The organism is Photobacterium ganghwense (assembly GCF_003025595.1).
In the GTDB taxonomy this organism is placed as follows: Bacteria; Pseudomonadota; Gammaproteobacteria; order Enterobacterales; family Vibrionaceae; genus Photobacterium; species Photobacterium ganghwense.
On record NZ_PYMI01000011.1, the window covers coordinates 1 to 57,671 of the forward strand.

The window sequence follows — 57,671 nt, forward strand, 5'->3', positions numbered from 1 at the left end:
CTGGCGACCATAGCGCTGTGGACCCACCTGATCCCATGCCGAACTCAGACGTGAAACGCAGCAGCGCCGATGGTAGTGTGGGGTCTCCCCATGTGAGAGTAGGACATCGCCAGGCACCCAATTTAGGGTAGCGTTCTGAACAAACGTTAATCCTGAGTGGAGCGGTAGTTCAGTTGGTTAGAATACCGGCCTGTCACGCCGGGGGTCGCGGGTTCGAGTCCCGTCCGCTCCGCCACTTATACGAAGCCCAAGCAGAAATGCTTGGGCTTTTTTACGTTTAAAGACAATGTTGTTCGCCCTTCGGTCGAATGAGCCCCGCTGGATCGCCAGCCCGGCCGTTCCACCACTTATGCGAAGCCCGAATTTAAAGATTTGGGCTTTTTTGCGTTCAGTATTTATCGGTTTGTCCTAGGGCGACTAATTCCATTCCTCACGTCACGAAGGGTGCGACTCCAGTATTTCACTACTGACACGAAGCTTCGTCAGTAATGACAGGTCTTAAACCATGGAGCCTTGGGCTATAGTAGGTAAAGATCATGAGATTCAAGTTGTTCATCCATGAGCATTCTTATGTGGATTTAGCACACTGATTCCACATCGGATATAGATTCCAATTGATGATTTAGGGCTATACCCTATAGCTATCATTGAACAACGAGTCTCATCTCTATTGTTTCGGCGATTTATTCAATTTGAATACTTCTGATTTTTTCAAGCTCAGACAGAATATTACCGATATGTCAGGTTTTTTCGTTTACAGGTATGTAGTTTTGGAAGGATGCTTGTGTAGGGTGAAGTTGCTTAAGCCGTTCTTCTCTCTAAATGTCGCTAGGCAGCTTCTTGAGCATGTGACCTGCTCCCCAATCCAGCTAAAACTTAGTAATGTTCATCTTATAAGAAGGAAGGTGAATATGAAGAAGCGATTCAACGAACAGCAGATCATTGCCATTCTCAAGGAAGCAGAAGCAGGCATTCCTGTTAAAGAGCTGTGTCGCAAGCACAATATTTCCGATGCCACATTCTACCTATGGCGTAAAAAGTACGCGGGCATGGATGTTTCCGATGCCCGTCGCTTGAAAGCATTGGAAGATGAGAATGCCAAGCTCAAGAAGCTCTTGGCGGAATCCATGCTTGATGTTGATGCTTTAAAAGCGGCTCTTAACCAAAAGTATTGACCGTCGGAGACAAGCGCAAGGCTGTGCATGCAATGCAGGAAGTCACCACGATTTCGGAACGCAAAGTCTGTCTGCTCGTCGGTATAAATCGCGCATCGATGAGATACCAACCTCAATCTAAAGAGAGTGATGTGGAGCTGTCGGCTCGTATACAAGAACTGGCACTAGAGAGAAAAAGGTTCGGATATCGCCGTATTCACCATCTTCTTCGGCGGGAAGGGACAGAGGTTAATCATAAGCGTGTTTACCGGTTATACCAGAGAGTCTGGATTGACCGTTCGAAAACGGAAGCGAAGGAAATCATTATGTGTCGAGCGAGAGCCACTTTTACTTCCCTCACTGCCCAACCATACCTGGTCAATGGACTTCGTCATGGATGCACTCAGTTCTGGTCGTAGGATAAAGTGCCTCACTATCGTTGACGACTTCACAAAGGAGTGCCTGGATATTACTGTTACATCAGGAATTTCTGGAGATGAGGTGGTCGCCATACTTGAGGCTATTGCTGCTTTCCGTGGTTATTCTGAGGCTGTTCGAACAGATCAGGGGCCTGAGTTTACGGGTAAAGCCCTTGACCAATGGGCTTATGATCATGGTGTTATTCTGAAGCTGATACAGGCTGGTAAGCCAACCCAGAATGCTTATATCGAAAGCTTTAACGGCAAGTTCAGGGACGAGTGTTTAAACGAGCATCTGTTCAGAGACTTGAGCCATGCTCGTAAACTGATCAGTGACTGGCGCATTGACTACAATGAAAATCGGCCGCATTCATCAATTGGATACCTAACTCCCTCTGAATTTGCAGTACTGACACATTCAGGGCTAAACAGTAACGTAACTGACATTACTAAAGAAGTGTTGGATTAGTTATTGGGGGCAGGTCACATGAGTTTGATTATGAAGGTTTTGAGAGTCTGTATCTTCGGTGGTGGTAGCTTCAGGGTTTAAGGTTGGAATATCGGTGAACGGTACCGAGGGATTTTTACTCATTTGTCATGAGATTAAAGGCCTCTCTGGGGAGAAGCCTTGGGAGGGCGGTCAAAGCAGAGTTTGTAGCGCTGTCAGATCCTGAGCGATGATAATCCCTGCTTGCTTCATGTCGGCACAGGCCTGTTGTGTGGTTTCTGGTGCAATTCCACGGCTGGCTGATAGGTTGACGATGACCTTGAAATAACCACTCTTCTGGAGCTGCAGTGCTGTTGTTTTAACGCAGTAGTCTGTAGCCAGTCCGCCAATGATAACTGTCGAGACCCCTTTGGCGACCAGCCATTCGATCAGGCCAGTACTAAGCTTCTCCTGCAGATCGTGGAAGCAGGCACCGTATGGGTGAAGATCCGGCTCGATCCCTTTCCAGATTACATGATCATAGTCAGTCACGGCGGGTAGGCCCGGGATCGTTTCAAATCCCCGGGTGCCTGGAACTGCGTGGGATACCCAGGTCACGTCAGCATTTTTGTGGGATAGAGGTTGAAGCATCTTTTCGTGGCTATCGACAACCCAAACCGCGTTTCTGGGATGGGCATCTTTAGTCAGCACGCGATACTGAGCCATTGCAGCCTGTGCATTCAATGCTTGGCCGATGCTATCGCCTTCCGGGACCGGAAGTTCATCCGGACACAACGGAGTAAAGGTTTGCTGGGGATCAACATCGATGGCTGCAATTGTCATAACCGTTACCTACAGAATTTGATTCAAGATATGGTCTGCCTTGACTCGGCGTATCCGCTTAATTAGCTTTCTGACCGGAGCCGGATACGTGTCGACCTTATCAATGAATTTATAGCTGCCGACAAGCTGGGTGTGGGAAAGAATGCAGTCGAGTTCTTTTTGTTTCTGTTCAGCCAATAGTTGGTTTTTATCTCTGACCAGAATGGCATTTTCCAGATCCAGTTTCCAGGCACGTGGATTTAGGTTGTTACCCGTGATGAGCATATAGCTACGATCAACCCAGATGCCTTTAAGGTGGAAGCTGTTGTCATTATGTTTCCATAAATGGATGGCAAGCTGACGACGTGCAATCGCTGACTCATTCTGTTTAGCGAAGTGGCGGAGATTGACTTCATACAGGTAAGGAAGACCAGCAATTGTTTTGAATGGCTCACTAGGTGGAATATAGAAGTCATTCGCTGTTTTGTCACCGACAATGATGGTCACTTTGACGCCGCGTCGTAGGGCACGCTTGACTTCCCGGCTGATAGAGCGCGGAAAGTTGAAATACGGCGTGCAGATCGTGAGTTCCTGCTGAGCACTGGCGATAAGGGTACAGATATGCTGATTGAGCGTGTTCTTGCGTTTACCCAAACCAACCAGAGGCGTCAGGCCGACTTCACCCTCGGCAATAGGCTCTGGTGTGAAGTGATAGGTGGCGCGGGCCAGTTGTTGGCGAAACTCTCGAATGGCACCTTTTAGTGCTTTGGTTTCAGGGCGCTGGCTCTGGCTCAGACAGTTGACCGCATCACTGTCGACCAAGGTATCCAAAATAAAATTGGACATGGTATCGGCCAGATGCGGGTTTTTGATCACATGGTAGCGGTCATAGCGATAACGATTGTGCTGGGCCAGATAGACATCGTTAAGGCTGGCGCCGCTGTATACGACTTTATCGTCGATGACGAAGCCTTTGAGATGGAGAACACCGAAGACTTCCCGGTTACGGACCGGTACCCCAAGGATTTGAATCTGGTGCTCATACTGGCTAGCAAATTCACGGTACAGGGCGGCATTGCCGTCGGATTTCTCTGCACCGATGAGTCCCCGCTGGGCACGGTGCCAGTCGACCAGCACTTTAATATCCAGGCCCGGATTTTTCTGCTTAGCCTCGTAGAGCGCCTTGAGGATACCTCGGCCGGCATCATCGTCCTGAAGATAGAGGGCAACCAGATAAATGCGTTGAGTGGCACCCGCGATTTCGGCATAAAGACGTTCACGGAAGGAACCGGCGTCTAACAGGGTCTCCAGGTTTTCAGGCTTGTGTGCAATGCACGGCAGTTGATCAATGCGTTGCTTGTTAGCAATAGCTGAATCCATTATCGCCTCGTTTACGCGACCTTTATAAGGATGATTGTGTTAATTAAGAGAGCAATTATATCAGAAAAACAACACAGTCAATGTATGGCTATGTCGGAGTACCGGAGAATCGCGAAATTATTGTGTAACTGCTTGTTGATAAATCATCGCAACAAGTGACTTTCCACTTAGTCGGTAACGGGTGAGCCGTGACTGCAATGACTCGGGTAATTCAGACTCTGGAACTGGGACGAAGCCCGTTGCCTGATAAAAATCGACCAGGTATGAGAACGCAAAACAGAAGCAGGGAGCCTGTTCCAGCTGGGATTGGGCAGCGACTAAGAGCTGCTGGCCCTGTTTTTGCCCGCGCGCATCGGGGATGACCAGCATACCGGTCATGAGTTGAAAGCCATCAAATTGCTTGAACCTGACACAGCAGTGGATGGCACTGTTATCCTCGCCAATCCAAATCACTTCATCTTTTTTTGCCTTACCTGCCGGATAATGCTGTTTATAAAGACGGTTGATCAAGGGAAAGCGCAGTGGCTCTATCGGGTGAAATCTAAGCTTGTTCATGGGGAAAAAACTGCTAACTATAGCTGAATCAGTTAAAATGCAGCCCAAGTATATAAAGGTATGGTTCAAAAAGCGCATGAAAGTTTTGCAGGATCGGTCTCTGGCCCCGTTTCATACATTTGGTATTGATGTCAGTGCACAGCGTATTGTGGCGGTTGAGTCGGCCGAAGAGTTAGTCAGTGTCTGGCACGATACTGCCTTCAGTGCGTTACCGAAACTGATTCTTGGCCAGGGCAGCAACATGCTGTTCTGTGAGGACTATGCCGGGGTGGTGGTGCTCAATCGTATCAAAGGCATTACGATCAATGAAACGGACGATGCTTTTGAATTGCGTGTCGGGGCTGGGGAAGACTGGCATCAGCTGGTTGAAATGACCGTGGCAAACGGTATGCCTGGTCTGGAGAATCTGGCGCTGATTCCGGGCTGTGTGGGGTCATCTCCTATCCAGAACATCGGGGCGTACGGCGTCGAGTTAAAGGATGTCTGTCAGTACGTCGATACACTGGAGCTGGCTACGGGGCAGACACAGCGATTATCTGCGGACGAGTGCCGCTTCGGATACCGGGATTCCGTCTTTAAACACGAGCTGAAAGCCACGCATGCCATTACGGCGGTGGGGCTGCGCCTTAAAAAAGCGTGGCAGCCCAATATCAGCTATGGCCCGCTGGCGTCTTTTGATGCCGCGACAGTGAGCGCCGAAGCCATTTTAGCGTCGGTCTGCGAGATTCGACAGTCGAAGCTGCCGGATCCCCGCGTGTTGGGTAATGCCGGTAGCTTCTTCAAAAATCCGGTCATTGATACCCAGCAGGTAAACCAGCTGCTGGCTGAACATCCGACCATGCCGTATTACCCGCAGGATGATGAGCACTGTAAGTTGGCAGCGGGATGGCTGATTGATCAGTGCGCGCTCAAAGGCCATCGCATTGGCGGGGCGCAGGTTCATGAGCAGCAGGCGTTGGTTTTAGTAAATGCTGAGCAGGCGACAGCCCGCGATGTGCTTGCTCTGGCCCAGTTTGTCGTCGAGCAAGTGGAAGCAAAATTTGGCGTTCGCCTGGAGCATGAGGTGCGCTTTATGGGTGCGACATCGGAAACGACACTGACGGAGATCATGGGATGAAAGAGCATTCGACCCGATTAGCCCTGGTGGCAATGCTGGCAGATGGCGAGTTCCATTCCGGTGAAGCTCTGGGAGAGCAATTGGGTATCTCACGGGCTGCGATCAGTAAGCATATTAAGGTGCTTCAAGCATGGGGGCTGGACATTTTTCGCTTGCAAGGGAAAGGCTATCGTCTGCCAGCAAAACTGGATCTCCTTGATTGCGATAAGATTGTCGGTCAGGTAAAGTGCCCAAGCTTGGAGGTTATCCCGGTAATCGATTCGACGAATCAATACCTGATGGAACGGGTCGGGCAACTGCCAAAAGGGGCGGTTTGTCTGGCGGAATATCAGGAAGCCGGACGAGGCCGTCGTGGTCGTCAGTGGCTCTCGCCGTTTGGTAGTAATTTGTACCTCTCCATGTATTGGCGTTTAGATGCCGGCATGGCCGCCGCCATGGGGTTAAGCCTGGTGGTCGGGGTGGCCATTGCGGAAGCTCTGCAATCACTCGGGGCCGATGAAGTTCGGGTGAAATGGCCGAACGATCTGTATTTCAGGGATAAAAAGCTAGCAGGAATTCTGGTTGAGATGACTGGTCAGGCGGGCGATGCTGCGCACTTGATCATCGGCATGGGACTCAATATCGCTATGCCGGAACAAGAAGGCAAAGAAATAGACCAGGCATGGGCCAATTTAACTCAGACCTGCGCCAAATTGCCGGATCGTAATACCCTTGCTGCTACCTTGATCGCGCAATTACATCAGACTCTGGCTGATTATGAAGTCTGCGGACTGGAAGGCTTCACCGAGCGTTGGAATCGCTTGGACAACTTTTTGGACCGCCCCGTGAAACTGTTGATTGGTAACCGCGTAGTGGAAGGGATAGCCCGCGGGATCAACGGACAGGGGGCGTTATTGTTAGAGGCCGATGGTGAGGTCACCCCTTACATCGGTGGAGAAATCAGCCTCAGAGGTTGTTAATGCAAATTTTGATTGAAGCGGGTAACACTTATGTCAAGGTGGCCCAATTATTTGACGATGGCAATTTTGAATTGCTGGGACGGTATCCGAGCCGCAAGCTGGAAATGGTACTGGAGCCCCTACTCGAGAATGGAATCGACAGAATCGTCTTTGCAAGTGTCGGGCCGGTGGAGGTCGACAACTCTATTCAGCGCATTTCCCAATTGGCCAATATTCCGGTCATGCAAGTTAAGACCCTGCGGAAAGACTTTGGCGTGAAAAACGCCTATGCCGAATACCAGTATCTTGGGGTCGACCGTTGGCTGACGCTGGTGGCTATTCATCAGAGCTTTAAAAAGCCGACTGTGATTGTCGACATTGGCACGGCATTAACCTTTGATGTCATGACAGAGGACGGTAAGCACCTTGGCGGTTGGATCGCACCCGGTTATCAGCTAATGATGAAGGCGGTGTTGGAAAACACGACCAAAGTTTTTTCCGACCGTGAACATGGTGACGAGTTGGTGTTTGCCGACAATACGGCGGATGGCCTTAAGAATGGCTGCCGTGCCGCCTTGTTGGGACTGATTGAATACGGCCTTGGCCAGGCGCGGGATAAGCTGAAAACCGAGCCGGAAGTGATTTTGTGTGGTGGCGGGGTTCGTCATCTGCCAAAGAGCTGGGGACGGGGATATCAACATCGTTCCGATCTGGTGCTGGAAGGCCTTGCTTTGTATGCAAAATGCCGCTAGTGGTTAATTCTTGGTCGGTCAGGGTGGGGCGGCAAAAAAAAACGAAAAAAGGTATTGCAACCCCTCGCTGAGTTCACTAGAATGCGCAGCACTTACGCCGACTTAGCTCAGTAGGTAGAGCAACTGACTTGTAATCAGTAGGTCACCAGTTCGATTCCGGTAGTCGGCACCACTTTCTCCTAAATGAGTGAAAGTGCTTAAAAATTTCTGGAGGGGTTCCCGAGTGGCCAAAGGGAGCAGACTGTAAATCTGCCGGCTCCGCCTTCGATGGTTCGAATCCGTCCCCCTCCACCATTTTCAATTGATTGAATAGCTTAACGAGTTACGAGTTTAGCGGGCATCGTATAATGGCTATTACCTCAGCCTTCCAAGCTGATGATGCGGGTTCGATTCCCGCTGCCCGCTCCACACTATTAAGTGTGCTGATATAGCTCAGTTGGTAGAGCGCACCCTTGGTAAGGGTGAGGTCGGCGGTTCAAATCCGCCTATCAGCACCACTCTCTCCTTAAGTTACTTCGATTCTTTTGATATATACTCTACAAAACCCATGATTGGTTGTGTGGTCGTAATGCCACCAAATACCGTGCCTAGAGGGACAATCCATGTCTAAAGAAAAATTTGAACGTACTAAACCGCACGTTAACGTTGGTACTATCGGCCACGTTGACCACGGTAAAACTACTCTGACTGCAGCTATCTGTACTGTACTGGCTAAAGTATACGGCGGCGCAGCGCGTGACTTCGCATCTATCGATAACGCGCCTGAAGAGCGTGAGCGTGGTATCACAATCTCTACTTCTCACGTAGAGTACGATACTCCTTCTCGCCACTACGCACACGTAGACTGCCCAGGACACGCCGACTACGTTAAGAACATGATCACCGGTGCTGCTCAGATGGACGGTGGTATCCTGGTTGTTGCTGCTACTGATGGCCCAATGCCACAGACTCGTGAGCACATCCTGCTAGGTCGTCAGGTTGGTATCCCTTACATCATCGTGTTCATGAACAAGTGTGACATGGTTGATGATGAAGAGCTGCTTGAGCTGGTTGAGATGGAAGTGCGTGAACTTCTGTCTGAGTACGACTTCCCAGGCGACGACTGCCCAGTAATCATGGGTTCTGCTCTGGGCGCGCTGAATGGCGAAGCTCAGTGGGAAGAGAAAATCGTTGAGCTGGCTGAAGCACTGGATTCTTACATCCCAGAGCCAGAGCGTGCAATCGACAAGCCGTTCATCCTGCCAATCGAAGACGTATTCTCAATCCAAGGCCGTGGTACTGTTGTAACTGGTCGTGTTGAGCAAGGTATCGTTCGCGTAGGTGACGAAGTAGCAATCGTTGGTATCAAAGAGACTATCACGACTACTTGTACTGGCGTTGAGATGTTCCGTAAGCTTCTGGACGAAGGCCGTGCTGGTGAGAACGTTGGTGTTCTTCTGCGTGGTACTAAGCGTGACGAAGTTGAGCGTGGTCAGGTTCTGGCTAAACCAGGTTCAATCACTCCACACACTACTTTCACTTCAGAAATCTACGTTCTGTCGAAAGACGAAGGTGGCCGTCACACGCCGTTCTTCAAAGGCTACCGTCCACAGTTCTACTTCCGTACTACTGATGTGACTGGTACTATCGAACTGCCAGAAGGCGTTGAGATGGTAATGCCAGGCGACAACGTATCTATGACTGTAACTCTGATCGCGCCAATCGCGATGGACGAAGGTCTACGCTTCGCAATCCGTGAAGGCGGCCGTACCGTTGGTGCTGGTGTTGTAGCTAAGATCGTTGAATAATATTTGACGATACGGCACGAAAAAGGGCATCATTTGATGCCCTTTTTCTGCACCATTGCAATTCTCTGCTTGTTTTTTGCTCAGTGGTGCAGAAAAAGATTTATCGACATGAAGTTTTTACCCATGTAATTAAAGCCTTAGTGCTTTCCTTCATGAAAGGCCCTGCTATTGCGGGGTTATTTTCGTCTATATTGAGACTAGTTACAGGTTGGTTGTATGAAAGCGAATGCCGAAAACCAAAGCAGCTCTAGCAGTATGGATGGCCTGAAGTGGGTCGCTGTATTTGCTTTGCTAGCTGCCGCTGTGGTTGGTAATTACCTGTACAGTGATGTTTCTGTAGTGTTGCGTGCTGCAGCAGTTGTTGTCCTGGTGGCAGCAGCTGGTGGTATTGCTGCACTTACAGCAAAAGGTAAAACCGCGATTGCGTTTGCCCGTGAATCGCGCATGGAAGTCCGCAAGGTAGTATGGCCTACTCGTCAGGAAGCTACGCAGACAACCTTTATCGTTTTAGCTGTCACTGTCATTATGGCGTTAGCCTTGTGGGGCATCGACGGCATCATGGTCCGTCTAGTCCGCCTAGTTACCGGTGTGTGAGGTAAGAGTTCATGAGCGAAGCTCCAAAAAAACGATGGTATGTCGTACAGGCCTTTTCGGGTTTTGAAGGGCGTGTAGCGCAATCCCTACGTGAGCATATCAAGATGCACGGTATGGAAGAGTACTTTGATGAAGTACTGGTTCCGACTGAAGAAGTTGTAGAAGTCCGTGCGGGCCAGCGTCGTAAGAGCGAACGTAAGTTCTTCCCTGGCTATGTGCTTGTACAGATGGTGATGAACGACGAGACATGGCACCTGGTACGTAGTATCCCTCGTGTTATGGGGTTCATCGGTGGTACTTCAGACCGCCCAGCACCGATCTCTGATAAAGAGGCAGATGCTATCCTTAACCGCCTAGAAAAAGCGAGCGAGTCACCAGTTCACAAGACTGTCTTTGAACCAGGTGAAGTTGTCCGTGTCACGGATGGTCCGTTTGCTGACTTCAACGGTGTGGTTGAAGAAGTTGACTACGATAAGAGCCGCGTGAAAGTGTCGGTTTCTATCTTCGGCCGTGCCACTCCGGTAGAACTGGAGTTTGGTCAGGTTGAGAAAGTTTGATCAATAAGTAATCAGATCAGCTTGTCAGGGGCGTGAAATTTGACTATAATTTCGCGCCCTTTCGTTAGACGGGGAGTCTATTTCAATATAGACGTTTGAACCCAAATTTAGGTAAATAGCAATGGCTAAAAAAGTAGAAGCTTACATCAAGCTGCAAGTTGCAGCTGGTATGGCAAACCCAAGTCCACCAGTTGGTCCAGCTCTGGGTCAGCACGGTGTGAACATCATGGAATTCTGTAAAGCGTTTAACGCTAAGACTGACTCTCTAGAGAAAGGTCTACCGACTCCAGTTGTTATCACTGTTTACAGTGACCGTTCTTTCACGTTCATCACTAAGACTCCACCTGCTGCAGTTCTGCTGAAGAAAGCTGCTGGTATCAAATCTGGTTCTGGCCGTCCGAACACTGAGAAAGTTGGTACTGTTACTGACGCTCAGATCCAAGAGATCGCAGAAACTAAAGCTGCGGACATGACTGGTGCTGACATCGAAGCTCTGAAGCGTTCGATCGCTGGTACTGCACGTTCAATGGGTCTGGTGGTAGAGGGTTAAGACAATGGCAAAACTAACTAAGCGCATGCGCGTTATTCGTGAAAAAGTTGACGTTTCTCGCGAGTACGACATCAACGAAGCTGTTGCTCTGCTGAAAGAACTGGCTACTGCTAAATTCACTGAAAGCGTTGACGTTGCTGTTAACCTAGGCATCGATGCACGTAAATCAGACCAAAACGTTCGTGGCGCAACTGTACTGCCACACGGTACTGGTCGTGATATCCGCGTTGCAGTATTTACTCAGGGTGCAAACGCTGAAGCTGCTAAAGAAGCGGGCGCTGACCTGGTAGGTATGGAAGAACTGGCTGATCAAGTTAAGAAAGGCGAGATGAACTTTGACGTAGTTATCGCATCTCCAGATGCAATGCGCGTTGTAGGTCAGCTGGGTACTATTCTTGGTCCACGCGGTCTGATGCCAAACCCTAAAGTTGGTACTGTAACTCCTAACGTTGCTGAAGCGGTTAAGAACGCTAAAGCTGGTCAGGTTCGTTACCGTAACGACAAGAACGGCATCATCCACACTACTATCGGTAAAGTGGATTTCGACGCTGCGCAACTGAAAGAGAACCTAGAGTCTCTGCTGGTTGCACTGAAGAAAGCTAAGCCTTCTTCAGCTAAAGGTACTTTCATCAAGAAAGTAAGCATCTCTACCACTATGGGTGCAGGTGTAGCGCTAGACCAGAATTCTCTGGACACTAACGCGTAATAATTTGCAGAAGCGTCAGATTCGTGTATAATTTGGCGCTTCCGAATTCATGGCTGAGGCTGTTACTGCGGTAACGGCCTCCGTCAAAGACCGTAGGCGTTGTAACTGAAAAGTTCGACTTAATAATACCTACGTAGACGGTGCCAGAACATGATTGATGTATGTCTTTCTTGGATCTGCGCCGTATTAACTCTCCTGCCATAGTGGCAGTGAGTGGTGTACTGTTCGGGGTTAACCCGGCTTAAATCCAGGAGCAAATCCAATGGCATTGAACCTTCAAGACAAAAAAGCAATTGTTGCTGAAGTCAACGAAGCTGCCAATGGTGCCCTGTCTGCAGTTGTTGCTGACTCTCGTGGCGTTGCTGTTGCTGACATGACTACCCTACGTAAAAAAGCTCGTGAAGCGGGCGTTTACGTTAAAGTTGTGCGTAACACTCTAGCACGCCGTGCAGTAGAAGGTACTGATTATGAATGTCTGAAAGACGTTTTCGTTGGTCCTACTCTACTTGCGTTCTCTAATGAGCACCCTGGTGCTGCAGCGCGTCTTTTCAAAGACTTCGCTAAAGAGAACAAAAACTTTGAGATCAAAGCAGCTGCATTCGAAGGCGCTGTTGCTGACGTTGAAGTACTTGCGACTCTACCAACATACGACGAAGCGATTGCACGCCTGATGATGTGCATGAAAGAAGCGTCTGCTGGCAAGTTGGTACGTACTATCGCAGCTATTCGCGATCAGAAAGAAGAAGCAGCGGCTTAATTCGCCTTGCTTTTATCTGGTTGCTTTTTAAACTAATTGTTGACTTTAAAAGAGAATTGTTATGTCTATCACTAACGAGCAAATCCTAGACGCAGTTGCAGAAATGTCTGTAATGCAAGTTGTTGAACTGATCGAAGCAATGGAAGAGAAGTTCGGTGTTACTGCTGCAGCAGCAGTAGTAGCAGGCGGCGTAGCAGCTGAAGCTGCTGAAGAGCAAACTGAATTCGACGTAATCCTGACTTCTGCAGGCGCGAACAAAGTTGCTGTTATCAAAGCAGTACGTGGCGCAACTGGCCTGGGTCTGAAAGAAGCGAAAGCACTAGTAGACGGCGCTCCAGCACCTCTGAAAGAAGGTGTTGATAAAGCTGAAGCTGACGCTCTGAAAGCTCAACTAGAAGAAGCTGGTGCTTCTGTTGAAGTTAAGTAATAATTACTTAATTTCTTAGCCTGAAAAGGCTAATGGCTGGTGGCTAATAGCCACCGGCCTTTTTGCGCTGTAGGGTAGTGGTGTTTTCACATTGTTTTGCACCCTCTCCCCATGCAAAAAGCAGTCCTGCTTTCCCAGAACTGCTCCTACAATAAACAGTGTTATTAGTCACTGCTCCTCGTGTTGAGCAGTTTGGATCACTTATCAGCGATCTGAGGAACCTATGGTTTACTCTTATACCGAGAAAAAGCGTATCCGTAAGGATTTTGGTAAGCGTCCACAAGTCCTGGATGTTCCATACTTGCTGTCGATCCAGCTTGAGTCTTTTGACAAGTTCATCGAGCAGGATCCTGAAGGGCATTACGGTCTAGAAGCTGCCTTTCGTTCTGTTTTTCCAATTCAGAGCTATAACGGCAATTCCGAGCTGCAATACGTTAGCTATCGTCTCGGTGAGCCGGTCTTCGATGTTAAAGAATGTCAGATTCGTGGCGTAACTTACTCAGCTCCACTGCGCGTGAAGCTGCGTTTGGTCATGTATGATAAAGACGCGCCTGCTGGCACTGTTAAAGACATCAAAGAACAAGAAGTTTACATGGGCGAAATTCCGCTCATGACAGATAACGGTACATTCGTTATTAACGGTACCGAGAGGGTTATCGTATCCCAGCTGCACCGTAGCCCGGGTGTCTTCTTCGACAGCGATAAGGGTAAGACCCACTCCTCAGGTAAAGTGCTTTATAACGCACGTGTGATTCCATACCGTGGTTCATGGTTGGATTTCGAATTCGATCCTAAGGATAGCCTCTTCGTACGTATCGACCGTCGTCGTAAGCTGCCTGCGTCTATCATCCTGCGTGCTCTGGGTTACACCACTGAGCAAATCCTTGACATGTTCTTCGAAAAGATCAAGTTCGAAGTTCAGGGCAAGTCACTGGTGATGGAACTGGTACCTGACCGTCTACGTGGTGAAACGGCAAGCTTTGACATCGAAGCGAACGGTAAAGTGTACGTTGAGCAGGGTCGTCGTATCACTGCACGTCACATCCGTCAGCTGACGAAAGACAACGTTGACCACATCGAAGTACCTGTTGAATACATTGTTGGCAAAATTTCTGCACGTGACTACGTGAACCAGGAAACGGGTGAGCTGATTGCTGCTGCGAACCAGGAACTAAGCCTGGAAACGCTGGCTCTGCTATCTCAGTCTGGCTACAAGTCACTGGAAGTTCTGTTTACGAACGATCTGGATTTCGGTCCGTACATGTCTGATACCCTGCGTATCGACAACTCGACTGACCGTCTGAGCGCGCTGGTAGAAATTTACCGCATGATGCGTCCTGGCGAGCCGCCAACGCGTGAAGCCGCTGAGCAACTGTTCGAAAGCCTGTTCTTCAGCGAAGAACGCTACGATCTGTCTGCTGTTGGTCGTATGAAGTTCAACAGCTCTCTGGGTCGTGAAGAAACAACGGGTCCGGGTACACTGGATCACGATGACATCATTGAAGTAATGCGTCGTCTGATCGATATCCGTAACGGTAAAGGTGAAGTTGATGACATCGACCACCTGGGTAACCGTCGTATCCGTTCTGTTGGTGAAATGGCTGAGAACCAGTTCCGTGTTGGTCTGGTACGTGTTGAGCGTGCAGTAAAAGAGCGCCTGAGCCTTGGTGATCTGGATGCAGTAATGCCTCAGGATCTGATCAACGCTAAGCCAATTTCTGCTGCAGTGAAAGAGTTCTTCGGCTCTTCTCAGCTGTCTCAGTTTATGGATCAGAACAACCCACTGTCAGAAGTTACTCACAAACGCCGTATCTCGGCGCTTGGTCCAGGTGGTCTGACTCGTGAGCGTGCAGGTTTTGAAGTTCGAGACGTTCACGCGACCCACTACGGTCGTCTGTGTCCAATCGAAACGCCTGAAGGTCCAAACATCGGTCTGATCAACTCACTGTCGGTATTTGCTCAGTGTAACCCATATGGTTTCCTGGAAACGCCATACCGTAAAGTAGTTGACGGCAAAGTAACTGAAGATATCGATTACCTGTCTGCGATCGAAGAAGGTCAGTACGTTATCGCGCAGGCTAACGCCGCGCTGAACGAAGACGGTTCTTTCGCTGACGAACTGATCACTGCTCGCCAGAAAGGTGAATCAGGTCTGCACCCGCGCGATCACGTTCAGTACATGGACGTTGCAACCAACCAGGTTGTATCGGTGGCAGCATCCCTGATCCCATTCCTGGAACACGATGATGCTAACCGTGCCCTTATGGGTGCGAACATGCAGCGTCAGGCCGTACCAACTCTGCGTGCTGATAAGCCGCTGGTAGGTACAGGTATCGAGCGTAACGTAGCGGTAGACTCAGGTGTAACTGCAGTTGCCAAACGTGGTGGCCAGGTTCAGTCAGTAGATGCTTCTCGTATCGTTATTAAAGTTAACGAAGACGAGTTGGTACCTGGTGAAGCGGGTATCGATATCTACAACCTGACGAAGTACACCCGTTCTAACCAGAACACGTGTATCAACCAGCGTCCAACCGTAATGCCGGGTGAGCCGGTAGCGCGTGGTGACGTACTGGCTGATGGCCCGTCGACTGACTTGGGTGAGCTGGCACTTGGCCAGAACATGCGCATCGCGTTCATGCCTTGGAACGGTTACAACTTCGAGGACTCCATCCTGGTGTCTGAGCGTGTTGTTCAGGAAGACCGCCTGACAACTATCCACATCCAAGAACTGTCTTGTGTGGCGCGTGATACTAAGCTGGGTGCTGAAGAAATCACTGCTGACATCCCGAATGTGGGTGAAGCGGCGCTTTCTAAACTGGACGAATCTGGCATCGTTTACATCGGTGCGGAAGTAAAGGGTGGCGACATCCTGGTTGGTAAAGTGACACCTAAAGGTGAAACTCAGCTGACTCCAGAAGAGAAACTGCTACGTGCGATCTTCGGTGAAAAAGCCTCTGACGTTAAAGACTCTTCACTGCGTGTACCAAACTCTGTGTCTGGTACGATCATCGACGTACAAGTCTTCACTCGCGATGGCGTAGAGAAAGACAAGCGTGCGCTTGAAATCGAAGAGATGCAGCTGAAAGAAGCGAAGAAAGACATCACAGAAGAGTTCCAGATCCTGGAAGGCGGTCTTCTGGCGCGTGTTCGTACTCTGCTGCTATCTGCTGGTTACAGTGAAGATAAACTGGTTTCAATGGACCGTGAGAGACTGTTCTCGCAGACTCTGGACGATGAAGCCCTGCAAAACCAGCTGGAGCAGCTGGCTGAGCAGTACGACGAGCTGAAAGCTGAGTTCGATAAGAAGTTTGAAACCAAGCGCCGTAAGATCACTCAGGGTGATGACCTGGCACCGGGTGTCCTTAAGATTGTTAAGGTGTACCTGGCTGTTAAACGTCGTATCCAGCCTGGTGATAAGATGGCCGGTCGTCACGGTAACAAGGGTGTAATCTCGAAGATCTGCCCTGTTGAAGACATGCCGTACGATGAAAAAGGTCAGACTGTTGATATCGTACTGAACCCGCTGGGTGTACCGTCACGTATGAACATCGGTCAGATCCTGGAAACTCACCTGGGTCTGGCAGCAAAAGGTATCGGTGACAAGATCAACGAGATGCTGAAGCAGCAGCAGGAACTACATCAGTTCCGCAACTTCCTGCAGAAGGTCTACGATCTGGGTGATACTCGTCAGAAGGTCGATATTGCGGCACTGTCTGACGACGAAGTTCGTACTCTGATCCAGAACCTGCGTGCCGGTCTGCCGATTGCAACACCAGTATTTGATGGTGCACCGGAATCGTCTATCAAAGAGCTGCTGAAACTGGGTGATCTACCAGAATCTGGTCAGCTGACTCTGTTTGATGGCCGTACTGGTGACAAGTTTGAGCGTCCTGTAACTGTAGGTTACATGTACATGCTGAAACTGAACCACTTGGTTGATGACAAGATGCACGCCCGTTCTACCGGTTCTTACAGCCTAGTTACTCAGCAGCCGCTGGGTGGTAAAGCTCAGTTCGGTGGTCAGCGTTTCGGTGAGATGGAAGTGTGGGCGCTGGAAGCATACGGCGCAGCTTATACGCTTCAGGAAATGCTAACTGTTAAGTCGGATGACGTTAACGGTCGTACGAAGATGTATAAGAACATCGTCGACGGCGACCACCGTATGGAACCAGGTATGCCGGAATCGTTCAACGTATTGTTGAAAGAGATCCGCTCGTTGGGTATCAACATCGAGCTGGAAGACGAGTAAGACTGGGCAACCCCAGCTTAACAGTTAATCCGGTATAAATATGAAGGTGCCAGTTTGCTGCTGGCACCTTTATGGGTCAACTCCTCACAGGAGCCGAATGTGAAAGACTTACTTAAGTTTCTGAAAGCACAACACAAGACCGAAGAATTTGATGCAATCAAAATCGGTCTTGCTTCACCAGACATGATCCGTTCATGGTCTTTCGGTGAAGTGAAAAAACCAGAAACCATCAACTACCGTACCTTTAAGCCTGAGCGTGACGGTCTTTTCTGTGCACGTATCTTTGGCCCGGTAAAAGACTACGAGTGTCTTTGTGGTAAATACAAGCGCCTGAAGCACCGTGGTGTTATCTGTGAAAAATGTGGTGTAGAAGTTACTCAGACCAAAGTACGCCGTGAGCGTATGGGTCACATTGAGCTGGCTTCCCCTGTAGCCCACATCTGGTTCCTGAAGTCACTGCCATCCCGTATCGGTCTGCTTATGGACATGCCGCTACGTGATATCGAACGTGTACTTTACTTCGAATCTTACGTTGTTATCGAACCAGGCATGACCAACCTTGAGCGTAGCCAGCTGCTGAGCGAAGAGCAGTACCTGGATGCGCTGGAAGAGTGGGGCGACGAGTTCGACGCGAAGATGGGTGCAGAAGCGGTTCAGGCACTGCTGGGCAACATGGACCTGAATGCCGAAATCGAACTGATGCGTGAAGAGCTGGATGAAACCAACTCTGAAACCAAGCGTAAGAAACTGACCAAGCGTGTGAAGCTGGTCGAAGCATTCCTGCAGTCAGGCAACAACCCTGAGTGGATGATCCTGTCTGTTCTGCCAGTTCTGCCACCGGATCTACGTCCGCTGGTACCGCTGGACGGTGGCCGTTTCGCGACCTCGGATCTGAACGATCTGTACCGTCGTGTTATCAACCGTAATAACCGTCTGAAGCGTCTGTTGGATCTGGCTGCTCCTGATATCATCGTACGTAACGAAAAACGTATGCTTCAGGAGTCTGTTGATGCACTGCTTGATAACGGTCGTCGTGGTCGTGCGATCACCGGTTCTAACAAGCGTCCTCTGAAATCTTTGGCAGACATGATCAAAGGTAAACAGGGTCGTTTCCGTCAGAACCTGCTGGGTAAACGTGTAGACTACTCAGGCCGTTCGGTTATCACCGTAGGTCCATACCTGCGTCTGCATCAGTGTGGTCTTCCTAAGAAGATGGCACTGGAGCTGTTTAAGCCATTCATCTACGGCAAGCTGGAAACTCGTGGCCTAGCGACGACAATCAAAGCTGCTAAGAAGATGGTAGAGCGCGAAGAAGCGGTTGTTTGGGATATCCTGGACGAAGTGATTCGCGAACACCCAGTTATGCTGAACCGTGCACCAACACTGCACCGTCTGGGTATTCAGGCATTTGAACCAGTACTGATCGAAGGTAAAGCGATCCAGCTGCACCCACTGGTGTGTGCGGCCTATAACGCCGACTTCGATGGTGACCAGATGGCGGTACACGTACCTCTGACTCTGGAAGCACAGCTTGAAGCTCGTGCGCTGATGATGTCTACCAACAACATCCTGTCGCCAGCGTCTGGTGATCCAATCATCGTACCTTCTCAGGACGTTGTACTGGGTCTGTACTACATGACGCGTGATAAGATCAACGCGAAGGGTGAAGGCATGTACCTGTCTGGTCCGGCTGAAGCTGAAAAAGCTTACCGTACCGGCAATGCTGAACTGCACTCACGTGTAAAAGTACGTATTACTCAGTACCTGAAAGACGAGCAGGGCAACCTGACTGAAGATACTCAGCTGGTTGATACGACTGTTGGTCGTGCGATGCTGTGGAAGATCGTACCAAAAGGTCTGCCATACAGCCTGGTGAATACTGAAGCGCTGGGTAAGAAGCAGATCTCTAAACTGCTGAACACCTGTTACCGTGAATTGGGCATGAAAGAGACTGTTATCTTTGCTGACCAAATCATGTACACAGGTTTTGCTTACGCTGCTCTGTCTGGTGTGTCTGTTGGTATCGACGACATGGTTGTACCAGAAGCGAAATACACCAAGATCGCAGAAGCAGAAGCAGAAGTTGCTGAAATTCAGGAACAGTTCCAGTCTGGTCTGGTAACAGCTGGCGAACGTTACAACAAAGTTATCGATATCTGGGCAACAGCCAACGAGCAGGTTGCTAAGGCGATGATGGATAACCTGTCTTTCGACACAGTTATCAACCGTGACGGCGAAGAAGAACTGCAGAAATCGTTCAACAGCGTATACATGATGGCCGACTCGGGTGCGCGTGGTTCTGCCGCTCAGATCCGTCAGCTGGCTGGTATGCGTGGTCTGATGGCGAAGCCGGATGGCTCGATCATCGAAACCCCAATCACGGCGAACTTCCGTGAAGGTCTGAACGTACTTCAGTACTTTATCTCAACGCACGGTGCTCGTAAGGGTCTGGCGGATACGGCACTGAAGACAGCGAACTCCGGTTACCTGACTCGTCGTCTGGTAGACGTAGCGCAGGATGTGGTAATCACATCTGACGACTGTGGTACACACGGCGGCATTACTATGATGCCTCTGATCGAAGGTGGTGATGTTAAAGAACCACTGCGCGATCGCGTACTGGGTCGTGTTGTTGCAGAAGACGTGCTGAAGCCGGGTACTGAAGAAGTACTGGCACCGCGTAACACACTGCTTGATGAAAAATGGTGTGACATCCTGGAAGCCAACTCTGTTGACCAGGTAAAAGTACGTTCTGTAGTAACTTGTGAGAACGACTTCGGTTGTTGTCGTAACTGTTACGGTCGTGACCTGGCTCGTGGTCACCTGGTTAACCAGGGTGAAGCGGTTGGTGTTGTGGCAGCACAGTCTATCGGTGAACCAGGTACACAGCTGACAATGCGTACGTTCCACATCGGTGGTGCGGCATCGGCAGCAGCAGCGGAAAACAGCATTCAGGTTAAGAACAGCGGTTCTTTGAAGCTGCAAAACGCGAAGTTCGTAACGAACAACGATGGCAAGCTGGTTATTACTTCTCGTGCATCTGAACTGACCGTAATCGATGAGTTCGGCCGTACGAAAGAGAACTACAAACTGCCATACGGTTCTCACCTGACTAAAGGTGACGGCGCTGAAGTGGCGGCGGGTGAAGTGGTTGCCAACTGGGACCCACACACCATGCCAATCATCACTGAAGTGGCGGGTCGTGTTCAGTTCGTTGACCTGATCGATGGTGTTACAGTTTCTCGTCAGACTGATGATCTGACAGGTTTGTCTATGATCACTATCCTGGACGCTGCTGAGCGTACTGGTGCTGGTAAAGACATGCGTCCGACCATTAAACTGGTTGACGAAAACGGTGATCACGTGATGATCGCGGGTACTGAAATGCCTGCACAATACTTCCTGCCTGGTAAAGCGATTATCCAGCTGGAAGACGGTGCGATGGTAGGTATCGGTGATACGCTGGCACGTATTCCTCAGGCATCTGGCGGTACGAAAGATATCACCGGTGGTCTGCCACGAGTTGCTGACCTGTTCGAAGCGCGTAAGCCAAAAGAACCAGCAATCCTGGCTGAAATCACAGGTACCGTATCGTTCGGTAAAGAGACGAAAGGTAAGCGTCGTCTGATCATCACACCTGCGGAAGGTAATGCGTACGAAGAGATGGTGCCTAAGTGGCGTCAGCTGAACGTGTTCGAAGGTGAGAAGGTCGAGAAAGGTGACGTAATCGCCGATGGTCCAGAGTCTCCACACGATATCCTGCGTCTGCGTGGTGTTTACGCGGTAGCAGAATACATCGTGAACGAGGTTCAGGAAGTTTACCGACTACAGGGCGTTAAGATTAACGATAAGCACATCGAGACTATCATTCGTCAGATGCTGCGTAAGGTAACGATCCTGACTGCAGGTGAGTCTGAGTTCCTACCTGGTGAACAGGTTGAGTACTCTCGCGTGAACATTGCAAACCGTAAGCTGATTGCGGAAGGTAAAGTACCTGCAACGTTCGAACGTGACCTGCTGGGTATCACGAAAGCGTCTCTGGCAACCGAGTCGTTCATCTCTGCGGCGTCGTTCCAGGAAACAACCCGCGTTCTGACAGAAGCTGCGGTTTCTGGTAAGCGTGATGAGCTACGTGGTCTGAAAGAGAACGTAATCGTTGGTCGTCTGATCCCTGCTGGTACCGGTTTCGCGTACCATCAGCAGCGCCAGCGTCAGCGTGATTCTGAGCTGGAGCCAGTAGCACCTCAGGTAGATGCTGAACAAGCCTCTCAAGACCTGGCGGCATTGCTGAATGCTGGTCTGAGCGACGAAAACTAATCGCGATAGCGAATGCGAAAAGGGGCACCCATTGGGTGCCCCTTTTTTATTGCCGGTTTTCAGGACATCAGTGTCAGGAGGCTTCTGTGTGACGGGTGGCGTTCGAGGTTATCGACGATAAAAGCGATCTGCAGATTGAATTTGTTCGGGCAGCAATGCGCGCATAGCTGATAAGACAAGAAACGGAGGTTATCAACCGGCGGGAAGCGTCACGGGGATGCACAAGAGAGGTGGGTGAGTGTTGGAGAATAGATAACAGCAAACAACGGCAGGAAATTACAGCGCGTAAGCAGGATTACCAGCCTCAACGACAAGGCTGGTGGCATGAGGACAAAGCGAGCGGTATGTCGTTAGGCACCCGGTGGGCAGGCCAGACTCTCGCTGATCAGTTCAATCAGACTGTCTTCCAGTGCAAAGCGCAGCTCCATCAATTCCCCGACCTCTGATAGATCTTGATCAAAGTCCGGCATTTCGTCGGCTTCATCAAACTCATCGTATTTTTCGGTGAAGTTCAGCAGCGGATCGGTGGTTTGCGTAATGCGGTGGTACAGGGTAGAAATATCTTCTGTTGGTGAGTAACCGATCGCATTCCAGCGCGCCATGACCATGTCATAGATTTTGAAGTGGCCTTCGGAGATGTAATCGACCAGTTCCTGGCTGAAGAGTTGAAGTTGCGATAAGGTAGGGAGCTGTCGGTTATTTTTCTCAAACGGCGGCAGTCCCGCCAGTTTACAGTAATCGATGAGCAGTTGTTGCCTCGACATCAGCCAGTGGTCAATCACGTCGCTGGTGCCACCCCATTGTTTTTGTACTTGCTCGAACTTACTTAACATGACCATGCCCTCATGATCTACAGTACCGGGACAGGGGTACTGGAAACAATTCCTGTTAATCTCTTTGAAAAGAGAACCTTGTATTACGGATTCATGTCCGTATTAAGTTTAGATTGCCAGTAAAAGCGATACCCTGCAAGGATGGATGTAACGTTAATGTTAAATCAAAAAGAAATAGCCTATTGGTGCATTATTAAAGATCGTAAGTTATTCCTTACAGATCAGGCTCTTCCCCAGATGTCTCGGGAAGCATTGGCACTCGATACTCAAGCCGCGCAAGAGATTGGCCGCTACCAGGGTAAAGCTGTGTACTGGCTGGAAGCGCCTGCCGGTATGCCGGATGACAGCTTTGACAGCCTGCGTGCACTGCTGCATGTCGATGGCGCTTTGTTCAACCTGGCCGGACGGGCAACCCAGCTGTCACATATGCTGCATACCCAGAAGTTTTGTAGCCACTGCGGCGGTGAGTGCCGGCTCAGTGAAGGGGAACTGGCGATGCAGTGTCAGCAGTGTCAGACCCAGCATTACCCGCGTGTTTCACCCTGTGTGATCGTAGCGGTCAGGAAGGAAGAGAAAATCTTGCTGGCGCAGCATCCGCGACACAAAACCGGCATGTATACCGTGATCGCCGGGTTTGTGGAAGCCGGAGAAACTCTGGAGCAGTGCGTGGCCCGGGAAGTGAAAGAAGAAACCGGGATCGAGGTAACCAACATCCGCTATGTCGGCAGTCAGCCGTGGGCGTTTCCGTCCAATCTGATGATGGGGTTTCTGGCTGATTACCAGAGCGGGGATCTCAAGCCGGATTACACGGAACTGAGTGATGCAATATGGGCCGGGTTGGATAACCTGCCTGAGCTGGCTCCACCCGGTACCATTGCCTACCACCTTATTCAGCGCACATGCGAGGAGATTCGTCAGGGGAGATAACAGGGCTTTTCCGGCACCGTCTTGGGTGTTCGGGGCCTTCCAATGGCCACGATGAGTTCAGAAAAATGTTGGTTTTGCCTCGATGACGTTATGGAATGTGGCCTTGGTGGTGCTAATCAAATGGGCGGCATAGTCCGGAGAAAGGGCGTGAAGCTGTCCTTTAGTTGCTTTGAACGAGGTGGACCACAGGCCGTCTTTGTAAGTACCGGTTTCCAGAAACTCAACCACAACTTTCAGATTCATAAATACCTCTTCGCTTTGCTGTAACAGTTTGTGCTGATGGAATTAACATTAGCAGTATTTGTGTGGCAAATCTGAAACATTAGTTTTGCAGAAAAGTGATACGTATTGGCATTCCCGTTAAGGCTGATGTGGGGAATAGGGTGTTATGGCATGCCGATTTTGGGGCGATAAATGCGTGGGGGGAATGAGTGTGAATAATGCTGGTGGATATGATGATGGCAGCAGAGGTATCGGGGTTGTGCCGGAAAAATAAAAAAACCCTCCGTCCGGAGGGATAAGGTGCAGTTATTTTGCCTTCTACAAGCAAAATCATTGTTATTATTGCTAGCGCGCAGAATTTGTACCACGAGTCAGAATCCAGCCGCAATTATGTTGACTGGATTGTTGTTATAAACTTGATCCGGTTAACAATTGGCCCCTTTAGTTGCCTGCTTGTAATGTTACAATACGCCGCAGAATTTCATCATGGAGTCCCTAATGAGCGAATTAAAGAATGACCGCTATCTACGTGCTTTGTTGAAACAACCGGTCGACTGTACCCCGGTATGGATGATGCGCCAGGCTGGCCGTTATCTACCTGAGTACCGTGCCACGCGTAGCGTAGCCGGCGACTTCATGTCACTGTGCAAAAATGCAGAGCTGGCCAGTGAGGTTACTCTGCAGCCACTGCGTCGTTTCCCGTTGGATGCCGCTATCCTGTTCTCTGACATTCTGACGATTCCGGATGCGATGGGACTGGGGCTGTACTTCGAAGCTGGCGAAGGCCCGAAATTTGAGCGGCCGATTACCTGTAAGGCTGATGTCGATAAAATCGGCCTGCCGGATCCGGAAGGCGAGCTGCAGTATGTGATGAATGCTGTTCGTCAGATCCGTAAAGACCTGCAAGGTGAAGTGCCGCTGATCGGTTTTTCCGGCAGCCCATGGACGCTGGCGACCTACATGGTGGAAGGCGGCAGCTCAAAAGCGTTCACCAAAATCAAAAAGATGATGTATGCCGATCCGGCGACCCTGCACGCGCTGCTGGATAAGCTGGCAGACAGTGTGACCGAATACCTGAATGCGCAAATCAAGGCTGGCGCACAGTCGGTGATGGTGTTTGATACTTGGGGTGGTGTGCTGACGCCGCGTGATTACAACGAGTTTTCACTGCGCTATATGCACAAAATCGTGGATGGCCTGATCCGTGAAAATGAAGGCCGTCGTGTACCCGTCACCCTGTTTACCAAAAATGGCGGTATGTGGCTGGAGCAAATTGCGGCCACTGGCTGTGATGCGGTAGGTTTGGACTGGACCATTGATATCGCGGATGCCAAGCGCCGTGTTGGTGACAAAGTGGCGCTGCAGGGCAACATGGACCCGTCTATGCTGTATGCGCAACCTGAACGCATTCGTCAGGAAGTGGCCACGATTCTGGAAGGTTTCGGTCACGGTGGTACCGGCCATGTGTTCAATCTGGGCCACGGTATCCACCTGGATGTGCCGCCGGAAAATGCTGGTGTGTTTGTTGATGCGGTACACGAGCTGTCTAAGCCGTACCACAAGTAATCGGTGGTGTTTCGCGACCGAGGAATCCGGAAGCGTACCAAGCGCTGTCGCTCAGTGCTGAGCGGCCTGGCGTCGACAGATTGAGTGTTACATGAATGGAAAGCCCATGCAGGTGACTGCATGGGCTTTTTGTTTGCTGGAATCTATCCTTTGACTAACCCCAAATGCTGGTGGACATAGTCCCGGATATACGGCACGACCTCAGCTTCAAACCACGGGTTCTTTTTCAGCCACAAGGTATTGCGCGGAGAAGGGTGGGGCATGGGAATGTAGCGCGGTGCCCACTGCTGCCATGCTTTTACCGTCTCGGTCAGGGTTTTGGGTTTATCGCTCAGATAGCGCTGCTGGGCATACTGGCCAACCAGCAGCGTCATCCCCACGTCCGGCAGCAACGGCCAGACCTGCGGATGCCACTGCGGGGCACATTCCGGGCGGGGTGGCAGGTCACCGGATTTGCCTTTGCCGGGGTAGCAGAGGCCCATCGGCATAATGGCGATTTGCGCCGGGTCGTAAAACGTCGCTCTGTCCAGTTCCAGCCACTGACGCAGTCGGTCGCCACTGGGATCATTCCAGGGGATGCCGGTCTCATGCACCCGGGTACCGGGCGCCTGACCGACAATCATTAACTTCGCGCTGGCCGCGGCCTGAATAACCGGCCGGGGTCCCAGAGGGAGATGATCCTTGCAGATCTCGCAATGACGGATTTGATCCAGCAGGTTATCAAGTTGTTGTGTCTGGTGTGGTGCCTTGGGCATAAAGCCTCCGTCGCGAACGTAAACCTTGCTGTCAGTCAGCACGGTAACAGCATGAGCGCGTTTCAGTAACCGCGCTGAAAATCAATCTGGTAACACAGGGGGGAACCGGTGTGCCAACGGCGGTAATTGTCGGCAAAGATAGCCATGACCTGATCGGGAAAGCTCTCTGCCGCAATGTGCGGAGTCACCGTAATCTGCGGGTGGTGCCAGAACGGATGCGCCGCTGGCAGGGGTTCTTGCTTGAAGACGTCCAGTACCGCATGCGCCAGATGGTTGTGGGTGAGCGCCCATAACAGACTCTCTTCACACACCGCATTACCACGGCCTACGTTGAATAGCAGCGCCTCGCGACAATGCTGCAGGCTGTCCCGATTCAGCAGATCATTCGTCGCCGTTGTTGCGGGCAGGGTAGAAACCACGATATCTGCCTGTGGCAGGGCATCGGCAAGCCGCGATATCGGATAGATCGTCTCAAACGCATCCGGTGATTCTGACGGGGCGGTGCCGGATCGATTGACACCGATTGCCCTCAGACCCAGCGCCGTGGCGGCGTGTGCCAGGTGCTGTCCGATACTGCCGGTGCCGAGAATGACCATGACACGCCCGGCCAGACCACGGTAAGAATGAGGCTGCCATTGCGCATCGGCCTGCTGGCGCTGATACTGGCTGAAATGCCGGTAATGGCTGGCACTATACCCCAGAACATATTCGGTGATGAGTTGGCCGAAGCAGCCGCGGATATTGGTGAGCTGGTAGTCCTGGCGTTTATCCGGTTGGATCAGAGCGTCGATGCCGGCAAAGGTCGACTGCAACCATGCCAGAGCTGAAAAGCACTCCAGTGTATGGGCAATCAACGGGGGATCGGCCAGGATCACATTAGCCTCGGCGGGATCGTCGGTCAGGGTCAAATCCGGTAATCCCTGTTGTGCCAGCAGCGCGGTATAAGTGGCCTGCTGGCGGGAGATGATCATCAGCTTATTCATACTATTCCTTTTTCATCGTGGTGATCCCGCGTCCTTGTATTGCAGTGGTAGGGGGATACAAGTAAGATCCGGTGCAAATCACTACCGCAGATTATTCCATGCTTAAGAATCCAATTCAGCTTCGCTTAGAAAAACTCGAACCTTGGCAGCACATTACCTTTATGGTGTCGCTGTGTGAACGCATGTATCCGAATTATGCTTTTTTCTGTGCCGAAACCGATTTTGAGGACGGTCAGAAATACCACCTGATCCTGGACAGTATCTGGGAATCGCTGACGGTGAAGAACGCCAAGATTAATTTTGAGCGCCAGCTGGAAAAACTGGAAGAGCTGGTCCCTAATGCTGATGATTATGATCTGTATGCCGTCAACCCGGCGATTGATGCCTGCGCAGCGCTGGCGGATCTGCTGCATTGCTTGTTGGATCGTGATCTGATGTTGGAGCATGTGCTGAAAATCAGCGGCTTGTCCGTGGAAACCGTGGCGAACCTGGAAGAAGCACAATTGGGTGAAGCGATCACGGATGACAACCAAAAGCAAAATGAAGCGGTTTGTGCTGAGTGGGATATGCAGTGGGCGATTTTCCGGGCGCTGAAAGAGGCGGAAGGTCGTGACATTGAGCTGATCAAAGGGCTGCGTAAAGAGCTGCGTGAAGATCCGGTCAGTAATATCGGCATTGCCTTATAAGCGGCGACAGTCTCAGAAAAGAGCCCCTGGGCTCTTTTTTTATGGCCATTTTTTACGGCAGTACAGGCTGTGGGTTTATACCGGTTGAGCCAGTCGTTATCATGTTGCTACATTGTTAAGTCGATAATGTGGTTTTTATGCTTTGAAACTGGTCAATTATTCTTTTAGTTGATTACGTAGTAACTCAATCAACTTATTTTATTCGACGTCTTGCCAAGCGCCCGTTCAGGCGTTTATAACAGGAAAGCACCGGGAAGATAACCTTCCTATTCTTTTACTGTCAGCCAGGATTGAGCATGTCTGTTGTCACCCATACAACTTGTTCGTTGCACCGCAGCCAGCGCGCTGTGGCCGCTAACCTGCTCCTCCTGCTCTCTCTGAAACTTATTCGGGGCTGACAGGCCGTACCATTTTTCTGTCAGCCGAGAAGTTGCTGGCAGAGTCACTCCCTATCTATCTCATGTTCTCTCCCTAGTAGCTTCCGGTCTGGCCATACAGAGGAAGACTATGTTAAGTGTACGTAACATCGCCGCGTTAGGCTTTATGACCTTTGCCATGTATCTGGGCGCAGGTAATCTGATTTTCCCTCCGTTTCTGGGTTACCAGGCGGGTGAGCACCTGCTTGAAGGTATGTCAGGCTTCCTGCTGAGCGGGGTCGGGCTGCCAGCGCTGGCACTGATTATGGTGGCTCTGGTACAGGGTTCGGATAACTTGACCGCGGTATTACCGCGTCCGCTGGCAACCAGCTTCTGGATCATGGTCTTCATTGTGATTGGCCCGGCGTTTGTGATCCCCCGCGCGATTACCGTCGCTTACCAGTTCAGCTTTGCACCGTTTGTGGGTGACGCAGCCCTGATACCGTTTTCGATCTTGTTCTGCCTCGCGACCGTGTTGTTTTCCCTGTATCCCGGCAAGCTGGTGGATACACTGGGTAAGTGGTTAACCCCGGCATTGCTGTCCATTCTTGTTGTGATGGCCGTTGTGGCGTGGTGGTTCCCGGCTGGCGCAATGGGCGAAGCGACCGGTCCTTACGTCAGTGGGGCGTTTGCGGAAGGTATCACCCAGGGCTACATGACGATGGATGCGCTGGGCTCGATTGGCTTTGGCTGGGTTATTTTCCGTGCGATTCAAAGCATGGGGGTCAGCTGCCCGAAAGCGACGGCCAAGTACACCCTGATGGCGGCGGTGATGTATGCGAGCGCGATGGCACTGGTTTATGTGTCGCTGGCTTATATTGGGGCAACCAGCGTCAGTTTCAGCACGGAGTTCACCAACGGCGGTGAGATCCTGACGGCTTTCACCACTCACCATTTTGGTGTATTCGGCACGATGTTGCTAGGTGTGGTGATGGTGCTGGCCTGCCTGACTACGGCGATCGGCGTGACAACGGCCGGCAGTGAGTTTTACAGCCGGACGTTCCATAAGGTATCTTACCGTGGCAGTGTGTGGGTCACAATGCTGGTGGCGGCTCTGGTGGCCAACATTGGGTTGGATCAATTGCTGGCGATTACTTTGCCGGCGGTGGTCGCGTTGCATCCGGTGGCGATTGCTTTGCTGATGATCGCGCCGTTGCGCCGAGTCCTAGCGACATCAGGGGTACTGGCCACGGTGGCCACTGCACTGGTGTTCGGAGGTATGGATGCGCTGCACATTCTGGGCAGCATGCCGGAAGCTATGGATGCAGTGTTGAGCCGTGAGTTGCCGCTGTACGGCTATTATGCCGGCTGGATTGTTCCGACTGTCGCTGTGCTGGCAGTCAGCGGGTTGCTGGGGTTGTTGAGCGGGCAGCGCGTGTCGGACGCGGTGGCGGAGCGCTAAGGCTAGCCTAAGCGCGCCACGATACTGATAATTTACCAATAACCACAGATACAAATAACAGAAAAGGGCCATCAGGCCCCTTTCGTTATTTGTATCTGTGGTTTGTTGTTTTACCTACTCGTCATCTTTGCTCTCAATGACGCCGTGCAGTTTCTTCCATTTTTCCCAGCGCTGGTAGGCCAGTTGCTGCATGTCGGTGTTTTTGTCGGCTTCATCCACAATCTCTTCGCCGACCAGATGCTCGAAAATGTCTTCCATTGTGACCAGTCCCTGTACCGTGCCGTATTCATCCACGACCAGCACCAGCTGCGAGCGTTCTTTCATCAGTTGCTCAAACGCTTTTGGCACGCTGGCAGTATTCATGATGACCGGAATCGGACGCATCAGGGTGCCCAGTTCATTTTGGCCACGACCGGCCTGGCTTTCGGCAAACAGCTCCAGGCGGTGGACAAAGCCCAGAATGTTATCGCTCTGCTCGCTGTAAACCAGCGGGCGTGAGAACGGGCTGTCTTTATGCTGGGACAGAAACTCATTGATCGGCTGTTCGGCATCGACCCGGAACAGTACCGGACGCGGCGTCATTATTTTGGTGACGCTGACATCCCGGAACTGGAGCAGGTTGGTCATAATTTTAGACTCGCCCTCTTCCAGCTCGCCGGACTCTTTGGCCAGCATGGCCATGGCAGACAGCTCATCGCGCAGTTTCGGTGCTTCGTGACCGCGGGACAGGCGACGGGTAATTTGCTCGGACACCCAGACAAACGGCGTCAGTGCCCATACCATCCAGCGTAGAATCGACGCACTGGCCGGTGCCAGCTGACGCCAGTAAGTGGCACCGATGGTTTTTGGAATGATTTCCGAGAACAGCAGGATCCCGATAGTCAGTACGCCGGAGAATACGCCCAGCCACTGGCTGCCAAACACGACGGCGGCCTGGGCACCGGCAGTAGCAGCACCAATGGTGTGAGCAATGGTGTTTAACGTCAGAATAGAGGCCAGCGGGCGGTCGATATTTTCTTTCAAAGCCGCCAGGCGAGGAGCGGCGGGATGTTCTTGCTGGCGCAGAGTGCCAATATAACTCGGCGAAATACTCAGTAACACGGCTTCCAGTACTGAGCAGATAAACGAAACACCAATCGCAATTGCGACGTAAATCGTAAGGAGAATCATGCTTACCTTATTAGCTAAATAACGTGAATGCCTATATTAATCGGTGCTGAGGCGAATAAATACAACTATTTCCAAGCACGCTGAGAAGGCATTTTGTGAACTTGCGCTCAGTTTATGGTTAAAGAGCCCGCACCTAAGCACATGATAGCCGACAAACCTTTGCCACACAGGCTTCTTTTGAATTAGAGTTGATGCGTCTTAAGAAAAAACCTTAGAAGGGAAACCTAATGAACAAGACCCAACTGATTGACCTGATCGCTGAAAAAGCAGATCTTTCTAAAGCCCAAGCTAAAATTGCTCTAGAGTCGACTCTGGACGGTATTACTGACGCGCTGAAGGAAGGTGATCAGGTTCAACTAATCGGCTTTGGTACTTTCAAAGTAAATCACCGTGCTGCACGTACTGGTCGTAACCCTCAAACTGGCCAGGAAATTCAAATTGCTGCAGCAAACGTTCCAGCATTTGTAGCTGGTAAAGCACTGAAAGACGCAGTGAAATAATCTATACTCCGCCAGATATTCTATCTGGCGGAGTTTTTCCATGAAGCGCTATTCTCTTTTTCTTCTCATTTCGCTCCTCGCGGGCTGCGCCTCCACCCCCTTAGTTCCGGAAAACTCCATTACGCCTGTCCTGACCCACACTGGTGGTCAGACGCTGGGCGACACCACGACATTGTACTGGTACACCTCGCAACAGAACCGGCCGGTCAAACTGGCGGAGCAGGTTCAGCTGGGTGACGACGGTCATTACCAGTCGGATTACCGTTGGCGTGAGGGAAAGCTACGTGAAATCAAGCGTATCGGTGAGCAGTTGGACGGTCAGCAGCTTGAGCCGTTTAGTCTGCATGTCCGCTACGATACTGAAGGCAACGCGGTGTTCCAGCGTTATACGTTGGGCGGTGAGCTGATCCCACTGTCGTCAGAGCAACTGAGCCAGCTGGTACGTGATGCCGAGCGGGGCATCGACGTGGTAAAGCAGCAACGTAAGGCCGATGTCTCGCTGGTGCAGGGTACCTGGCGCCACGGCCAGTTTCATCGCTGTGGTGATGATCGCCTGTTAGCGGTTAATTTCACACCAGCACTTGCAGATTCCCAGCAGCATCAGTTGCTGGCAGCACAAATGCAGGGGTTTATGCTGGTAACCGGTCAGGTGCGGCGTGATGCTCTGACCGCGAACGGGTTATTGCTGCTGACGCAAACCGCTCAGCCGTGTCTGACTGCCCCGAATTTGCTGGGTAACTGAGCCCGGGGCTGTTCTCTGGGGATGTGTGGCATTTTACTGCTTTCAATTAAAAAACGCGCCCAAGGGCGCGTTTTTTTATGGTTTGAGCACAGAGGCCAGCCGCGGAAGGGGCTCTGCTGCCTGTTTGATCAGGCTTCCTGCTCACGGGCAATTGCCCGGTAGCCAATGTCATCACGGAAGAACATGCCATTCCAGCTGATTTGTTTTGCCAGTTGGTAGGCACGCTGCTGAGCGTCAGACACTGTCGCGCCCATGGCAGTTGCACACAACACACGGCCGCCATTGGTTACCACATGGCCGTCTTTCTCTGTTGTACCGGCCTGGAAGACTTTCTCGCCCTCAACATCCTGCTGCGGCAGACCGCTGATGATATCGCCTTTGTTGTAGTCTGCCGGGTAGCCACCGGCTGCCAGCACGATACCGACAGAGGCGCGTGGATCCCAACGGGATTCCGCCGTATCCAGCTTGCCGTCAATCGCGGCCTGGCACAGTTCCACCAAATCGGACTGCATGCGCAGCATGATTGGCTGGGTTTCCGGATCGCCGAAGCGGCAGTTGTATTCAATGACTTTCGGCGTGCCGTCGGCCATGATCATCAGGCCTGCGTACAGGAAGCCGGTATATGGGGCTCCTTCCGCGGCCATACCGCGTACGGTCGGGTAGATCACTTCATCCATCACGCGCTGGTGGATCGCTGCGGTCACTACCGGTGCCGGAGAGTAAGCGCCCATGCCACCGGTGTTCGGGCCGGTATCGCCATTGCCGACACGTTTATGATCCTGGCTGGTAGCCATCGGCAGTACGTTCTTGCCGTCGACCATCACGATGAAGCTGGCTTCCTCGCCATCCAGAAATTCTTCAATGACCACTCGGTGACCGGCTTCGCCGAAAGCATTACCGGCCAGCATGTCACGTACTGCCTCTTCTGCTTCTTCCAGCGTCATCGCCACGATAACGCCTTTACCGGCCGCCAGACCGTCCGCTTTCACCACGATAGGCGCGCCTTTTTCACGCAGGTAGGCCAGTGCCGGCTCAATCTCCGTAAAGTTCTGGTATTCCGCCGTTGGGATCTGGTGGCGGGCAAGGAAATCCTTGGTGAAGGCTTTTGAACCCTCCAGCTGGGCTGCGGCCTGCGTAGGCCCAAAGATTGGCAGGCCAGCTTCACGGAAGGCATCTACCACACCAATAACCAACGGGGCTTCCGGACCGACAATGGTCAGCGCCACGTCGTTTTCGCGGGCAAAATTGACCAGGCCAGCGATATCTTCAACACCAATCGCTACATTTTGTAGTTTAGGCTCTAGCGCTGTCCCTGCGTTGCCCGGTGCAACAAACACGGTTTCCACCGCGGGGTTTTGTGCGGCTTTCCAGCCCAGTGCGTGTTCGCGGCCACCATTACCAATGATCAGAACTTTCATGTAACTCTTTCTCCTGTCGCTCTTTATCGCGTCGCCAGAATCACAATAACGGCGTCAAAAATGCTTATTTACTAGCGTAAACTCCGCGTTTTTCCTGGTTATTGCAATCCTGGTCTGGCTCAATTCGCTTGCTGATGGAGGTACACCAGGGACGATACGCTTGATGTACAAAATTAAACGAATAACACCCAGGCCGCGGCAATCGGGCCTGGGTGTGAATTCAGGTGCTTAGTGACGGAAGTGGCGCATGCCAGTGAAGACCATCGCCATGCCATGTTCGTCGGCTGCGGCAATTACTTCTTCATCACGCATTGAACCGCCTGGCTGAATCACGCAGGTGATACCGGCTTCCGCCGCCGCGTCGATACCGTCGCGGAACGGGAAGAAGGCATCGGAGGCCATTACGCTGCCCGCAACTTCCAGATTTTCATCTGCGGCTTTGATGCCGGCAATTTTCGCTGAGTAAACGCGGCTCATCTGGCCGGCACCGACACCGATTGTCATGTTGCCTTTGGCGTAGACAATGGCGTTGGATTTCACGTATTTAGCTACTTTCCAGCAGAACAGGGCATCACGTAACTCTTCGTCGCTAGGCTGGCGCTGGGACACTACTTTCAGGTCGTCCAGGCCGACCATGCCCTGATCACGGTCCTGTACCAGCAGGCCACCGTTAACACGTTTCACGTCATAGCCGGTGGTCTTGCCAGACCACTCGCCGCATTCCAGCAGGCGAACGTTCTGTTTGGCGGCAACCACTTGTGCAGCTTGTGCGGAGACGCGAGGGGCAATGATCACTTCCACAAACTGGCGGTCGATAATGGCCTGGGCCGTGGCGGCATCCAGCTCGCGGTTGAAGGCGATAATGCCACCAAAGGCGGAAGTCGGGTCAGTCTGGTACGCGCGGTTGTATGCTTCCAGAATATCGTCGCCCAGAGCCACGCCGCATGGGTTCGCGTGCTTGACGATCACACAGGCCGGCTGGTCGAATTCTTTCACGCATTCCAGGGCGGCATCAGTATCTGCGATATTGTTGTAAGACAGCGCTTTACCCTGAATCTGGTGGGCAGTGGCGACTGACGCTTCTTCCGGATGCTTCTCGACATAGAATGCAGCCGCCTGATGGCTGTTTTCACCGTAGCGCATGTCCTGCTTCTTCTCGAACTGCTGGTTGAAGGTACGCGGGAATTTTGACTCCGCATCTCCTTCTTGATAAAGAGTTGGGTCGCCGTAAGAAGGCACCATGGTACCGAAGTAGTTGGCAATCATGCCGTCATAAGCGGCAGTGTGCTCAAAGGCTGCAATCGCCAGGTCAAAGCGGGTCGCGTGAGTCAGCGAGCCATGGTTGGCTGCCATTTCAGTGAGGACGCGGTCATAGTCGTGGGCATTAACGATGATGGTGACGTCTTTGTGGTTTTTCGCTGCGGAGCGCACCATGGTCGGGCCGCCGATATCGATGTTTTCCACGGCGTCTTCCAGGGTACAGTCCGGCTTGGCCACGGTGGCGGCAAACGGGTACAGGTTTACCACGACCATATCAATCGGGGCAATGTCATGCTCGGCCATGATGGCATCATCCGTGCCGCGACGTCCCAGCACACCACCGTGAATCTTTGGATGCAGGGTTTTCACTCGGCCGTCCATCATTTCCGGGAAGCCGGTATGATCCGACACTTCAGTTACCTTGATACCTTGTTCAGCCAGCAGGCGGGCAGTACCACCGGTGGACAGAATGTCGACGCCACGCTCGGCAAGCGCCTGAGCGAATTCAACAATACCAGTTTTATCAGATACGCTAATCAGCGCGCGGCGGATAGGACGTGCGTTTTCCATTGCGACCATCTCTTTTGCATACACGGGGAATATTTGCCAAAAGCCATCGGGCGGTTGCGGCTGGCTTTTGGTAAATACCCTCGGCTAGAATCGGGAGAGCGGGGTATGCCCGAACAACAGATTCAAGCGGTAAACGCGGCATATTCTACATGAATTCTACCGCTGCGCAAACGTTTGCTTTTTCGTTTTCGGGCGAGATACAGGGAATCGGGTTTTATGTATTTGATTGGTCAGCTGGCAAAGCGTTGTGCGGTCAGCAGTGACACATTGCGATTTTATGAGAAGAACGGCCTGCTGGTGCCATCCGGACGCAGCGAGAAAGGCTACCGGCTGTATAGCGAGGATGACCTGTCCCGCATCCGGTTTATTTTGCGCGCCAAGGCGATTGGGTTAAGCCTGGACGAGATCCGGGAGCTGTTGGATATCCGGCTGGAAGCCTGCCAGCACAGCTGCGCGGAGGTTAAGGCCATTACTCAGGCCAAGCTGGATGAGGTGGACAAGAAAATGGTGGAGCTGCGCCGGATACGCACGGCTTTGAAGAAAATTAACGATGCCTGTTGTGGCCACGTGGATGATGATGCCAGCCACTGCTCCATCCTCGAGGCGCTGGCCGCTGACGAACAGGGAAATGGCTGATATAGCGCAGCGGGACTCCTCTGATGCCAGGCACATTTGAGGAGCAGAATATTTGCCCTCAGGCAGAAGGAAATTTTGTTGGGGGAATGGACTGAACTGTGTTAGCTTCGAAAGACATCAGGAGTTAAAGATAAGGAATATCATGTTGAACGTGAATGAATATTTTGAAGGCCAGGTAAAGTCTATCGGGTTTGAAAGCGGCGGTGAGCGTGCCAGTGTTGGTGTGATGTTGCCGGGTGAATATACGTTTGCGACCGCGGCGCCGGAGCGCATGACGGTGGTCAAAGGGGCCATGACCGTTAAGTTGCCGGGTCATATTGACTGGGAAACTTACTATCCCGGTGATGATTTCGAAGTCCCGGGCGATGCCTCTTTCCATGTTAAAGTCGAGAAAGAAACGGCTTATCTGTGTGACTACCTCTAACGGTCAGTACCCCCTAAGAAACAAAAAGGCCTACATCTGAGATGTAGGCCTGAAAATACGCGGGCTAATTCCAGCGGAATTAGTTCATGCCGTATTATCAAAACCCTTGTCTCCAGTTGTTCTCTTTTGTTTTTTCTCTTCCGTTAATCTCTTATTTTGCAATTGGTTACGGTGGTTTCTTGTTTCTGCTTGTCTTGGTTTGTTTTCGTTTTTGTGGTTAACTCCGTGTACATATCGGGGTACATGAAGATGGCGTGTACCCTGTGAGAGGGAACAATGGCAAAACTATACGACAAACAACTAAAAGCACTTCTAAACAAGCCTCACGATAAAACAACTGTTTATTCCGATGGTGATGGTCTTGGGGCAAGAGTTTCGCCTATGGGCAAGATCCGTTGGCAGTTCCGTTACAAGATTGAAGGTAATAATAAGCGCATAGATTTGGGTGATTACCCAGAGCTATCAATACAGAAAGCGAGAGAGCTGACTAAACAATGTCGGGAGTGGTTGGCCGAAGGCCATGACCCCAAGCTTAAGCGCGATTTGGAGAGAAGTGCAACACTAAAGCCTGTTACAGTACAAGAGGCTTTGGAGTATTGGCTGGTGGAGTATGCAGAAGAAAAACGCGCCAATGCCAGCAAACACCGTTCTCAGTTTGCACGCCACCTTTATCCTTATATTGGGCATTTACCATTGGAACAGACCGAAACTCGGCATTGGCTGGAATGCTTTGACCGAGCAAGAAAAGGCATCCCTGGTAAGCAACGCCCAGCACCCGTTGCTGCTGGGTATGTATTTCAAAACGCAAAACAGGCACTTCGTTTTTGTCGTGTTCGCCGTTATGCCACCAGCAGAGCCTTAGATGACTTGGTTGTAACAGATGTAGGTAAAAAGCAGCAAAAAATCGATCGTGTTTTAACCGATCAGGAGCTAGGTGATGTTTGGAACCTGTTTCAAAATGAACGCTATTTGCCATATTATCGCAATTTAATCAGGCTATTGATGGTCTTCGGAGCAAGAACTCAAGAAGTTAGGTTGTCTAAGTGGGATGAGTGGGACTTTGAGCGTCTAGTATGGACGGTTCCGAAAAGCCATAGTAAAACAAAAAACAAGATCACAAGACCAATACCAGAGCAACTGAAGCCCTGGCTATTGGAGTTGAAAGCAACATATAAAGAAAATGATTATGTACTTGGCGAGTTGAAGAACCCAGAAGCTGTTAGCCAAAATGGGGGACAGTTTTGGAAGCGTTTGGGCCATAAGGAATCATGGACATTACATGATTTGAGACGCACTCTGGATACTCGTATTAATGATCTTGGTATTGCACCACCGTATGTTGTTGAGCAGCTTCTTGGCCATACGATGCCGGGAGTCATGGCTATTTACAACAGAAGCCAGTATTTGCCTGAGAAGGCTGAAGCTTTAAATAAATGGATTGAGTGGCTAGAGTTAATCTCCACTCAACCACACAATGTTGTATTAATGCGTGCTTAAATACATAGAGAAATCGGTATTTCAATCAGATAGGAGCTATTTGCTCCCATCTGATAGTGGGAAGGTTATGTAGTTTGAGGTGGTGGAGTGAGCTTTTTATTCACAATTTCTGCTATGCGGTATTCGTAGTCATGGTAGCTATCTAAGTATTGTGGATCAACGTGGTGGCATTCTATGATGTTGAAATCAATGGCTCTTCCTGATGAATCCTTGCGCTTAGTATTGTATTTAAAGAACGAGTCATAACGGTTTGGAGCTACGCCTTCGAATGGTTCAAATACCACTTTATTTGGCTCTGTACTATCAGTTATAGCATCTCCATGAAGCTGAATTGCAAGGCTTTTTTCATAAGGCTCAATGTAAACGACACGTATGATACCCGCGGCAACTATGTGTCTTGCACAGTTGTGACACGGATAAGTCGTACAGTAGAGTGTTTTATCTTGAGAGCTACATGATGCTTTTCTGGCTAGACTAGTAATTGCATCCATTTCAGCATGAATTGCGCGAGAGTATTCGATAATGGACTTAGCTTTAGTTTCATTAAGAATGCTATTAGCTAATTCTTTAGCCTTACGTTGAGGGATGCTATTGTGCATCAACACGCTTTCAATTTCAGCTTCTAGTATTTGCTTATGTTTATCATTTGAGCAGCGTTTTTGATGAATACACCGAAAGTCATCTGTAGAGTTTGCATCATAGAGGCCTCCCTTATATTTTGGAACATCATTGCACCCAGTAGCGATGATTTGCCCTGTATCATCCATGATAGCGGCACCTACTTGTCTAGAGAGGCATGCAGACTTTAAGGATTCTGAATACGCTGTAAATAGGCCGATTTCGTCATGAGTTGGTGTTATGCCTACCTGGCCATGAATAAGGTTTACAAATCTACTGACGGATTTTCTCATTAGCTTACTTTGATTTGAGAGGTTCCTAATGAAATAATCGGCACTATAAAGAGCTTTCTCTACTTGTTGACCATATGGGTCATCAGCCTTACGGTCTCTTCTTATTAGTTCGTCAATGTGTGAAGCAGCTATTTGCTCATCACTTAAGTTAACTCTTCGTTCCTTCTCTGTTCTGATAAGGCCGATTTGGTAGAAGTTATTTGGATATACTGTTCTGAGAAGACTTATCTCGTCAGGGTGTTTCAGCTGATCAATGATATACGCCACTTTCAGGTCAGTTTTTACGATTTCACCTTCATCTGAACCTGTACCAAAGTGTTTATCTCTGTATACAGTAATGGCATTGATAGCAACTTCGGCTAGAAATGTATTTTTGTGCTTTTTTCGAAGTACATCACCAGCATCTTGTAGTTTCTTGTATCGTTCATAACCCCTCAAATTAGATAGATCACCACCGACAATATCACTTATGTGATCACTAATTCTAATATGATGGACGGTGTATCCAGAGGCTGTTAGCACACTGCTTAATGTTTCTTTTAATGCTTTTACACCGGAACCAATAGCACCACAAAGCCCGATAACTAGCTCTTGGGAACGCCTGTTCTGGATGTGTTTGGTAGTACTTTCTGGTGTTAAGCCATCTGATGGTGATGCTTGGGGAGGGGCAACAGCTACAACTGTCATTGTACATCTCTCATATTCTACAAGGTTCAATTAACCCTGTAGACTATAAGAGTAGTGCAATTCGGCAAGTTACCATTTTAGTTTTTTTGCAGCTGCTAACACATTTTTTTGAGATTTCTCACTTTTTCGAACTCTAGAGCCAATAGGCACGACATTAGAATAGCAGTTGTTATCATTCTGCTTTGCGGCTTTGGTTTCTTTTTCCTCTTGTCTGATTAGAGATAGCATAGTGAGTCCTACTTGCTTGGGGTGAGATAACAGGTTGCGAATTGTACAGCTTCCGTACATCAATTCAATATCAATTTAGCTTAAAAAAAAAAATTAGTGAAGAATAAACTCGAATAATGAGATGTATATGCAACTTTTTTAAGTTATTGTAATAAAAGAGATTTTCATTTTCGCTCCTGTATGTTGTATGTTGCTTATGCAGGAGGCACTACATGTGGTAGTTCAATACAAGATAGGTTCAGTAGCTATCATTTGTCTGTAGGGGGAGTAGATGTATATTTAAAGCCCAGTACATATGTTTGTACTGAGCGTCATTCTATATGAGGTAACAGATAGTATTTACGTTGGTTGTGCTACCAGTTATAACCAGGATGTCTCGAACTATATTTTTTGAACCAATTAGCTAGATACTCTCTATCAGGTGCGGACAATTGCCTAAAAAATTTATGAAATACAATCATCGGTGCATATACATGAAACGCTAGATGTGGGGCATGGGTTTCTTGATAATAAGTATCTAGCGCTGACTGAATGATGATCAGTGCTTCAGGTGTTACGTTAAACATGATGTAGTACTTCAACATTTCTAGCGGAATTTGGTCTTGTTCAACAACATCAAAGACTGTGTCCCAGTCGATTTCATCGGCCAGCATTAGCTCCACCAGCTTTTCATAACTGGAAAGGGCTCTGATGACATACTCTGTCTTGACAGGCTTACCGAAGAACCAGTCTGGGAAGTCTTTTTGGGCGTTCGCTCTTGAAGCCAGTTGCCCTAACTCTGTTTTTGCGCCAGTAGCGTGCCCACCATGAAGTTTACAGCGCCCATTTTTTTTGTTGCCTTTACGCTTGCAGGGGATGCCATGGCGTGTTTTTGCTCCGCACATCGGGAGGCTGTTTAAGTCGAATCTACCGTTCATTTAAGCTTCCTTTTTATTGGGGTTTAATGAAGTGCGAATGGCTTTTTTCCCTTTTAAGTGCGAAACCACCTTCGGTTCATAGGGTTCGTTTTGAGACGGTGAAATTGTTCGCACTTAGTTACTGTTTGTGGTTGCTGGCTTAGGCTTGTTTCGGCTGGTTTGATAGTCCTTCGTTTGCTTTGGTCGATAACCTTTGGTTGCATTTTTTGCGAGATAGCTAAGCCGGTAGATAGCTGCTTGTTGGCTTTTCGTGCAGCTTCTTGATATCTGGTAATAACAATGCCTTGGAACGTAGAAGTTGAGCACCTGCTGGTTCTGAATCATCTTTTCTATGAGCTTAATGATATTGCTGGGGTGATTAACCTTATGGCCATTGAGTAACAGTGCGGTATGGTAATGAGGATATTTGCCTGAGAGCTGCTCTCTTGCCCAAGCATAGCCAACGATACAGTTGTATTGCCTCTTTAAATGAGACACTAATCTACGCATGAACATAGATAGGTGCTTACTGTCCAGTGCCGATGTTAGGCATTTGAAGTCTACTCGGATCATGAGCAATCGAGAGTAGTGTGTAAGTAGTACAGATAGCTGCTCCATTGTTTTTCTCATTATTTTGCTATTGATACCTGTATCAAAGTGCATGATCTGCCAAATAATATCGTCGTAGATAAAGTTGTCTGTTTTAATCATTGGGCGGTAAATAATATAAATATCCTGCGGTTATTTCTTACCATGCAATGACCTAAACTCAGTAATGAAAAGGCTCCAAGCCACCAGCACGATGAAAATGTGTTGATGAAAAACCTTGTTTAGCGTGTCAGCTGGTGCTTGCTTGCATTGTGATGTCTTGGAAAGGAACAGGTAGCCCTGTCCTTTCTTGTGTTAGCGGTTGTAGAGCCAAGCGTTGAAATCGTCTTCACGCCAGCCGATCTTGTTTTCACTTAACTTAATAGGCGTGGGGAAGCAGCCTGATCTTATCCCGCGATAGAGTGTTGAACGGCTAACACCTAAAAGGCGTTGCATTTCAGTTGGCTTGATGAATCGTGTAACTGGCTTGGTTTGGGCTACGTGTTTGCAAGGCGGTTGCATTTAAATCTCCATAGCGCGGTCATTTACCCAGCTCATAATTTCGGATAAGCGCCAGCCTACCGAGCGGCTACCTAGCCTTAGTCGTTTAGGAAAGCGGCCTTGCTTTTCGAGTTGGTATGCCTGTGAGCGTGAAATCGATGTAATTTGTAGGCGCTCGGCCTCGCGGATTACTCGGTCTTGAATGGAATGTTGATGGTTATTAAAAGCAGACATCATTCACCTTTGTTATGTCTTCATTTGCGTTGGGTGAATGATGCTGGTTTTCGATCGTGCAGTCGGTACATAAATCAAAATTTGAATTTTGTACCTTTTGATGGTGGATCGTTAAAGGCTAAGTACTTTCCGACTTAATAGCGATTTATCTTCTCTGATTTTGCTAAATAATCGATTCATGAGCTCTGTATTCAAGACGGTGTTTGCATAGTAAGGACGGATTGTTCTCTTTACTTGATACTCGTCTTTCTCTCCATCAAATAGTATGCGGCTCAACAGTGAAGCGGATGGCTTAAGCGGCGCAAGTTGGTTATTGGGGTGAGTAAGAAAGTAAAAATCCAGATCTAGGAAGGCAATCGCCTTGTATTCGATGATCTTTTTTAATGTTTGAAGGTTATCATGCTTTTTGTCGTCAGAGGACTTTTCTGGGCATCTTAGTTTTTCTCTGAGCTGGGGGAGCAGGTAGGCAATATCCTTTAGGATTTGTTGATCGTTAGCGTTCTCCAAGTCAATAGATAACAAAACACTATCGCGGGAGGCGTTGAAAGGCATTTGGTACTCAGCACGGTTTCGTTCTAGTTCTTCTTTTTGAGTGATTTCACGTGTTGCGTCTGGGGATGGTACTTTGCCATTGAAAAACTCAGCAGGGGATGGAAGAGGGGGTCTACGGGCATCGTTCGCGTCTTTCATCATAGTAAGGGTTTCTAAATCGATGCGTTTCATCACGTGAACAGAGTTAGTTTCTAGTGGGAGGCTGGCCCTGGTAATAGTTGGGCAGGAACTAACGATTGGATTACCTCTGGTTATTTGTGTCCAGCCATTCTCTCTAAACCTGCCTCGACAGTATTGAGGTATTCGCTCATGGAGTGTAAGCCTGTAGTCGAGTTCATTTAGGAACTCTCCGATAGTGATGCTGTTTAATTGGTCGTAGTTTCTGATATTAAACCAGCTAGGCCAATCGTCATGATTGGTATTCCGGATACTTTTACGCTTTGTCGATGGCATATCAAAAGTCTCATAGAAAATACCCCGGGGTACATGTCGGGGTACATATAACAAGAAAGGGGCTGTCCAATTAAGGAAAGCCCCTTTCAATACAGTTATTTGCTGGTGAGTTATCAGTTCATGCCGTATTTCTTCAGCTTCTTACGAAGTGTACCGCGGTTGATACCCATCATTGTTGCTGCACGAGTCTGGTTACCACGGGTGTACTGCATGATAGTGTCCAGCAGTGGCTGCTCAACTTCAGCAAGCACTAGCTCGTACAGATCATCGACTTCCTGACCGTTTAGTTGAGCCAGGTAGTTTTTCAGTGACGCTTTGACAGAGTCACGAAGTGGCTTCTGTGTGATTTGGTCCTGTGAAGTTACAGTAGTAACTGTTAGTGCTTCGGAAGTCAGATTTTGTTCGAACATATTCTGTAAGCTCTTCTCGTATTTATGCAACGTTTTCGAAGTAGCCTTGCAGCGCATCGATCTGCTGTTCAGCATTCTCGATTGCGTTGAAGGTCTGGCGGAAATCACCAGCTGGGGCATGCTCTTTCAGGTACCAAGACACATGCTTGCGCGCGATACGCAAACCCAGGTATTCGCCGTAGAAACGGTGTAGCTCCTGGACATGACCCAACATAATCTCGCTGACTTCATCCATAGATGGAGCCGACAAGTGTTCGCCAGTTGTTAAATAATGATGGATTTCACGGAAAATCCATGGTCGGCCCTGCGCCGGGCGACCAATCATCAAAGCATCGGCACCGGTGTAATCCAGTACAAAGCGTGCCTTTTCCGGTGAATCGATATCACCGTTCGCAATCACCGGAATCGAGATCGCTTTTTTCACTGCCTTGATGTAATCGTATTCTGCTTCGCCTTTGTACATACAGGCTTTGGTGCGGCCGTGCAGGGCCAGCGCCTGAATGCCGCATTGCTCGGCGAGTTTGGCAATGTCGATACAGTTGCGGTTATCCAAATCCCATCCGGTACGGGTCTTCAGTGTCACCGGGACATCCACTGCATCCACCACGCTGCGAAGAATCTCTTCGATCAGCGTCGGGTACTGCAGCAGGGCTGAACCTGCCAGGCGCTTGTTCACCTTCTTGGCCGGACAACCCATGTTAATGTCGATGATCTGGGCACCGTTTTCGACACTGAACTGTGCCGCTTCAGCCATCAGCTGAGGGTCGGAGCCTGCGATCTGTACCGAGCGGATTCCCGATTCGCCTTCATGCACCATACGGTTCTGAGACTTGGCGGTTTTCCACAGGTCAGGATTGGATGACATCATTTCACTGACGGCCATGCCGGCGCCGTAGCGCAGACACAGTTCACGGAACGGACGATCGGTGACGCCTGCCATTGGGGCTACTATCAATTGGTTTTTAAGTTGATAAGGACCGATCTTCAAACGTCTGTTCCCGACACTGCCAGTAAGGGCGCGCATTTTACGCATTTTTTCGCTGTCTGAAAAGGCCAATAATTGAGCATTTAGTTTTTGAATTACAAAACCGTTTGCTTTTCAATCAATTGACCGTTTTATAACCAGAGCAGCGGTTGGGCGCGATCAGGCTTTCTGGCCTGCGATACGGCACCATTCTTCTCGGGCAGCAATCGGATCCAGACGAATCTCATCGCTGTAGAAACTGGCAACGTCTTCCGCCTGAGTTTCCAGCACACCGGAGATTGCCAGCAGGCCGTTGTCTTTCACCAGGCTCTTAATGACCGGTGACAGTTCACGCAGTGGGCCAGCCAGAATGTTGGCAACCACGACGTCAGCCGTCAGACCTTCCGGCTGATCCTGCGGCAGGAACAGTTCCAGTTTGTCAGCTACGCCGTTGCGCTCTGCGTTGTCACGCGACGCCAGGATCGCCTGTGGGTCGATATCGATACCGATGACTTTCTCCGCGCCCAGTTTCAGCGCAGCGATGGCCAGAATGCCGGAGCCACAACCGAAATCGATCACGGTTTTACCGGCCAGGTCCTGGCCGTCAAGCCATTCCAGACACAGTGACGTGGTTGGGTGGGTCCCGGTCCCGAACGCCAGGCCCGGATCCAGCATGACGTTTACGGCATCCGGCTCAGGGGCTTCGCGCCAGCTCGGACAAATCCACAGGCGGCGGCCAAAACGCATTGGGTGGAAGTTCTCCATCCACTCACGTTCCCAGTCCTTGTCTTCCAGCTGCTCAACTTTGTAGGCAAAGTCGTCGGCGATCAGCGGGCTGTTCTTCAGCATCTCCAGGACGAAGTTCATGTCCGTTTCGGCATCGTACAGGCCAACAACGTCAGTATCACCCCACAGGCGGGTTTCTCCCGGCAGCGGTTCGAAAACCGGCGTGTCCTGAGCGTCCAGGAAAGTGACAGAGACCGCACCGGTCTCTTCCATCAGCATGTCGCCGATGGCTTCAGCATTGTCTGCCGTCGCGTTCAGTTTGATTTGAATCCAAGGCATGGTTAATTCGCTTTTCATTAGCTACGGTTCAAGGATGCGGAGTCTAGCATGAATTTTAGGCAGTAGGTACATGCAGTGACTCGCCCGACGGCCGGGGCGGGCCGTTGATAGAAAGATAGCACCCGAAGGTGCTATCTGAGAGAGGGAATGGTTGGCGGGTCAGACCTGCTGCGGTACCTGAACCGGTACCGGGCGGGTCAGGCTGCCGATCACGAAAGCGACAAGGCTCAGCGCCAGGGTCGGCACGATGATGTGGATCCCGCCCAGATCCGGCTTGATCACTGACAGGGCGATGTAGCACACCAGGCCGCTGCTCATCGAGGCGAAGGCGCCGGTGGCTGACGCGCGCTTCCAGTACAGGCCCAGCACCAGCGGCCACAGGAACACGGCCTGCATGCCGCCAAAGGCCAGCAGGTTAAGCCAGATGATCATGTCCGGCGGATTGGTCGCCGCGACAAACACCAGTGCGGAAAAGATCCCCGTTACCCACAGTGACAGCTTCGGTAGGCGGCGTTCTGCTTCCGGTCCTTCTGCGGCTTTGGGGTTGATGTAATTGAGGTACAGATCTTTGAGCAGGGTGGCTGACGCCTGAATCAACTGGGAGTCTATGGTCGACATAATGGCGGCCATCGGCCCGGCAAGGAAGACCCCGGCCACCACTGGCGGCAGTACCGTCATCATCAAGGTCGGCATGATCTGATCCGGGCTGGCAATATCCGGGACGATAGCGCGTCCCAGCGCGCCGGCCAGGTGCATCCCCAGCATCAGGAAGGCCACCATGATGGTGCTGATCACCATGCCGCTGTGCAGCGATGCGCTGGACTTATACGACATGCAGCGTACTGCGGCGTGCGGCAGGCCAATCACCCCGAAACAGACCAGTACCCAGAAGCTGAGCATAAATGGCTGGCTGAGGAAATGATCAGGGCCGTACGGCGTGACCAGCGCCGGGTCGATGCGGTGCAGTTCGCCCATCATCTCGCCGATGCTGCCACCGGCGTGGACGATACCGGCCAGCAGGGCAATGGTACCGATGATCATCATGATGCCCTGCACGGTGTCAGTCATGACCACGGCGCGAAAGCCGCCAATGGTGGTATACAGGCCGACGGTGACGGCAAACAGCATTAGCCCGTGCTGGTAAGACAGGCCGGTGACGGTTTGCAGCAGGCGCGCTCCCCCGACAAACTGCACCACCATAGTGCCGAAAAAGGCCAGCAGCAGCGCCAGGGAGGCAAGGATCACGACCCCGCGGTTTTTATAACGGGCATAAAGAATGTCGTTCAGGGTCAGAGCATTGTGGCGGCGCGCTTCAATCGCGAACTTCTTGCCCAGTACCCCGAGTGTCAGCCAGGCGGCTGGCAGCTGGATCATCGCCAGCAGTACCCAGCCCAGGCCCATTTTGTAGGCTGCGCCCGGGCCGCCGATAAAGGAGCTGGCGCTGGCATAGGTCGCGGCCAGGGTCATCGCCAGCACAAAACCGCCCATACTGCGGTTGCCGACCAGGTATTCGTTGAGAAAGCCTTTACCGTTGCTGCGGTGGCGGCGGCTATAAAGCGCCAGAGCAAAAACAGCCAAAAGGTACAGAGCAAGAGGGATAAGCAGCTGGCTATTCATGCGGGGTCTCCTGTTCGGCGTCGAGCGGCATGTCCCGATACAGGAATTTCACCATGAGGGCACAAAGCAGGGTAAAAATCACAGGGCCGATAATACAGGCCAGCAGGAACCAGAGAGGAAAGCCCCAGTAAAGGGTCGGCATGGTGGTGTCAGTGCTGGCCGGGGCAAAACCATAGGCGGTGCAGTACCACCAGACGAAATAAGCCAGTGCCAGTCCGAGAGCCCATTTGGCTTCTTTGTGGGCCTGGCGATAGCGCGCTGAGAGCGTTTTCATGGCGTTAATTATCCATTAATAAGCAGACGGTAAGTGGCAGCGATACAGCGTGTCTGCTCACGTTTCATACAAAAACAAAGGGGGCTATTGTGGCAAAACTTGGCGGGGCGTGCCAAGTGCCGCGTGGTGATTGCTGGTTTCATCACCGCTGTGGCTGGTCGGTGCGAAGAAAAAAGGCTGCCAGAGGCAGCCTTAATGTCAGCGTTCAGCGTGGGTTTATTGCAGACCCAGCTTCTTCTCCAGGTAGTGGATGTTAGCGCCACCGTGCTGGAAGTTTTCGTCCGCCATAATGTCTTGTTGCAGCGGAACGTTGGTTTTGATGCCGTCGATGATCATCTCACCCAGCGCATTCTTCATGCGGGCAATGGCCACGTCACGGTTCTCACCGTAAGTGATCAGCTTACCGATCATTGAATCGTAGTAAGGCGGAACACTGTAGCCGGTGTAGATGTGCGATTCCCAACGCACGCCCATGCCGCCCGGTGAGTGGAAACGCTGGATTTTACCCGGAGACGGCAGGAAGCGAACTGGGTCTTCAGCGTTAATACGGCACTCGATAGCGTGGCCGCGCAGCTTGATGTCATCCTGAGTGAAAGACAGTGGCTGGCCTGCCGCAATACGCAGCTGCTCTTTGATCAGGTCAATGCCGGTTACCATTTCTGTAACTGGGTGCTCAACCTGAATACGGGTGTTCATTTCAATGAAGTAGAACTCACCGTTTTCGTACAGGAACTCGAACGTACCTGCGCCGCGGTAACCGATTTCAACACACGCACGGGTACAACGCTCACCGATGTACTTACGCATCTCTTCCGTGATACCCGGTGCTGGTGCTTCTTCCACAACTTTCTGGTGACGACGCTGCATCGAACAGTCACGCTCACCCAGGTGGATCGCGCCGCCCTGGCCGTCAGCCAGCACCTGTACTTCAATGTGACGTGGGTTTTCCAGGAATTTCTCCATGTAAACCATGTCGTTGTTGAAGGCTGCTTTTGCTTCGGCGCGGGTCATGGCAATTGCTTCTACCAGATCCGATTCTGCACGCACAACACGCATACCGCGGCCGCCGCCACCACCAGAGGCTTTGATGATCACCGGGTAGCCGATGCGCTTAGCACAGGCACGGTTTTTGGCTTCGTCGTCACCCAGCGGGCCGTCAGAACCCGGTACACAAGGTACACCGGCTTTCTTCATGGAGCTGATGGCGGAAACTTTGTCACCCATCATGCGGATAGTGTCCGCTTTCGGGCCAACAAAGATAAAGCCTGAACGTTCGACCTGCTCAGCAAAGTCAGCATTTTCAGACAGGAAGCCGTAGCCCGGGTGAATCGCAACCGCCCCGGTAATTTCCGCAGCACTGATGATGCGAGGAATATTCAGGTAGCTTTCGGTGCTTTGTGCCGGACCAATACACACTGACTCGTCTGCCAGCAGTACGTGTTTCAGATCGCGGTCTGCGGTGGAGTGAACCGCCACAGTTTTGATGCCCAGCTCCTTGCAGGCTCGCAGGATGCGAAGGGCAATTTCGCCACGGTTGGCGATAACAATTTTATCTAACATATCGCGCCCCGGTTACTCGATGATAACGAGAGGCTGGTCAAACTCAACGGCGTCACCGTCTTCAGCCAGAATAGCTACAACCGTACCGGCTTTGTCTGATTCGATTTGGTTCATCATCTTCATCGCTTCAACGATGCACAGGGTATCGCCCACGTTTACAGACTGACCAATTTCCACAAAAGCTTTCGCGTCTGGGCTTGGCGCACGGTAGAACGTACCTACCATTGGTGACAGAACCTGATGGCCAGCTGGCGTCGACGGAGTGGTCGTTACGTGCGGCTCAGCGGCAGGAGCCGGTGCTGCAACTGGTGCTGGAGCGGCAATAGGCGCGCCCATTGGTGCAGCTGCGTAAACGTGAGTAGGCGCAGGGGCAGCAGCAGTCGCACGGCTGATGCGTACGGATTCTTCACCTTCAGAGATTTCCAGCTCAGCAATACCAGACTCTTCAACTAGCTCAATCAGTTTTTTGATTTTACGAATATCCATTTATCTTTCTCTTTTGATGTTCAGTGGGCGGCTGTAAGGCAATGTCCGGCATTGCTCACAGGGCAAAAATCATGATCAGTCGCCGGCGTTAAGGCGGCGTACTGCTGCCTGCAGGGCAAATTCGTATCCGTCTGCGCCCAGTCCGCAAATCACGCCTACTGCTTTATCGGAGAAGTAAGAGTGGCTGCGGAACGGCTCACGGGCGTGAACGTTAGACAGGTGCACCTCGATAAACGGCAGGGCAACACCCAGCAGGGCATCCCGGATGGCCACACTGGTATGGGTGAAGGCAGCCGGGTTGATAATAACGAAATCGACGCGATCCTGAGCGTGATGGATAGCTTCTATCAGCTCATGCTCCGCGTTAGACTGGATGTGCTCGAGTGTCACGCCCAGCGTTTGTGCTTTGGCAGTCAGGTTAGCCACAATATCCGCCAGAGTTTGCTGGCCGTAGTGCCCCGGTTCACGGGTGCCGAGCAAATTGAGGTTAGGGCCATTGATCAATAAAATTCGTTGATTGGTCGACATCTTGACGTTATTTCACTTGTTTTAGAGGTTTAACTCTAGCAACGTGCAAAAAACTTGCAACCTTGCTTCCTTGCGTGCCGATTTATACTGCCAAAACATGCTTGCTGAGCAATTATAGAGAATTCACCGCAAATCGCAGCAAAATACTGGTCTAATCACCGCACTTTTTCTTGTACACGTGTACGCTGTTTGGCGACAAAGAGGAGAGTCGGGGAGCGTCAGCTGACGGCCCGTCAGGCACTATGATTGAGTCTGGCTGGCGAGACAAGTATTCGCGAGAGTGAGCCGGTGACTTTTAGCGGTAGATCAAAAAAGCCGCCTGTTTGGCGGCTTTTCTGTGCTTCTAGCAGCAAATTACAGCACTTTTTGTTTCTCTGCAATCAGCTTATCCACCACGCTTGGGTCAGCCAGCGTCGAGGTATCCCCCAGGCTGGCAGTATCACCGGTGGCGATCTTACGCAGAATACGACGCATGATCTTACCGGAGCGGGTTTTCGGCAGAGCATCTGTCCAGTGCAGGAAGTCCGGCGTGGCAATCGGCCCGATTTCCTTGCGCACCCATTCTTTCACTTCTTTATGCAGCTCGGCACTCGGGATCACCCCGTCATTCAGCGTAATGTAGGCGTAAATGGCCTGGCCTTTGATGTCATGCGGTACCCCGACAATCGCGGCTTCGGCAATCTTGTCGAACGCGACCAGGGCTGATTCGATTTCTGCGGTGCCCATACGGTGGCCGGAAATGTTCAGTACGTCATCCACCCGGCCAGTGATCCAGTAGTAGCCGTCTTCGTCACGACGGGCGCCGTCACCGGTAAAGTACATGCCCTGGAAAGTCGAGAAGTAGGTTTGCTCAAAGCGCTCGTGGTCACCCCACAGGGTACGCATTTGTCCCGGCCAGGAGTCAATCATCACCAGGTTACCTTCGTTGGCACCATCGAGAATGTTCCCCATGTTGTCGACCAGCGCAGGCTGAACGCCGAAGAACGGACGGGTTGCCGAGCCCGGTTTCAGAGCCGTTGCGCCCGGCAGTGGCGTGATCAGGATACCGCCGGTTTCGGTTTGCCACCAGGTATCCACGATCGGACAGCGGCTGTCACCGATGGTGCGGTAGTACCATTCCCAGGCTTCCGGGTTAATCGGCTCACCGACCGAGCCCATGATGCGCAGCGAGGTACGCTTGGTGCCGGCAATGGCTTCGTCACCTTTGGCCATCAGGGCGCGGATCGCGGTTGGCGCGGTGTACAGGATATTGACGTTGTGTTTGTCGACCACTTCGCTCATGCGGCTGGTGGACGGGTAGTTCGGAACGCCTTCGAACAGCAGGGTCGTCGCCCCGTTGGCCAGCGGACCGTATACCAGGTAGCTGTGACCCGTGATCCAGCCCACGTCGGCTGTACACCAGTACACATCGCCTTCCTGGTAATCAAAGACATACTTGAAGGTCATGGTGGCATACACCAGGTAACCCCCGGTTGTGTGCAACACGCCTTTTGGCTTGCCGGTGGAGCCAGAGGTGTAGAGGATGAACAGCGGATCTTCGGCATTCATCTCTTCCGGTTCACAGTGCGCAGAGGCAACCGCTGTCGCTTCGTGCCACCAGACATCACGGTCAGCGTGCCACTCAATGTTGCCGCCGGTGCGTTTGAAGACAATGACTTTCTCAACAGAGGTCACGTCATCGCTCGCCAGGGCATCATCCACATTTTTCTTCAGCGGTACGGCACGGCCGCCACGCAGGCCTTCATCGGCAGTAACCACGACTTTGGCATTGGAATCAGTAATACGGCCGGCCAGGGCTTCCGGAGAGAAACCGCCGAACACGATAGTGTGAACCGCACCGATACGGGTACAGGCCAGCATTGCCACGGCGGCTTCCGCAACCATCGGCATGTACAGGCAAACCACGTCACCTTTACGTACACCCTGGCTCTTCAGTGCGTTGGCAAATTTACAGACCTGCTCGTGCAGTTCGTTGTAAGTCAGAATGGCATCATCAGCCGGATTGTCACCTTCCCAGATAATCGCTGGCTGGTCGCCGCGGGTTGCCAGGTGGCGGTCAATACAGTTGGCGGAGATGTTCAGCGAACCGTCTTCAAACCACTTGATGTTGACATGGCCGGTATCGAACGAGGTGTTCTTCACTTTGCTAAACGGCTTGATCCAGTCAACGATTTTACCGTGCTCGCGCCAGAAACCTTCCGGATTAATCACCGACTGCTGGTACATTTCGCGGTACTGTTCGTCAGTGACGTGGGCGCTGGCAGCGATGTTCTGGTTTACTGGATACACATGAACCTCACTCATTCTCTTCTCCTTGTGTTCCGTCTGTGTCCGTTCCGGACCGGATAATTCGGTATGCAGGATATCCCTTGCGTAATAACTAACTTCTGACAGAACGCTGCCAGCCACAATTAGACTTTAGGATGAGAGGGTGAAAAATGCGGATTGCCCCCGTGTTTTCAGGGGCGTTACAGTCGAAAACTTGCGCTGGCACAAGAGGATGGCGTCACCGAAACGCTGTTTTTTCAGTGGGTTTGAGTATGGGGCAGATAGCGGTGCGGCAGATCGCCGTGTTTTAAACGAACATAAATTAAGGCGGCGGTAATGGCGTCCTGTAGGGCATCGTGACGGGGCATCACCGGTAAATCCAGATGCCGGCTGATCGCTTCCAGGCTCAGATCGAAATAGGCATTGGGCAGCTGGCGCTCCAGTTGCTCGTGATACAGATGGCTGACCTCGACCAGTTTGTTGGGCAGCGGAAAGCCATAATGGCGGCGGAAATAGCGGTCCAGGATCGTCTTGTCATAACGGATGTGATAGCCAACCAGCGGGCGATTACCGATGAAATCCAGCAGCTTGGCCAGCGCCTGCTGCTCATCCAGCCCCTGATTGAGATCCTGATGGCGAATCCGATGGACAGCCACGGAGCCGGCATCCAGACTGGCCGGGGCGCGCAGGGTCAGGTGAATCGACTGGCTGGTGAGGATCCGGTTGGCCCGAATCCGGGTGGCGGCAATCGTCACCAGCTCGGCACTGTGCGGATCCAGGCTGGTGGTTTCACAGTCCAGCGAGACCAGTTCGTCGCCGCGATAACGCTCGAACAGCGCGCGGTATTCACTGTGTCGCAGCCGGTGGCGGTACCACCAGCGTCTTAGTACGTTCATGTGCAGGCCTCCGTCGGTTAGTCCCGGATTTGATAGTGATAGCCGAGCCACTCTTTGAATTTTTTCACCACGTGCAGGCTGTGGCGCAGCAGATCCCGCTCGGCCCGGCTCAGCGGTTCGATTTTCAGGTGCTGCTGCATGCCACCGGCCTGTTGGTCGAGTTGCTGCCGCAAACGCAGTTTAATGAACAGCTTGAGGGCCTCGCTGAGATTGGAGGCGGTCGAGGGTTCGAGGACTTTGCGCGCCTCCAGCTGTTCGATGCGCAGGAAGGTGTTGTTGGCCTCAATGCCGTTTTCCAGCGCCAGTGCCCGGATACCGTGGACGATAGGGAAAACGCCGCCCTGCTTGATGTCGAGCCCGTCCTTATTGGCTTTGAGCTTGCCAAACAGGGACAGCGGAACGCTGAACCGTAGGGCCGGGCGGGTAAAGGTGGCCAGCAGCAGCTCCTGCTCGGCCATCAGTTCGTGGAGGCGGTGTTTGACCGGAGCCAGCAACTCACGGTTACCAGCCACGGCGTGGCTGTCAGCCAGAATCGCCAAATCCATCATCGTTTCCTCATTTCCCTCAAAGGCATAGTCTTTCAGGGTATGTAACCACTCACTTTTCGTCTTCACCCATTTCGGATTGTTGACCATGACCTTGCCCGGGCACAGTGGGTAGCCAAGCTGGTGCAGGGTGTGGGTCAGGGTTTCCATGACCTCGGCCAGCCCCGGCCAGTCGACCCCGTCGGCCAGGATCAGGGCGTTGTCCTGGTCGGTTTTCAGGATTTGCTCGCCGCGGCCTTCCGAGCCCATGACGATCAGGCAACAATGGTTGTGCAATGCCTGCGGCACCACCAGCTGGAAAGCTTTTTCAATAATCTGTTCATTTACCGTGGCGATCAGCTCCATTACAAACCGGGTGTGAATGCCGTTATTAAACAGGGTTTCCACCAGGCGGGTCTGGCTGCCAGCCGCCAGCGCCAGCTCTTCAATCGTCGATGCGCGGGCGATCCGCAGCGTCAGTACATGGGAGTGGGTGGAAAACAGGCTCAGTACCTGGGTGAGATCCAGCATCCCGGCCAGTTTGTCGCCGTCCACGACCGAGACTCGTTTGACCTTGTGACGGGTCATCGCCAGCATTGCGTTAAACAGGTAATCTCCTTTATTGACGCTGATCACCGGCGAGGTCGCGACCTGCCCGACCGGGGCATCGTGCGGATAACCTTCCAGCATCACGGCGTGGAGCAGGTTGGTACGGGTAATAATGCCGTAGGGCTGCCCGTCCCCCGCTTCAACCAGCGCGGCATCTGAGCGTTGCTGTTGCAGCTGCTCGGTAGCCGTCTGCAGCGAGCAGTGCCGCGGCAGGATCAGGCAAGGCTGAATGTTGTCATCGTCAACTTTCGTCAGAATAAATTCGGCCAGGTTCTGCTGGCGCTGGGCTTCTTCCAGCAGTTGCTGGCGGCGGGCCAGGCTGGTGGCAAAGTAGGCCGCAAACTGGCTGTTGTGGTGGTAGAGGTCCTGGAATACGTCGCGTGGCAGCAGGTGGCAGAGGGTATCTTCAAGTGCCCGGTAGCGGTGGCGGCAATGCGCCTCCAGCTGCGCCCTGACATCAAACATGTCATCAGTGGTGTAGTGCGCGAAGACTTCTTTGCCGTCGGCGCTGCTTTCCTCGACACTGCCCTTGATAATGATGAACAGCTGATCGCAGGCGCTGCCTGCTTCAATCAGGGTTTCACCATGCCGGTAATAGGCGACATCCAGCGAATCAATCAGCCGGTGCTGCTGATCCGGGGTCAGGCGATCAAACGGGGGAAGGGACGTGTCAAAGCTATCGGACATGCAGGCTCTCCAGGCAGGCATCAGACCATATATGCAGTGTCTGTCGGAAAGCGAGCGGATGCCAGACGACTTTAGTCTAGCTTGGGGCGCTGATAAGGTTGATCTTCCGCAAAGAGAAATGAAATCAGTGGAATAATTTCATTGGGAGGATGCGCTTAACTGGGCATAATAGGTGCCTTTTGGAGCGGCAGTTCGGTGACAGGACTGCCACATCAGGCTCTTTATTTAGTTTGATAGGACATGGCATGTTTCGAAGTAGCCCTTTTGGCTGGACCTCCCAATATTTAATTGGTTTCTTCTTCAATTACGGTGTTTACCTGCCGTTCTGGGCTTTGTGGCTGGCGTATCTGGAAGTCAGTGCGTCAAATATCGGCTTGCTGCTGGGGCTGGGCTTCGGCGTTCGCTGTCTGGCCAATTTGGTGATCACCCCGCGCATTCATAAGGTGGAGCACCTGATTCCGGCCCTGCGCTGGTTTGGTCTGGCGGCGCTGGCAACCTGTGTTGCCTATATTTATTGCGGCGGAAGTTTGTGGGCACTAACTATCGTCACTGTACTTTTCAATATGATGGTTGGGCCGATTGTACCGCTGTCCGATGCGCTGGCCAATCACTATGCCAAAGAAGGCCATCTGGATTATGGCCGTACCCGGTTATGGGGCTCGATCGCCTTTATCGCCGGTTCTACCGTGGTAGGTCTGGCGGCCGCTGAATTTTCGCCAGCGGTGATTCCCTGGGTAGCTGCGGCTGGTTTGGTCGCCGCGCTGGTGCTGACGGTCCGTCAGCCGACCGTGTTGCCGGTGTCAGAGCCGGGCAGCCATGATGCGCCGCGCCCGGCGCTGATGCAGATGCTGCGTGACCCGAAAGTGATCCAGTTCCTGACGATTATTGCGCTGCTGCAGGGCAGCCATGCGGCGTATTACAGCTTCAGTGCCATTTACTGGAAAGATGTGGGCTACAGCGAAGATGTGATCGGTTACCTGTGGAGCTTCAGCGTGGTCGCCGAAGTAGCCGTGTTTGCGATCAGTAAGCGCCTGTTTGCGGGCTGGAGCGTCGCTAACATGTTCCGTCTGGCTGCGGTGGGGGTGATGATTCGCTGGGGACTGACGGCAACCATGACTGAGCTGCCGGTGCTGTTTGCGGCTCAGGCCTTGCATGGCATTACTTTTGCGGCAGCACACCTGGCGACTATCCGTTATATCCAGCATGCGCAGAGCAACCAGATGGTGGCCCTGCAGGCACTCTATAACGCCTTGCCGATGGGGGCGTTTATGGCGCTGATGACCGCACTGAGCGGCTGGCTGTATGGCCTGTGGGGCGCGGATATTTTCTGGCTGATGGCGCTGATGGGTGTACCGGCACTGTTCATGAAAATTGAAGACATGCCCCGTCGCAGTCTGGTTCAGGATAACTGATTGATTCACTGGTGACTTCAGGACGTTGCCATCCAGAACTGTGATCCTCCTGATTGGTGAGAGCCCGGTGTTTAGCTACACTGGGCTCTCATTTTTTATATCTACAATCTGGATTAGGGATAACGCATGGCACAGGGATGGATTGTCGTGCCGGTGACGCTGGCTTATCTGGTGCTGCTGTTCTGGATCGCCTGGTACGGCGATCGGAATAAGCAATGGATGGCGCGCTGGCGGCCGTGGATTTACAGCCTTTCAATTGCGGTGTACTGCACCTCATGGACGTTTTACGGCACCGTGGGGCAGGCCAGCCACGATGTCTGGTCATTCTTGCCGATCTACATCGCTCCTATTCTCGTCTTCACGTTTGGCTGGCGCATTCTGGCGCGGCTGATACTGATCGCGAAACGGGAACATATCACCTCCATTGCCGACTTTATCGCGGCCCGCTACGGCAAATCGCAGGGGCTGGCAGTCTTGGTGACCCTGATTGCGGTGGTCGGTATTCTGCCGTATATCGCGCTGCAACTGCGCGGGATCACCATGGGGCTGGAGCAGGTCGCCCCCGGGCTGGGCCAGGAAATGGGGATCCTCGGTACCGGTAAATCCGATATCGCCTGGATGGTCACTGGGGCGCTGGCAGTGTTCACCGTGTTGTTCGGGACCCGACACATTGATACCACTGAGCACCACCGCGGCATGATGATGGCGGTGGCCTTTGAGTCGCTGGTCAAACTGGCGGCGTTCCTGATTGTCGGGGTGTTTGCGGTCGCCCTACTGGTGGACATTCCTAACTTGGGGAGCGCTGCGGCTGACCTGTTGCAACCGGCCAATCCTCAGATTGGCAGTCTGCTGATTCATACCTTGCTGACCATGACGGCCATTGTCTGTCTGCCGCGGCAGTTTCACACCACGGTGGTGGAAAATGAACGGGCGCAGGATCTGCATAAAGCGCGCTGGGTGTTTCCGCTGTACCTGTTTCTGATGGGACTGTTTGTTATCCCTCTCTCTTTGGCTGGACAGGCCCTGTTGCCGCACATAGCGGCGGATACCTATGTGATTAATCTGCCGCTGCAAAAAGGGGTCGACAGCATCGCGCTACTGGCTTTCCTTGGCGGGACTTCCGCGGCCAGCGGGATGGTGATTGTCTCGACTATCGCGCTGGCAATCATGGTGTCCAACGACCTGGTGCTGCCGCTGCTGCTGCGCCGTTTGCGGATCTCGGGACGTAACTTCTCGGCCTTTTCCGGATTGTTGCTCAATATTCGCCGGGCGCTGATTGTCCTGTTGTTGCTGGCAGCATGGGGGTTCTATCAGGTTCTGGGCGCTATCCCGTCGCTGTCGGCGATCGGCTTTCTGTCGTTTGCTGCTATCGCTCAGTTTGCCCCGGCGTTGCTGGGCGGCATCTACTGGCGGGAAGGGAACCGCAACGGCGTGTACGCCGGGCTGTGCGGCGGGATCACCATCTGGGCGGTGACCATGATGGGGCAGACCAACATGCTGGCCGGCAGTGCGGATACCAACCTGCTGCTGTGGCTGCTGACGCCGCCGTCGCTGCCGGTTCTGCATGAACTTTCGACTGTGGACTGGGGGATGCTGCTGAGTCTGGTGGTGAACATCATCCTCTATATCGGCGTTTCCCTGGTGACCCGCTCGTCTCTGACCGAGCGGTTACAGGCGGCCTCTTTTGTCGGGGCACCGTTGCCGGAAAGCGGCGATGCCAGCCTGTACCAGACCCGGGTGACGGTGGCCGAACTGGAAATGCTGGCGGCGCGGTTTGTCGGACGTAAGCGGGTGCGTTATGCGTTC

The 57,671-nt window shown here is 51.7% G+C and carries 50 protein-coding genes, 5 tRNA genes, 1 rRNA gene and 1 pseudogene (1 of these 57 running past the window's edge); 30 read left to right on the top strand and 27 right to left on the bottom strand.

All coding sequences use genetic code 11. The annotated features are described in order from the left end of the window. The 3 genes and pseudogenes from rrf (at nt 1) to C9I92_RS23095 (ending at nt 2,042) form a co-directional block, all read left to right on the top strand. Nucleotides 1-115: ribosomal RNA gene (rrf, locus tag C9I92_RS23085) — 5S ribosomal RNA — on the top strand. 43 nt (nt 116-158) lie between these two features. Further along, a tRNA-Asp gene (locus C9I92_RS23090) sits at nt 159-235 on the top strand. A gap of 676 nt (nt 236-911) precedes the next feature. Continuing rightward, a pseudogene (locus tag C9I92_RS23095) lies at nt 912-2,042 on the top strand (IS3 family transposase). A 171-nt stretch (nt 2,043-2,213) separates the two neighbouring features. Here the strand turns inward: C9I92_RS23095 and C9I92_RS23100 are convergent. From C9I92_RS23100 to C9I92_RS23110, 3 genes are all read right to left on the bottom strand, one after another. Next, complete coding sequence (locus C9I92_RS23100) at nt 2,214-2,843, bottom strand: nicotinamidase (protein ID WP_047887538.1); 630 nt, start codon at nt 2,841-2,843, stop codon at nt 2,214-2,216. A 9-nt stretch (nt 2,844-2,852) separates the two neighbouring features. Beyond that, complete coding sequence (gene pssA / locus C9I92_RS23105; protein ID WP_047887537.1) at nt 2,853-4,202, bottom strand: CDP-diacylglycerol--serine O-phosphatidyltransferase; 1,350 nt, start codon at nt 4,200-4,202, stop codon at nt 2,853-2,855. A 117-nt stretch (nt 4,203-4,319) separates the two neighbouring features. After that, on the bottom strand, nt 4,320-4,757 hold the full coding sequence (locus C9I92_RS23110) for a GNAT family N-acetyltransferase (RefSeq protein WP_047887540.1): 438 nt from the start codon (nt 4,755-4,757) through the stop codon (nt 4,320-4,322). A gap of 76 nt (nt 4,758-4,833) precedes the next feature. Here C9I92_RS23110 and murB point away from each other — a divergent pair, with 76 nt between their 5' ends. From murB to rpoC, 16 genes are all read left to right on the top strand, one after another. Further along, nucleotides 4,834-5,874: a UDP-N-acetylmuramate dehydrogenase gene (murB, locus tag C9I92_RS23115; protein ID WP_047887536.1), complete on the top strand. Its 1,041-nt coding sequence runs from the start codon at nt 4,834-4,836 to the stop codon at nt 5,872-5,874. Then, entirely contained in the window at nt 5,871-6,833 is a 963-nt protein-coding gene (birA, locus tag C9I92_RS23120; protein ID WP_047887535.1) for a bifunctional biotin--[acetyl-CoA-carboxylase] ligase/biotin operon repressor BirA, read from the top strand. The genes murB and birA overlap by 4 nt, the downstream gene beginning before the upstream one ends. After that, nucleotides 6,833-7,564, top strand: a complete 732-nt coding sequence (locus tag C9I92_RS23125) for a type III pantothenate kinase (protein WP_047887534.1) — start codon at nt 6,833-6,835, stop codon at nt 7,562-7,564. The genes birA and C9I92_RS23125 overlap by 1 nt, the downstream gene beginning before the upstream one ends. A 96-nt stretch (nt 7,565-7,660) precedes the next feature. After that, nucleotides 7,661-7,736: transfer RNA gene (locus tag C9I92_RS23130), tRNA-Thr, on the top strand. Between the two features lie 37 nt (nt 7,737-7,773). After that, a tRNA-Tyr gene (locus tag C9I92_RS23135) sits at nt 7,774-7,858 on the top strand. A 39-nt stretch (nt 7,859-7,897) separates the two neighbouring features. Then, nucleotides 7,898-7,972 (top strand) — tRNA-Gly (locus C9I92_RS23140). A gap of 13 nt (nt 7,973-7,985) precedes the next feature. Continuing rightward, nucleotides 7,986-8,061, top strand: a tRNA-Thr gene (locus C9I92_RS23145). A 105-nt stretch (nt 8,062-8,166) separates the two neighbouring features. Next, nucleotides 8,167-9,351 carry an elongation factor Tu gene (gene tuf / locus C9I92_RS23150; protein WP_107193928.1) on the top strand — a complete coding sequence of 395 codons (1,185 nt, stop codon included), beginning with the start codon at nt 8,167-8,169 and terminating at the stop codon, nt 9,349-9,351. 216 nt (nt 9,352-9,567) lie between these two features. Continuing rightward, nucleotides 9,568-9,945, top strand: coding sequence for a preprotein translocase subunit SecE (gene secE, locus C9I92_RS23155; RefSeq protein WP_047885297.1), 378 nt, complete (start codon nt 9,568-9,570; stop codon nt 9,943-9,945). An 11-nt stretch (nt 9,946-9,956) separates the two neighbouring features. Then, nucleotides 9,957-10,502, top strand: a complete 546-nt coding sequence (gene nusG / locus C9I92_RS23160) for a transcription termination/antitermination protein NusG (protein ID WP_047885296.1) — start codon at nt 9,957-9,959, stop codon at nt 10,500-10,502. 121 nt (nt 10,503-10,623) lie between these two features. Further along, a complete protein-coding gene (rplK, locus tag C9I92_RS23165) occupies nt 10,624-11,052 on the top strand; it encodes a 50S ribosomal protein L11 (RefSeq protein ID WP_047885295.1) in 429 nt (142 codons plus the stop codon). A 4-nt stretch (nt 11,053-11,056) separates the two neighbouring features. After that, nucleotides 11,057-11,758, top strand: a complete 702-nt coding sequence (gene rplA, locus C9I92_RS23170; RefSeq protein ID WP_047885294.1) for a 50S ribosomal protein L1 — start codon at nt 11,057-11,059, stop codon at nt 11,756-11,758. Nucleotides 11,759-12,020: 262 nt separating this feature from the next. Next, nucleotides 12,021-12,515: a 50S ribosomal protein L10 gene (rplJ, locus tag C9I92_RS23175; RefSeq protein WP_047885293.1), complete on the top strand. Its 495-nt coding sequence runs from the start codon at nt 12,021-12,023 to the stop codon at nt 12,513-12,515. 61 nt (nt 12,516-12,576) lie between these two features. Next, a complete protein-coding gene (rplL, locus tag C9I92_RS23180) occupies nt 12,577-12,942 on the top strand; it encodes a 50S ribosomal protein L7/L12 (RefSeq protein ID WP_047885292.1) in 366 nt (121 codons plus the stop codon). A 223-nt stretch (nt 12,943-13,165) separates the two neighbouring features. After that, nucleotides 13,166-17,191 carry a DNA-directed RNA polymerase subunit beta gene (gene rpoB, locus C9I92_RS23185; protein WP_047885291.1) on the top strand — a complete coding sequence of 1,342 codons (4,026 nt, stop codon included), beginning with the start codon at nt 13,166-13,168 and terminating at the stop codon, nt 17,189-17,191. Between the two features lie 99 nt (nt 17,192-17,290). Next, a complete protein-coding gene (gene rpoC / locus C9I92_RS23190; RefSeq protein WP_047885307.1) occupies nt 17,291-21,508 on the top strand; it encodes a DNA-directed RNA polymerase subunit beta' in 4,218 nt (1,405 codons plus the stop codon). 350 nt (nt 21,509-21,858) lie between these two features. On the opposite strand, the gene C9I92_RS23195 is transcribed toward rpoC, so the two are convergent. Beyond that, nucleotides 21,859-22,341, bottom strand: coding sequence for an Rsd/AlgQ family anti-sigma factor (locus C9I92_RS23195; protein WP_047885306.1), 483 nt, complete (start codon nt 22,339-22,341; stop codon nt 21,859-21,861). A gap of 156 nt (nt 22,342-22,497) precedes the next feature. Here C9I92_RS23195 and nudC point away from each other — a divergent pair, with 156 nt between their 5' ends. Then, the gene (gene nudC, locus C9I92_RS23200; RefSeq protein WP_047885290.1) at nt 22,498-23,268 is read left to right on the top strand and encodes an NAD(+) diphosphatase; all 771 of its coding nucleotides are present in this window, start codon (nt 22,498-22,500) and stop codon (nt 23,266-23,268) included. Between the two features lie 57 nt (nt 23,269-23,325). On the opposite strand, the gene C9I92_RS23205 is transcribed toward nudC, so the two are convergent. Then, on the bottom strand, nt 23,326-23,511 hold the full coding sequence (locus tag C9I92_RS23205) for a hypothetical protein (RefSeq protein ID WP_309225231.1): 186 nt from the start codon (nt 23,509-23,511) through the stop codon (nt 23,326-23,328). Nucleotides 23,512-23,988: 477 nt separating this feature from the next. On the opposite strand from C9I92_RS23205, the gene hemE reads away from it, so the two are divergent. Further along, entirely contained in the window at nt 23,989-25,056 is a 1,068-nt protein-coding gene (gene hemE / locus C9I92_RS23210; RefSeq protein ID WP_047885289.1) for a uroporphyrinogen decarboxylase, read from the top strand. Between the two features lie 143 nt (nt 25,057-25,199). Here hemE and C9I92_RS23215 read toward each other — a convergent pair whose 3' ends face one another. Both C9I92_RS23215 and C9I92_RS23220 read right to left on the bottom strand, forming a co-directional pair. Next, nucleotides 25,200-25,811 carry a uracil-DNA glycosylase family protein gene (locus C9I92_RS23215; RefSeq protein WP_047885288.1) on the bottom strand — a complete coding sequence of 204 codons (612 nt, stop codon included), beginning with the start codon at nt 25,809-25,811 and terminating at the stop codon, nt 25,200-25,202. A 62-nt stretch (nt 25,812-25,873) separates the two neighbouring features. Further along, nucleotides 25,874-26,794 carry a D-2-hydroxyacid dehydrogenase gene (locus C9I92_RS23220; protein ID WP_047885287.1) on the bottom strand — a complete coding sequence of 307 codons (921 nt, stop codon included), beginning with the start codon at nt 26,792-26,794 and terminating at the stop codon, nt 25,874-25,876. 98 nt (nt 26,795-26,892) lie between these two features. Between C9I92_RS23220 and C9I92_RS23225 the strand changes: the two genes are divergently transcribed. After that, nucleotides 26,893-27,480 (top strand): YjaG family protein, encoded by a 588-nt coding sequence (locus C9I92_RS23225; RefSeq protein ID WP_047885286.1) that lies wholly within the window; start codon nt 26,893-26,895, stop codon nt 27,478-27,480. Between the two features lie 507 nt (nt 27,481-27,987). Then, nucleotides 27,988-29,298 carry a branched-chain amino acid transport system II carrier protein gene (gene brnQ, locus C9I92_RS23230; protein WP_047885285.1) on the top strand — a complete coding sequence of 437 codons (1,311 nt, stop codon included), beginning with the start codon at nt 27,988-27,990 and terminating at the stop codon, nt 29,296-29,298. Nucleotides 29,299-29,412: 114 nt separating this feature from the next. Here the strand turns inward: brnQ and C9I92_RS23235 are convergent, their stop codons facing one another. Then, complete coding sequence (locus C9I92_RS23235; RefSeq protein WP_047885284.1) at nt 29,413-30,468, bottom strand: CNNM domain-containing protein; 1,056 nt, start codon at nt 30,466-30,468, stop codon at nt 29,413-29,415. 227 nt (nt 30,469-30,695) lie between these two features. On the opposite strand from C9I92_RS23235, the gene hupA reads away from it, so the two are divergent. Further along, nucleotides 30,696-30,968: a nucleoid-associated protein HU-alpha gene (gene hupA / locus C9I92_RS23240; RefSeq protein ID WP_047885283.1), complete on the top strand. Its 273-nt coding sequence runs from the start codon at nt 30,696-30,698 to the stop codon at nt 30,966-30,968. 40 nt (nt 30,969-31,008) lie between these two features. Continuing rightward, a complete protein-coding gene (locus tag C9I92_RS23245) occupies nt 31,009-31,710 on the top strand; it encodes a DUF1481 domain-containing protein (protein WP_047885282.1) in 702 nt (233 codons plus the stop codon). A 128-nt stretch (nt 31,711-31,838) separates the two neighbouring features. On the opposite strand, the gene purD is transcribed toward C9I92_RS23245, so the two are convergent. Both purD and purH read right to left on the bottom strand, forming a co-directional pair. After that, nucleotides 31,839-33,128, bottom strand: coding sequence for a phosphoribosylamine--glycine ligase (gene purD / locus C9I92_RS23250; protein WP_047885281.1), 1,290 nt, complete (start codon nt 33,126-33,128; stop codon nt 31,839-31,841). Between the two features lie 228 nt (nt 33,129-33,356). Continuing rightward, a complete protein-coding gene (gene purH, locus C9I92_RS23255) occupies nt 33,357-34,958 on the bottom strand; it encodes a bifunctional phosphoribosylaminoimidazolecarboxamide formyltransferase/IMP cyclohydrolase (RefSeq protein ID WP_047885280.1) in 1,602 nt (533 codons plus the stop codon). Between the two features lie 216 nt (nt 34,959-35,174). Here purH and zntR point away from each other — a divergent pair, with 216 nt between their 5' ends. The 3 genes from zntR (at nt 35,175) to C9I92_RS23270 (ending at nt 37,515) form a co-directional block, all read left to right on the top strand. Continuing rightward, the gene (gene zntR / locus C9I92_RS23260) at nt 35,175-35,594 is read left to right on the top strand and encodes a Zn(2+)-responsive transcriptional regulator (RefSeq protein ID WP_047885279.1); all 420 of its coding nucleotides are present in this window, start codon (nt 35,175-35,177) and stop codon (nt 35,592-35,594) included. A 142-nt stretch (nt 35,595-35,736) separates the two neighbouring features. After that, nucleotides 35,737-36,018, top strand: coding sequence for a pyrimidine/purine nucleoside phosphorylase (gene ppnP, locus C9I92_RS23265; RefSeq protein WP_047885278.1), 282 nt, complete (start codon nt 35,737-35,739; stop codon nt 36,016-36,018). Nucleotides 36,019-36,294: 276 nt separating this feature from the next. Further along, nucleotides 36,295-37,515 carry a tyrosine-type recombinase/integrase gene (locus tag C9I92_RS23270; RefSeq protein ID WP_047885277.1) on the top strand — a complete coding sequence of 407 codons (1,221 nt, stop codon included), beginning with the start codon at nt 36,295-36,297 and terminating at the stop codon, nt 37,513-37,515. Nucleotides 37,516-37,580: 65 nt separating this feature from the next. On the opposite strand, the gene C9I92_RS23275 is transcribed toward C9I92_RS23270, so the two are convergent. The 17 genes from C9I92_RS23275 to C9I92_RS23355 form a co-directional block, all read right to left on the bottom strand. Then, on the bottom strand, nt 37,581-39,113 hold the full coding sequence (locus C9I92_RS23275) for an anti-phage dCTP deaminase (protein ID WP_047885276.1): 1,533 nt from the start codon (nt 39,111-39,113) through the stop codon (nt 37,581-37,583). 581 nt (nt 39,114-39,694) lie between these two features. Continuing rightward, nucleotides 39,695-40,258, bottom strand: coding sequence for an HGGxSTG domain-containing protein (locus C9I92_RS23280; RefSeq protein WP_047885275.1), 564 nt, complete (start codon nt 40,256-40,258; stop codon nt 39,695-39,697). 114 nt (nt 40,259-40,372) lie between these two features. After that, the gene (locus C9I92_RS25920; RefSeq protein ID WP_047885274.1) at nt 40,373-40,948 is read right to left on the bottom strand and encodes a YagK/YfjJ domain-containing protein; all 576 of its coding nucleotides are present in this window, start codon (nt 40,946-40,948) and stop codon (nt 40,373-40,375) included. 192 nt (nt 40,949-41,140) lie between these two features. Next, complete coding sequence (locus tag C9I92_RS25840) at nt 41,141-41,347, bottom strand: helix-turn-helix transcriptional regulator (RefSeq protein WP_084712555.1); 207 nt, start codon at nt 41,345-41,347, stop codon at nt 41,141-41,143. Further along, nucleotides 41,348-41,563 (bottom strand): AlpA family phage regulatory protein, encoded by a 216-nt coding sequence (locus C9I92_RS23295; RefSeq protein WP_084712554.1) that lies wholly within the window; start codon nt 41,561-41,563, stop codon nt 41,348-41,350. A gap of 108 nt (nt 41,564-41,671) precedes the next feature. Beyond that, nucleotides 41,672-42,565: a DUF6387 family protein gene (locus C9I92_RS23300; protein ID WP_047885273.1), complete on the bottom strand. Its 894-nt coding sequence runs from the start codon at nt 42,563-42,565 to the stop codon at nt 41,672-41,674. Nucleotides 42,566-42,678: 113 nt separating this feature from the next. After that, the gene (gene fis / locus C9I92_RS23305) at nt 42,679-42,975 is read right to left on the bottom strand and encodes a DNA-binding transcriptional regulator Fis (protein ID WP_005372656.1); all 297 of its coding nucleotides are present in this window, start codon (nt 42,973-42,975) and stop codon (nt 42,679-42,681) included. Nucleotides 42,976-42,997: 22 nt separating this feature from the next. After that, nucleotides 42,998-43,963, bottom strand: a complete 966-nt coding sequence (gene dusB / locus C9I92_RS23310) for a tRNA dihydrouridine synthase DusB (protein ID WP_047885304.1) — start codon at nt 43,961-43,963, stop codon at nt 42,998-43,000. A gap of 156 nt (nt 43,964-44,119) precedes the next feature. After that, on the bottom strand, nt 44,120-45,004 hold the full coding sequence (gene prmA, locus C9I92_RS23315) for a 50S ribosomal protein L11 methyltransferase (RefSeq protein WP_047885303.1): 885 nt from the start codon (nt 45,002-45,004) through the stop codon (nt 44,120-44,122). A 159-nt stretch (nt 45,005-45,163) separates the two neighbouring features. Continuing rightward, nucleotides 45,164-46,621 carry a sodium/pantothenate symporter gene (gene panF / locus C9I92_RS23320; protein ID WP_047885272.1) on the bottom strand — a complete coding sequence of 486 codons (1,458 nt, stop codon included), beginning with the start codon at nt 46,619-46,621 and terminating at the stop codon, nt 45,164-45,166. After that, a complete protein-coding gene (locus C9I92_RS23325) occupies nt 46,614-46,895 on the bottom strand; it encodes a YhdT family protein (RefSeq protein ID WP_047885271.1) in 282 nt (93 codons plus the stop codon). Before C9I92_RS23325 ends, panF begins: the two co-directional genes overlap by 8 nt. Before the next feature lie 216 nt (nt 46,896-47,111). Beyond that, nucleotides 47,112-48,455, bottom strand: coding sequence for an acetyl-CoA carboxylase biotin carboxylase subunit (accC, locus tag C9I92_RS23330; RefSeq protein WP_047885270.1), 1,344 nt, complete (start codon nt 48,453-48,455; stop codon nt 47,112-47,114). Between the two features lie 12 nt (nt 48,456-48,467). Then, the gene (gene accB, locus C9I92_RS23335) at nt 48,468-48,941 is read right to left on the bottom strand and encodes an acetyl-CoA carboxylase biotin carboxyl carrier protein (protein ID WP_047885269.1); all 474 of its coding nucleotides are present in this window, start codon (nt 48,939-48,941) and stop codon (nt 48,468-48,470) included. A 75-nt stretch (nt 48,942-49,016) separates the two neighbouring features. Beyond that, nucleotides 49,017-49,469 (bottom strand): type II 3-dehydroquinate dehydratase, encoded by a 453-nt coding sequence (gene aroQ, locus C9I92_RS23340; protein WP_047885268.1) that lies wholly within the window; start codon nt 49,467-49,469, stop codon nt 49,017-49,019. A 354-nt stretch (nt 49,470-49,823) separates the two neighbouring features. Then, a complete protein-coding gene (gene acs / locus C9I92_RS23345) occupies nt 49,824-51,773 on the bottom strand; it encodes an acetate--CoA ligase (RefSeq protein ID WP_047885267.1) in 1,950 nt (649 codons plus the stop codon). A 221-nt stretch (nt 51,774-51,994) separates the two neighbouring features. Further along, nucleotides 51,995-52,633 (bottom strand): 3'-5' exonuclease, encoded by a 639-nt coding sequence (locus tag C9I92_RS23350; protein WP_047885266.1) that lies wholly within the window; start codon nt 52,631-52,633, stop codon nt 51,995-51,997. A 17-nt stretch (nt 52,634-52,650) separates the two neighbouring features. After that, nucleotides 52,651-54,453, bottom strand: coding sequence for a DUF294 nucleotidyltransferase-like domain-containing protein (locus C9I92_RS23355; RefSeq protein ID WP_047885265.1), 1,803 nt, complete (start codon nt 54,451-54,453; stop codon nt 52,651-52,653). A 245-nt stretch (nt 54,454-54,698) separates the two neighbouring features. On the opposite strand from C9I92_RS23355, the gene C9I92_RS23360 reads away from it, so the two are divergent. Beyond that, complete coding sequence (locus C9I92_RS23360; RefSeq protein ID WP_047885264.1) at nt 54,699-55,865, top strand: 3-phenylpropionate MFS transporter; 1,167 nt, start codon at nt 54,699-54,701, stop codon at nt 55,863-55,865. 126 nt (nt 55,866-55,991) lie between these two features. Next, nucleotides 55,992-57,671: the beginning of a hybrid sensor histidine kinase/response regulator gene (locus C9I92_RS23365; RefSeq protein ID WP_047885263.1), read on the top strand. Its footprint extends 1,779 nt past the window's final position; only the first 1,680 of its 3,459 coding nucleotides appear in the window; its start codon is at nt 55,992-55,994; the stop codon falls past the right edge of the window.

What these genes read in the sequence shown, in the direction of transcription:
- C9I92_RS23100 (WP_047887538.1), bottom strand. Translation starts at nt 2,843, where the DNA reads ATGACAATTGCAGCCATCGATGTTGATCCCCAGCAAACCTTTACTCCG.
- pssA (WP_047887537.1), bottom strand. Translation starts at nt 4,202, where the DNA reads ATGGATTCAGCTATTGCTAACAAGCAACGCATTGATCAACTGCCGTGC.
- C9I92_RS23110 (WP_047887540.1), bottom strand. Translation starts at nt 4,757, where the DNA reads ATGAACAAGCTTAGATTTCACCCGATAGAGCCACTGCGCTTTCCCTTG.
- murB (WP_047887536.1), top strand. Translation starts at nt 4,834, where the DNA reads ATGAAAGTTTTGCAGGATCGGTCTCTGGCCCCGTTTCATACATTTGGT.
- birA (WP_047887535.1), top strand. Translation starts at nt 5,871, where the DNA reads ATGAAAGAGCATTCGACCCGATTAGCCCTGGTGGCAATGCTGGCAGAT.
- C9I92_RS23125 (WP_047887534.1), top strand. Translation starts at nt 6,833, where the DNA reads ATGCAAATTTTGATTGAAGCGGGTAACACTTATGTCAAGGTGGCCCAA.
- tuf (WP_107193928.1), top strand. Translation starts at nt 8,167, where the DNA reads ATGTCTAAAGAAAAATTTGAACGTACTAAACCGCACGTTAACGTTGGT.
- secE (WP_047885297.1), top strand. Translation starts at nt 9,568, where the DNA reads ATGAAAGCGAATGCCGAAAACCAAAGCAGCTCTAGCAGTATGGATGGC.
- nusG (WP_047885296.1), top strand. Translation starts at nt 9,957, where the DNA reads ATGAGCGAAGCTCCAAAAAAACGATGGTATGTCGTACAGGCCTTTTCG.
- rplK (WP_047885295.1), top strand. Translation starts at nt 10,624, where the DNA reads ATGGCTAAAAAAGTAGAAGCTTACATCAAGCTGCAAGTTGCAGCTGGT.
- rplA (WP_047885294.1), top strand. Translation starts at nt 11,057, where the DNA reads ATGGCAAAACTAACTAAGCGCATGCGCGTTATTCGTGAAAAAGTTGAC.
- rplJ (WP_047885293.1), top strand. Translation starts at nt 12,021, where the DNA reads ATGGCATTGAACCTTCAAGACAAAAAAGCAATTGTTGCTGAAGTCAAC.
- rplL (WP_047885292.1), top strand. Translation starts at nt 12,577, where the DNA reads ATGTCTATCACTAACGAGCAAATCCTAGACGCAGTTGCAGAAATGTCT.
- rpoB (WP_047885291.1), top strand. Translation starts at nt 13,166, where the DNA reads ATGGTTTACTCTTATACCGAGAAAAAGCGTATCCGTAAGGATTTTGGT.
- C9I92_RS23195 (WP_047885306.1), bottom strand. Translation starts at nt 22,341, where the DNA reads ATGTTAAGTAAGTTCGAGCAAGTACAAAAACAATGGGGTGGCACCAGC.
- nudC (WP_047885290.1), top strand. Translation starts at nt 22,498, where the DNA reads ATGTTAAATCAAAAAGAAATAGCCTATTGGTGCATTATTAAAGATCGT.
- C9I92_RS23205 (WP_309225231.1), bottom strand. Translation starts at nt 23,511, where the DNA reads ATGAATCTGAAAGTTGTGGTTGAGTTTCTGGAAACCGGTACTTACAAA.
- hemE (WP_047885289.1), top strand. Translation starts at nt 23,989, where the DNA reads ATGAGCGAATTAAAGAATGACCGCTATCTACGTGCTTTGTTGAAACAA.
- C9I92_RS23215 (WP_047885288.1), bottom strand. Translation starts at nt 25,811, where the DNA reads ATGCCCAAGGCACCACACCAGACACAACAACTTGATAACCTGCTGGAT.
- C9I92_RS23220 (WP_047885287.1), bottom strand. Translation starts at nt 26,794, where the DNA reads ATGAATAAGCTGATGATCATCTCCCGCCAGCAGGCCACTTATACCGCG.
- C9I92_RS23225 (WP_047885286.1), top strand. Translation starts at nt 26,893, where the DNA reads ATGCTTAAGAATCCAATTCAGCTTCGCTTAGAAAAACTCGAACCTTGG.
- brnQ (WP_047885285.1), top strand. Translation starts at nt 27,988, where the DNA reads ATGTTAAGTGTACGTAACATCGCCGCGTTAGGCTTTATGACCTTTGCC.
- C9I92_RS23235 (WP_047885284.1), bottom strand. Translation starts at nt 30,468, where the DNA reads ATGATTCTCCTTACGATTTACGTCGCAATTGCGATTGGTGTTTCGTTT.
- hupA (WP_047885283.1), top strand. Translation starts at nt 30,696, where the DNA reads ATGAACAAGACCCAACTGATTGACCTGATCGCTGAAAAAGCAGATCTT.
- C9I92_RS23245 (WP_047885282.1), top strand. Translation starts at nt 31,009, where the DNA reads ATGAAGCGCTATTCTCTTTTTCTTCTCATTTCGCTCCTCGCGGGCTGC.
- purD (WP_047885281.1), bottom strand. Translation starts at nt 33,128, where the DNA reads ATGAAAGTTCTGATCATTGGTAATGGTGGCCGCGAACACGCACTGGGC.
- purH (WP_047885280.1), bottom strand. Translation starts at nt 34,958, where the DNA reads ATGGAAAACGCACGTCCTATCCGCCGCGCGCTGATTAGCGTATCTGAT.
- zntR (WP_047885279.1), top strand. Translation starts at nt 35,175, where the DNA reads ATGTATTTGATTGGTCAGCTGGCAAAGCGTTGTGCGGTCAGCAGTGAC.
- ppnP (WP_047885278.1), top strand. Translation starts at nt 35,737, where the DNA reads ATGTTGAACGTGAATGAATATTTTGAAGGCCAGGTAAAGTCTATCGGG.
- C9I92_RS23270 (WP_047885277.1), top strand. Translation starts at nt 36,295, where the DNA reads ATGGCAAAACTATACGACAAACAACTAAAAGCACTTCTAAACAAGCCT.
- C9I92_RS23275 (WP_047885276.1), bottom strand. Translation starts at nt 39,113, where the DNA reads ATGACAGTTGTAGCTGTTGCCCCTCCCCAAGCATCACCATCAGATGGC.
- C9I92_RS23280 (WP_047885275.1), bottom strand. Translation starts at nt 40,258, where the DNA reads ATGAACGGTAGATTCGACTTAAACAGCCTCCCGATGTGCGGAGCAAAA.
- C9I92_RS25920 (WP_047885274.1), bottom strand. Translation starts at nt 40,948, where the DNA reads ATGATTAAAACAGACAACTTTATCTACGACGATATTATTTGGCAGATC.
- C9I92_RS25840 (WP_084712555.1), bottom strand. Translation starts at nt 41,347, where the DNA reads ATGCAACCGCCTTGCAAACACGTAGCCCAAACCAAGCCAGTTACACGA.
- C9I92_RS23295 (WP_084712554.1), bottom strand. Translation starts at nt 41,563, where the DNA reads ATGATGTCTGCTTTTAATAACCATCAACATTCCATTCAAGACCGAGTA.
- C9I92_RS23300 (WP_047885273.1), bottom strand. Translation starts at nt 42,565, where the DNA reads ATGCCATCGACAAAGCGTAAAAGTATCCGGAATACCAATCATGACGAT.
- fis (WP_005372656.1), bottom strand. Translation starts at nt 42,975, where the DNA reads ATGTTCGAACAAAATCTGACTTCCGAAGCACTAACAGTTACTACTGTA.
- prmA (WP_047885303.1), bottom strand. Translation starts at nt 45,004, where the DNA reads ATGCCTTGGATTCAAATCAAACTGAACGCGACGGCAGACAATGCTGAA.
- panF (WP_047885272.1), bottom strand. Translation starts at nt 46,621, where the DNA reads ATGAATAGCCAGCTGCTTATCCCTCTTGCTCTGTACCTTTTGGCTGTT.
- C9I92_RS23325 (WP_047885271.1), bottom strand. Translation starts at nt 46,895, where the DNA reads ATGAAAACGCTCTCAGCGCGCTATCGCCAGGCCCACAAAGAAGCCAAA.
- accC (WP_047885270.1), bottom strand. Translation starts at nt 48,455, where the DNA reads ATGTTAGATAAAATTGTTATCGCCAACCGTGGCGAAATTGCCCTTCGC.
- accB (WP_047885269.1), bottom strand. Translation starts at nt 48,941, where the DNA reads ATGGATATTCGTAAAATCAAAAAACTGATTGAGCTAGTTGAAGAGTCT.
- aroQ (WP_047885268.1), bottom strand. Translation starts at nt 49,469, where the DNA reads ATGTCGACCAATCAACGAATTTTATTGATCAATGGCCCTAACCTCAAT.
- acs (WP_047885267.1), bottom strand. Translation starts at nt 51,773, where the DNA reads ATGAGTGAGGTTCATGTGTATCCAGTAAACCAGAACATCGCTGCCAGC.
- C9I92_RS23350 (WP_047885266.1), bottom strand. Translation starts at nt 52,633, where the DNA reads ATGAACGTACTAAGACGCTGGTGGTACCGCCACCGGCTGCGACACAGT.
- C9I92_RS23355 (WP_047885265.1), bottom strand. Translation starts at nt 54,453, where the DNA reads ATGTCCGATAGCTTTGACACGTCCCTTCCCCCGTTTGATCGCCTGACC.
- C9I92_RS23360 (WP_047885264.1), top strand. Translation starts at nt 54,699, where the DNA reads ATGTTTCGAAGTAGCCCTTTTGGCTGGACCTCCCAATATTTAATTGGT.